Source organism: Campylobacter sp. RM12640 (genome assembly GCF_020137595.1).
Lineage (GTDB): Bacteria > Campylobacterota > Campylobacteria > Campylobacterales > Campylobacteraceae > Campylobacter_E.
In genome coordinates this window covers 1-56,553 of record NZ_JACGAU010000008.1, presented here as the reverse complement: position 1 = coordinate 56,553, position 56,553 = coordinate 1, and the positions used below count along the sequence as shown (strand labels likewise).

65 protein-coding genes and 1 tRNA gene (1 of these 66 only partly in view) are annotated in these 56,553 nt (G+C 27.6%); 57 read left to right on the top strand and 9 right to left on the bottom strand.

The features are described from left to right. The 3 genes in view from radA to AVBRAN12640_RS04405 are tightly spaced (each overlapping or abutting the next) and all read right to left on the bottom strand, a layout consistent with a single transcriptional unit that may run on beyond the window. Nucleotides 1-1,222 carry the 5' portion of a DNA repair protein RadA gene (radA, locus tag AVBRAN12640_RS04415; RefSeq protein WP_336606845.1) on the bottom strand. It extends 107 nt beyond the left edge of the window, so the window shows 1,222 of its 1,329 coding nt (coding positions 1-1,222); its start codon is at nucleotides 1,220-1,222; its stop codon lies beyond the left edge, outside the window. Continuing rightward, nucleotides 1,215-2,090: a signal recognition particle-docking protein FtsY gene (gene ftsY, locus AVBRAN12640_RS04410; protein WP_214119726.1), complete on the bottom strand. Its 876-nt coding sequence runs from the start codon at nucleotides 2,088-2,090 to the stop codon at nucleotides 1,215-1,217. Before ftsY ends, radA begins: the two co-directional genes overlap by 8 nt. After that, complete coding sequence (locus tag AVBRAN12640_RS04405) at nucleotides 2,090-2,665, bottom strand: TlpA family protein disulfide reductase (protein ID WP_214115921.1); 576 nt, start codon at nucleotides 2,663-2,665, stop codon at nucleotides 2,090-2,092. Before AVBRAN12640_RS04405 ends, ftsY begins: the two co-directional genes overlap by 1 nt. Nucleotides 2,666-2,710: 45 nt before the next feature. Between AVBRAN12640_RS04405 and AVBRAN12640_RS04400 the strand changes: the two genes are divergently transcribed. Genes AVBRAN12640_RS04400 through AVBRAN12640_RS04360 form a run of 9 tightly spaced genes read left to right on the top strand, consistent with a single transcriptional unit; the run spans nucleotide 2,711 to nucleotide 9,388 of the window. After that, on the top strand, nucleotides 2,711-3,265 hold the full coding sequence (locus AVBRAN12640_RS04400) for a 5-formyltetrahydrofolate cyclo-ligase (RefSeq protein WP_336608462.1): 555 nt from the start codon (nucleotides 2,711-2,713) through the stop codon (nucleotides 3,263-3,265). Continuing rightward, entirely contained in the window at nucleotides 3,252-4,832 is a 1,581-nt protein-coding gene (rny, locus tag AVBRAN12640_RS04395; RefSeq protein WP_336608461.1) for a ribonuclease Y, read from the top strand. Before AVBRAN12640_RS04400 ends, rny begins: the two co-directional genes overlap by 14 nt. After that, nucleotides 4,832-5,380 (top strand): DedA family protein, encoded by a 549-nt coding sequence (locus AVBRAN12640_RS04390; protein ID WP_214115909.1) that lies wholly within the window; start codon nucleotides 4,832-4,834, stop codon nucleotides 5,378-5,380. The genes rny and AVBRAN12640_RS04390 overlap by 1 nt, the downstream gene beginning before the upstream one ends. Further along, the gene (locus tag AVBRAN12640_RS04385) at nucleotides 5,377-6,156 is read left to right on the top strand and encodes a DUF535 family protein (protein ID WP_336608460.1); all 780 of its coding nucleotides are present in this window, start codon (nucleotides 5,377-5,379) and stop codon (nucleotides 6,154-6,156) included. Before AVBRAN12640_RS04390 ends, AVBRAN12640_RS04385 begins: the two co-directional genes overlap by 4 nt. 35 nt (nucleotides 6,157-6,191) lie before the next feature. Continuing rightward, nucleotides 6,192-6,452 (top strand): RNA-binding S4 domain-containing protein, encoded by a 261-nt coding sequence (locus AVBRAN12640_RS04380; RefSeq protein ID WP_336608459.1) that lies wholly within the window; start codon nucleotides 6,192-6,194, stop codon nucleotides 6,450-6,452. After that, nucleotides 6,436-6,834: a tRNA (adenosine(37)-N6)-threonylcarbamoyltransferase complex ATPase subunit type 1 TsaE gene (gene tsaE / locus AVBRAN12640_RS04375; protein ID WP_336608458.1), complete on the top strand. Its 399-nt coding sequence runs from the start codon at nucleotides 6,436-6,438 to the stop codon at nucleotides 6,832-6,834. Before AVBRAN12640_RS04380 ends, tsaE begins: the two co-directional genes overlap by 17 nt. After that, complete coding sequence (lptB, locus tag AVBRAN12640_RS04370) at nucleotides 6,821-7,543, top strand: LPS export ABC transporter ATP-binding protein (protein WP_214115900.1); 723 nt, start codon at nucleotides 6,821-6,823, stop codon at nucleotides 7,541-7,543. The genes tsaE and lptB overlap by 14 nt, the downstream gene beginning before the upstream one ends. Beyond that, nucleotides 7,543-8,769, top strand: coding sequence for an RNA polymerase factor sigma-54 (locus AVBRAN12640_RS04365; RefSeq protein ID WP_336608457.1), 1,227 nt, complete (start codon nucleotides 7,543-7,545; stop codon nucleotides 8,767-8,769). Before lptB ends, AVBRAN12640_RS04365 begins: the two co-directional genes overlap by 1 nt. A 4-nt stretch (nucleotides 8,770-8,773) precedes the next feature. Beyond that, nucleotides 8,774-9,388, top strand: coding sequence for a YggS family pyridoxal phosphate-dependent enzyme (locus AVBRAN12640_RS04360; RefSeq protein WP_336608456.1), 615 nt, complete (start codon nucleotides 8,774-8,776; stop codon nucleotides 9,386-9,388). Nucleotides 9,389-9,711: 323 nt separating this feature from the next. On the opposite strand, the gene galE is transcribed toward AVBRAN12640_RS04360, so the two are convergent. Together galE and truD are read right to left on the bottom strand one after the other, a co-directional pair. Beyond that, a complete protein-coding gene (gene galE, locus AVBRAN12640_RS04355) occupies nucleotides 9,712-10,698 on the bottom strand; it encodes a UDP-glucose 4-epimerase GalE (protein ID WP_214115893.1) in 987 nt (328 codons plus the stop codon). Continuing rightward, nucleotides 10,695-11,780: a tRNA pseudouridine(13) synthase TruD gene (gene truD, locus AVBRAN12640_RS04350; RefSeq protein WP_214115891.1), complete on the bottom strand. Its 1,086-nt coding sequence runs from the start codon at nucleotides 11,778-11,780 to the stop codon at nucleotides 10,695-10,697. The genes galE and truD overlap by 4 nt, the downstream gene beginning before the upstream one ends. A gap of 64 nt (nucleotides 11,781-11,844) precedes the next feature. Between truD and AVBRAN12640_RS04345 the strand changes: the two genes are divergently transcribed. The 14 genes from AVBRAN12640_RS04345 (at nucleotide 11,845) to AVBRAN12640_RS04280 (ending at nucleotide 21,874) form a co-directional block, all read left to right on the top strand. Beyond that, nucleotides 11,845-12,471: a DUF5644 domain-containing protein gene (locus AVBRAN12640_RS04345; protein WP_336608455.1), complete on the top strand. Its 627-nt coding sequence runs from the start codon at nucleotides 11,845-11,847 to the stop codon at nucleotides 12,469-12,471. Continuing rightward, nucleotides 12,468-13,103, top strand: coding sequence for an HdrB C-terminal domain-containing protein (locus AVBRAN12640_RS04340; protein WP_214115887.1), 636 nt, complete (start codon nucleotides 12,468-12,470; stop codon nucleotides 13,101-13,103). Before AVBRAN12640_RS04345 ends, AVBRAN12640_RS04340 begins: the two co-directional genes overlap by 4 nt. Then, a complete protein-coding gene (locus tag AVBRAN12640_RS04335; RefSeq protein WP_214115885.1) occupies nucleotides 13,100-13,426 on the top strand; it encodes an ornithine carbamoyltransferase in 327 nt (108 codons plus the stop codon). Before AVBRAN12640_RS04340 ends, AVBRAN12640_RS04335 begins: the two co-directional genes overlap by 4 nt. Then, entirely contained in the window at nucleotides 13,416-13,970 is a 555-nt protein-coding gene (locus AVBRAN12640_RS04330; RefSeq protein WP_336608454.1) for an RsmD family RNA methyltransferase, read from the top strand. Before AVBRAN12640_RS04335 ends, AVBRAN12640_RS04330 begins: the two co-directional genes overlap by 11 nt. Nucleotides 13,971-14,068: 98 nt before the next feature. Beyond that, nucleotides 14,069-14,383, top strand: a complete 315-nt coding sequence (locus AVBRAN12640_RS04325; protein ID WP_214115881.1) for a F0F1 ATP synthase subunit C — start codon at nucleotides 14,069-14,071, stop codon at nucleotides 14,381-14,383. 27 nt (nucleotides 14,384-14,410) lie between these two features. Beyond that, nucleotides 14,411-14,495, top strand: a tRNA-Leu gene (locus AVBRAN12640_RS04320). A 30-nt stretch (nucleotides 14,496-14,525) separates the two neighbouring features. Continuing rightward, a complete protein-coding gene (locus AVBRAN12640_RS04315; protein WP_214115879.1) occupies nucleotides 14,526-14,891 on the top strand; it encodes a chemotaxis response regulator CheY in 366 nt (121 codons plus the stop codon). 2 nt (nucleotides 14,892-14,893) lie between these two features. Next, entirely contained in the window at nucleotides 14,894-15,721 is an 828-nt protein-coding gene (locus tag AVBRAN12640_RS04310; RefSeq protein WP_336608453.1) for a 50S ribosomal protein L11 methyltransferase, read from the top strand. Then, complete coding sequence (gene ftsH / locus AVBRAN12640_RS04305; RefSeq protein WP_214115875.1) at nucleotides 15,714-17,567, top strand: ATP-dependent zinc metalloprotease FtsH; 1,854 nt, start codon at nucleotides 15,714-15,716, stop codon at nucleotides 17,565-17,567. The genes AVBRAN12640_RS04310 and ftsH overlap by 8 nt, the downstream gene beginning before the upstream one ends. Beyond that, a complete protein-coding gene (locus AVBRAN12640_RS04300) occupies nucleotides 17,564-18,151 on the top strand; it encodes a hypothetical protein (RefSeq protein WP_214115873.1) in 588 nt (195 codons plus the stop codon). Before ftsH ends, AVBRAN12640_RS04300 begins: the two co-directional genes overlap by 4 nt. A gap of 1 nt (nucleotide 18,152) precedes the next feature. Next, nucleotides 18,153-18,881 carry a CDP-diacylglycerol--serine O-phosphatidyltransferase gene (gene pssA, locus AVBRAN12640_RS04295; protein ID WP_214115871.1) on the top strand — a complete coding sequence of 243 codons (729 nt, stop codon included), beginning with the start codon at nucleotides 18,153-18,155 and terminating at the stop codon, nucleotides 18,879-18,881. A 5-nt stretch (nucleotides 18,882-18,886) separates the two neighbouring features. Beyond that, nucleotides 18,887-19,624 (top strand): NYN domain-containing protein, encoded by a 738-nt coding sequence (locus AVBRAN12640_RS04290; RefSeq protein WP_214116012.1) that lies wholly within the window; start codon nucleotides 18,887-18,889, stop codon nucleotides 19,622-19,624. 55 nt (nucleotides 19,625-19,679) lie between these two features. Further along, the gene (locus AVBRAN12640_RS04285) at nucleotides 19,680-21,191 is read left to right on the top strand and encodes a 2-isopropylmalate synthase (RefSeq protein ID WP_214120014.1); all 1,512 of its coding nucleotides are present in this window, start codon (nucleotides 19,680-19,682) and stop codon (nucleotides 21,189-21,191) included. Beyond that, nucleotides 21,191-21,874, top strand: coding sequence for a hypothetical protein (locus tag AVBRAN12640_RS04280; RefSeq protein WP_336608452.1), 684 nt, complete (start codon nucleotides 21,191-21,193; stop codon nucleotides 21,872-21,874). The genes AVBRAN12640_RS04285 and AVBRAN12640_RS04280 overlap by 1 nt, the downstream gene beginning before the upstream one ends. Before the next feature lies 1 nt (nucleotide 21,875). On the opposite strand, the gene AVBRAN12640_RS04275 is transcribed toward AVBRAN12640_RS04280, so the two are convergent. Together AVBRAN12640_RS04275 and pnuC are read right to left on the bottom strand one after the other, a co-directional pair. Continuing rightward, entirely contained in the window at nucleotides 21,876-22,505 is a 630-nt protein-coding gene (locus tag AVBRAN12640_RS04275) for a thiamine diphosphokinase (protein WP_214150232.1), read from the bottom strand. After that, nucleotides 22,502-23,110 carry a nicotinamide riboside transporter PnuC gene (gene pnuC / locus AVBRAN12640_RS04270; protein WP_336608451.1) on the bottom strand — a complete coding sequence of 203 codons (609 nt, stop codon included), beginning with the start codon at nucleotides 23,108-23,110 and terminating at the stop codon, nucleotides 22,502-22,504. The genes AVBRAN12640_RS04275 and pnuC overlap by 4 nt, the downstream gene beginning before the upstream one ends. 160 nt (nucleotides 23,111-23,270) lie before the next feature. On the opposite strand from pnuC, the gene rpsO reads away from it, so the two are divergent. Genes rpsO through AVBRAN12640_RS04215 form a run of 11 tightly spaced genes read left to right on the top strand, consistent with a single transcriptional unit; the run spans nucleotide 23,271 to nucleotide 35,697 of the window. Further along, a complete protein-coding gene (rpsO, locus tag AVBRAN12640_RS04265; RefSeq protein WP_214115856.1) occupies nucleotides 23,271-23,543 on the top strand; it encodes a 30S ribosomal protein S15 in 273 nt (90 codons plus the stop codon). A 29-nt stretch (nucleotides 23,544-23,572) separates the two neighbouring features. After that, entirely contained in the window at nucleotides 23,573-23,986 is a 414-nt protein-coding gene (gene ybeY / locus AVBRAN12640_RS04260; protein ID WP_336608474.1) for an rRNA maturation RNase YbeY, read from the top strand. A 49-nt stretch (nucleotides 23,987-24,035) separates the two neighbouring features. Next, the gene (yajC, locus tag AVBRAN12640_RS04255; protein ID WP_214115855.1) at nucleotides 24,036-24,326 is read left to right on the top strand and encodes a preprotein translocase subunit YajC; all 291 of its coding nucleotides are present in this window, start codon (nucleotides 24,036-24,038) and stop codon (nucleotides 24,324-24,326) included. Beyond that, on the top strand, nucleotides 24,326-25,912 hold the full coding sequence (secD, locus tag AVBRAN12640_RS04250) for a protein translocase subunit SecD (protein WP_214115854.1): 1,587 nt from the start codon (nucleotides 24,326-24,328) through the stop codon (nucleotides 25,910-25,912). The genes yajC and secD overlap by 1 nt, the downstream gene beginning before the upstream one ends. Further along, nucleotides 25,912-26,886 carry a protein translocase subunit SecF gene (gene secF, locus AVBRAN12640_RS04245; protein WP_336608450.1) on the top strand — a complete coding sequence of 325 codons (975 nt, stop codon included), beginning with the start codon at nucleotides 25,912-25,914 and terminating at the stop codon, nucleotides 26,884-26,886. The genes secD and secF overlap by 1 nt, the downstream gene beginning before the upstream one ends. Next, nucleotides 26,886-27,230, top strand: coding sequence for a DUF6394 family protein (locus AVBRAN12640_RS04240; RefSeq protein WP_214115852.1), 345 nt, complete (start codon nucleotides 26,886-26,888; stop codon nucleotides 27,228-27,230). The genes secF and AVBRAN12640_RS04240 overlap by 1 nt, the downstream gene beginning before the upstream one ends. A gap of 10 nt (nucleotides 27,231-27,240) precedes the next feature. Next, nucleotides 27,241-29,661 (top strand): leucine--tRNA ligase, encoded by a 2,421-nt coding sequence (gene leuS, locus AVBRAN12640_RS04235; RefSeq protein WP_214115851.1) that lies wholly within the window; start codon nucleotides 27,241-27,243, stop codon nucleotides 29,659-29,661. Further along, the gene (locus tag AVBRAN12640_RS04230; protein WP_214115850.1) at nucleotides 29,658-30,134 is read left to right on the top strand and encodes a hypothetical protein; all 477 of its coding nucleotides are present in this window, start codon (nucleotides 29,658-29,660) and stop codon (nucleotides 30,132-30,134) included. Before leuS ends, AVBRAN12640_RS04230 begins: the two co-directional genes overlap by 4 nt. Before the next feature lie 53 nt (nucleotides 30,135-30,187). Further along, the gene (locus tag AVBRAN12640_RS04225) at nucleotides 30,188-31,735 is read left to right on the top strand and encodes a GGDEF domain-containing protein (protein ID WP_214115849.1); all 1,548 of its coding nucleotides are present in this window, start codon (nucleotides 30,188-30,190) and stop codon (nucleotides 31,733-31,735) included. Then, nucleotides 31,719-32,852: a Mur ligase family protein gene (locus AVBRAN12640_RS04220; protein ID WP_336608449.1), complete on the top strand. Its 1,134-nt coding sequence runs from the start codon at nucleotides 31,719-31,721 to the stop codon at nucleotides 32,850-32,852. The genes AVBRAN12640_RS04225 and AVBRAN12640_RS04220 overlap by 17 nt, the downstream gene beginning before the upstream one ends. Continuing rightward, the gene (locus AVBRAN12640_RS04215; protein ID WP_336608448.1) at nucleotides 32,833-35,697 is read left to right on the top strand and encodes a DEAD/DEAH box helicase; all 2,865 of its coding nucleotides are present in this window, start codon (nucleotides 32,833-32,835) and stop codon (nucleotides 35,695-35,697) included. Before AVBRAN12640_RS04220 ends, AVBRAN12640_RS04215 begins: the two co-directional genes overlap by 20 nt. Before the next feature lie 21 nt (nucleotides 35,698-35,718). Here AVBRAN12640_RS04215 and fliI read toward each other — a convergent pair whose 3' ends face one another. Further along, nucleotides 35,719-37,014 carry a flagellar protein export ATPase FliI gene (gene fliI, locus AVBRAN12640_RS04210; RefSeq protein ID WP_214115846.1) on the bottom strand — a complete coding sequence of 432 codons (1,296 nt, stop codon included), beginning with the start codon at nucleotides 37,012-37,014 and terminating at the stop codon, nucleotides 35,719-35,721. Continuing rightward, nucleotides 37,011-37,550 (bottom strand): GTP cyclohydrolase I FolE, encoded by a 540-nt coding sequence (folE, locus tag AVBRAN12640_RS04205; RefSeq protein ID WP_214120540.1) that lies wholly within the window; start codon nucleotides 37,548-37,550, stop codon nucleotides 37,011-37,013. Before folE ends, fliI begins: the two co-directional genes overlap by 4 nt. A 76-nt stretch (nucleotides 37,551-37,626) precedes the next feature. On the opposite strand from folE, the gene tig reads away from it, so the two are divergent. The 23 genes from tig to AVBRAN12640_RS04090 form a co-directional block, all read left to right on the top strand. Continuing rightward, complete coding sequence (gene tig / locus AVBRAN12640_RS04200) at nucleotides 37,627-38,916, top strand: trigger factor (protein WP_214120539.1); 1,290 nt, start codon at nucleotides 37,627-37,629, stop codon at nucleotides 38,914-38,916. Then, on the top strand, nucleotides 38,913-39,500 hold the full coding sequence (gene clpP / locus AVBRAN12640_RS04195) for an ATP-dependent Clp endopeptidase proteolytic subunit ClpP (protein ID WP_214115843.1): 588 nt from the start codon (nucleotides 38,913-38,915) through the stop codon (nucleotides 39,498-39,500). Before tig ends, clpP begins: the two co-directional genes overlap by 4 nt. Nucleotides 39,501-39,509: 9 nt before the next feature. Then, nucleotides 39,510-40,523 carry a GGDEF domain-containing protein gene (locus tag AVBRAN12640_RS04190; protein WP_214115842.1) on the top strand — a complete coding sequence of 338 codons (1,014 nt, stop codon included), beginning with the start codon at nucleotides 39,510-39,512 and terminating at the stop codon, nucleotides 40,521-40,523. Further along, nucleotides 40,513-41,031, top strand: coding sequence for a peptide deformylase (gene def, locus AVBRAN12640_RS04185; RefSeq protein ID WP_214115841.1), 519 nt, complete (start codon nucleotides 40,513-40,515; stop codon nucleotides 41,029-41,031). The genes AVBRAN12640_RS04190 and def overlap by 11 nt, the downstream gene beginning before the upstream one ends. Nucleotides 41,032-41,688: 657 nt before the next feature. Further along, complete coding sequence (locus AVBRAN12640_RS04180; protein WP_336608447.1) at nucleotides 41,689-43,176, top strand: flavocytochrome c; 1,488 nt, start codon at nucleotides 41,689-41,691, stop codon at nucleotides 43,174-43,176. Continuing rightward, complete coding sequence (locus AVBRAN12640_RS04175) at nucleotides 43,177-43,521, top strand: cytochrome c3 family protein (RefSeq protein WP_214120635.1); 345 nt, start codon at nucleotides 43,177-43,179, stop codon at nucleotides 43,519-43,521. After that, nucleotides 43,518-44,033 carry a cytochrome c3 family protein gene (locus AVBRAN12640_RS04170; RefSeq protein ID WP_214115838.1) on the top strand — a complete coding sequence of 172 codons (516 nt, stop codon included), beginning with the start codon at nucleotides 43,518-43,520 and terminating at the stop codon, nucleotides 44,031-44,033. The genes AVBRAN12640_RS04175 and AVBRAN12640_RS04170 overlap by 4 nt, the downstream gene beginning before the upstream one ends. Then, nucleotides 44,030-44,689, top strand: a complete 660-nt coding sequence (locus AVBRAN12640_RS04165) for a response regulator transcription factor (RefSeq protein ID WP_214115837.1) — start codon at nucleotides 44,030-44,032, stop codon at nucleotides 44,687-44,689. The genes AVBRAN12640_RS04170 and AVBRAN12640_RS04165 overlap by 4 nt, the downstream gene beginning before the upstream one ends. After that, a complete protein-coding gene (locus AVBRAN12640_RS04160; protein ID WP_336608446.1) occupies nucleotides 44,652-46,283 on the top strand; it encodes a sensor histidine kinase in 1,632 nt (543 codons plus the stop codon). Before AVBRAN12640_RS04165 ends, AVBRAN12640_RS04160 begins: the two co-directional genes overlap by 38 nt. Further along, complete coding sequence (locus AVBRAN12640_RS04155) at nucleotides 46,276-46,494, top strand: NAD(P)-binding protein (RefSeq protein WP_336608445.1); 219 nt, start codon at nucleotides 46,276-46,278, stop codon at nucleotides 46,492-46,494. Before AVBRAN12640_RS04160 ends, AVBRAN12640_RS04155 begins: the two co-directional genes overlap by 8 nt. 160 nt (nucleotides 46,495-46,654) lie before the next feature. After that, entirely contained in the window at nucleotides 46,655-47,509 is an 855-nt protein-coding gene (locus AVBRAN12640_RS04150; RefSeq protein WP_336608444.1) for an FAD-binding protein, read from the top strand. Nucleotides 47,510-47,553: 44 nt separating this feature from the next. Beyond that, nucleotides 47,554-47,907, top strand: a complete 354-nt coding sequence (locus AVBRAN12640_RS04145) for a diacylglycerol kinase (protein ID WP_214150292.1) — start codon at nucleotides 47,554-47,556, stop codon at nucleotides 47,905-47,907. Then, nucleotides 47,904-48,629, top strand: a complete 726-nt coding sequence (locus AVBRAN12640_RS04140; RefSeq protein WP_214115833.1) for a Nif3-like dinuclear metal center hexameric protein — start codon at nucleotides 47,904-47,906, stop codon at nucleotides 48,627-48,629. The genes AVBRAN12640_RS04145 and AVBRAN12640_RS04140 overlap by 4 nt, the downstream gene beginning before the upstream one ends. Before the next feature lie 9 nt (nucleotides 48,630-48,638). Then, complete coding sequence (locus AVBRAN12640_RS04135) at nucleotides 48,639-49,343, top strand: zinc ribbon domain-containing protein (RefSeq protein ID WP_214115832.1); 705 nt, start codon at nucleotides 48,639-48,641, stop codon at nucleotides 49,341-49,343. A gap of 17 nt (nucleotides 49,344-49,360) precedes the next feature. After that, entirely contained in the window at nucleotides 49,361-50,491 is a 1,131-nt protein-coding gene (locus AVBRAN12640_RS04130) for a glycosyltransferase N-terminal domain-containing protein (RefSeq protein WP_336608443.1), read from the top strand. Then, nucleotides 50,478-51,236 carry a pseudouridine synthase family protein gene (locus tag AVBRAN12640_RS04125; RefSeq protein ID WP_214115830.1) on the top strand — a complete coding sequence of 253 codons (759 nt, stop codon included), beginning with the start codon at nucleotides 50,478-50,480 and terminating at the stop codon, nucleotides 51,234-51,236. Before AVBRAN12640_RS04130 ends, AVBRAN12640_RS04125 begins: the two co-directional genes overlap by 14 nt. A gap of 147 nt (nucleotides 51,237-51,383) precedes the next feature. Next, entirely contained in the window at nucleotides 51,384-51,827 is a 444-nt protein-coding gene (gene fabZ, locus AVBRAN12640_RS04120; protein WP_214115829.1) for a 3-hydroxyacyl-ACP dehydratase FabZ, read from the top strand. Next, on the top strand, nucleotides 51,824-52,615 hold the full coding sequence (lpxA, locus tag AVBRAN12640_RS04115) for an acyl-ACP--UDP-N-acetylglucosamine O-acyltransferase (protein WP_239803404.1): 792 nt from the start codon (nucleotides 51,824-51,826) through the stop codon (nucleotides 52,613-52,615). The genes fabZ and lpxA overlap by 4 nt, the downstream gene beginning before the upstream one ends. Continuing rightward, nucleotides 52,605-53,819 carry an ATP-dependent Clp protease ATP-binding subunit ClpX gene (gene clpX, locus AVBRAN12640_RS04110; protein ID WP_214115827.1) on the top strand — a complete coding sequence of 405 codons (1,215 nt, stop codon included), beginning with the start codon at nucleotides 52,605-52,607 and terminating at the stop codon, nucleotides 53,817-53,819. The genes lpxA and clpX overlap by 11 nt, the downstream gene beginning before the upstream one ends. Beyond that, nucleotides 53,816-54,853 carry a rod shape-determining protein gene (locus AVBRAN12640_RS04105; protein ID WP_214115826.1) on the top strand — a complete coding sequence of 346 codons (1,038 nt, stop codon included), beginning with the start codon at nucleotides 53,816-53,818 and terminating at the stop codon, nucleotides 54,851-54,853. The genes clpX and AVBRAN12640_RS04105 overlap by 4 nt, the downstream gene beginning before the upstream one ends. Beyond that, a complete protein-coding gene (mreC, locus tag AVBRAN12640_RS04100; protein WP_336608442.1) occupies nucleotides 54,846-55,616 on the top strand; it encodes a rod shape-determining protein MreC in 771 nt (256 codons plus the stop codon). The genes AVBRAN12640_RS04105 and mreC overlap by 8 nt, the downstream gene beginning before the upstream one ends. Nucleotides 55,617-55,702: 86 nt before the next feature. Further along, a complete protein-coding gene (locus AVBRAN12640_RS04095; RefSeq protein ID WP_336606821.1) occupies nucleotides 55,703-56,080 on the top strand; it encodes a TM2 domain-containing protein in 378 nt (125 codons plus the stop codon). 4 nt (nucleotides 56,081-56,084) lie between these two features. Then, on the top strand, nucleotides 56,085-56,553 hold a 469-nt coding region (locus AVBRAN12640_RS04090), incomplete at its 3' end, for a hypothetical protein (RefSeq protein ID WP_336608441.1).

Below are 56,553 nucleotides of genomic sequence, written 5' to 3'. Positions count from 1 at the left end.
CTTCATTAAGTCTAATATCAAGGCTGAAAACTTCGCAAATTCCACCATTTAAACTAAGCTCTCCAATAAATACACTCTCATTACTTAAAACTCTATTTTTAAAGCTAGATATTATAGCAGCTGCAACTGCTAAATCAGCAGCAGTTTCACTAACTTTTATCCCACCGCTAATATTTATAAATACATCATATCTTGCAAGTGGAATTTCTAATTTTCTCTCAAGCAAGGCTAAAATCATATCAAGTCTATTTCTATCAAATCCGGTTGCACTTCTTTTAGGATATGCACTCTCGCATACTAAAGCTTGAACTTCAAGAGTAATTGCTCTGCTACCTTCTAAAATAATAGTTAGAGCACTTCCTGCGTGATTTTTACCTACAAATCTAGTTTTAATATTGTTTGCACTTATAAGTCCATTTTCGCTCATTTGCCAAATGCCTATTTCGCTAGTGCTTCCGAAACGATTTTTAAAGCCTCTTAAAATTCTTAATTCCTTGCTAGCATCACCTTCAAAATAAAGCACCACATCAACCATATGTTCAAGCACTCTAGGTCCTGCAATTGAGCCTTCTTTAGTGATATGTCCTATTATAAATGTGCTAATATTATTGCTTTTGCTTAGTTTCATTAGCTCAAATGTAAGCTCTCTTACTTGAGTGATTGAACCAGCACACGAACTTATATTTTCTGAATAAATGGTTTGAATACTATCTATAATTAAGACTTCATAATTATTGCTTAAAACTTCATTTTTAATATTTTCAAAACAAAGTTCTGTAAGTAAAAACAAATTATCTTCATTAGCATTTAGTCTATTTGCACGAAGTTTTATTTGACTTTTACTCTCTTCAGCACTAACATAAAGGACTTTTTTGCCATTTTTCGCTAAGTTTGCAGCGGTTTTTAAGAGTAAAGTTGATTTTCCAACGCCAGGAGAGCCACCTAGTAAAACTAATGAGCCTACAACAAGCCCACCACCTAAAACCAAATCAAGCTCTTTATCATAAGTTGAAAATCTATCAACTTGTTCAATTAAAACTTCTTTAATACTAACTGCTTTGTTTGAATTTGGTTTTATTTCGTTTTTTAATACTTCAATTTGAGTTTGATTTAATTCTAAATATGAATTAAATGCCCCACATTCAGGGCATTTGCCTAAAAATCTAATTTGTTGATTACCACAAGCTTGGCATTCATAAAGGCTTGATTTTTTCTTAGCCATTGTTAAAAATTCCGTCTAAAAGAACCTTTAAATATTCATTTGCTTTAAAAGGAGCAATATCATTTGCACCTTCTCCATATCCAAAATATAAAATTGGTAGCTCTAATTCTCTTGCAATTGCAAATAATGAACCACCCTTACTTGTTCCATCAAGTTTGGTAATAATTACTCCATCAAGCTTTACTAAATCATTAAAAACTTTTGCTTGATTAATACCACTATTTCCTTGAGTTGCATCTAGGACTAGAATTTTTCTATGTGGAGCGTTTTCATAAGCACGAGATGAAATTCTTATTATTTTTTCTAGTTCATTTGCTAGATTTTTTTTATTTTCTAATCTTCCTGCTGTATCGATAATCACATTATCATAACCTTTGCTAAGTGCTTTTGTAATGGTATCAAATGCAACTGCACTTGGGTCATGCCCTTGCTTAGTGCTTACAATATCGCAATTATTTTTACTAGCCCAAAGTTCAAGTTGCATAATTGCACCTGCTCTAAAAGTATCGCACGCTCCTAGTAAAACTTTTTTGCCTTGATTTTTATAAAAATTACTTAATTTTCCTATGGTTGTAGTCTTTCCTACTCCATTTACACCTAATATTAATTCTACAAATGGTTTATCATTAGAATTTGAATTAGGATTTTCATACATAAAATATGAGCTCATTACTCTTTCTAAATCTGCTCTTTCAACTATATCTTTAGGCGGTAAGTAGTATAAAATCTCTTCTACTATTTCATAAGTAATATCAGCATTTACTAGCATTTCTTCTAATAAATCTTTACTTATTTTTTCGTTTTTTGGTTTTACTTGATTTATAGCTTCAAGTGTTTTTGCTAAGCCTTTTTTTAAAAAATCTAACATTATTTCATAACCTTTTGAATATCAATATCAAGCATTTCTTCATAAACTGCACCTAGATAGTTGTTTATGTTTTTACCATTTTGGTCGTATAAAGCAATATATGGAATGCCGTTAATTTCTCCTAAAACTTTTAAAAATGTGTAATTATTATCACCTGTAACAATATCATAGCTAATACCATTATCCTTAATAAATTTAGCTATTTCTTCATCACTTTTATCTTCTAATAAAACACCAATAACTCTTAATCTATCTTTATATTTTAATGCTAAATCATTTAAGTGTGGAATTTCAGCCTTGCAAGGTGGGCACCAAGTAGTAAAGAAATTAAATAATATAATTTTATCATTTGAAGTAAATTCTAAGTCTTTATTATCATTATTAATTCTTTTAATTTCAAAAATCTCATCGCTATTATAAAATTTTAAAGAGAATTTAATTAGTCTATTAAAATCAGGTTCTTTTTTAACTTCAACTTGAGTAATTTGTTCGCTTTCTTCTTCTTTTTTATCTTCTTTTTTATCAAAACAAGCGGTAAAAAACAATAAAGCAACACTTAGCAATATAGCTTTCATTTTAATTCCTTATGTAATATGCTTATAAATTTTTTAGGTTAGATTATGGATAAAAAGTTAATAAGAGAAAAATTTCATAAAGAAAATTATAAATTTTGTAAAAATTACGGAAGTTTTAGAGCTATTTTAAAAATAATATCTAAAGTTAAAACAAATAAAAAATTAAATCTTTTAATTTATATTGCAAAAGATAAAGAAATAAATCTATATAAATACAAAAGATTTTTATGTAAAAAATTCAATATTTATATTCCAAAAATGCTTAGTGATAATAGTTTAGCTTTTAATAAATTAAGGTTTCCATTAAGTGAAGTTAGATTTAAAATAAAAGAAAGCTCAAGTAAGATTGAAAATATTAAAATTGATATTGCAATTATACCTGTTTTAGGAATTGATAAGGATTTTAGAAGAGTAGGTTTTGGCAAAGGATTTTACGATAGAACTTTTTCTAAAATTGATTATGATTTATTAATTATTTTTATTCAAAATATAAAATCCGTTACTAAAAACAAAATTTGTTTAAAATCGGATATTCAAGGCGATTTTTATATCGCAAATGGTAAAACAATAAAAAGAAAGAGAAATTATGACATTAATTGAAATTATATCGTTATTAGCGGTATTTATTCTAGGAGGAGCATTAGGGGTTTTAGTAGCCAAAAGAATACACGAAGCTCATTTTAAAATTCACGAAGAACAAGCAAAAGCAAAAGCAAAAGTGATTGAATATGAAGCTGAAAAAATCCTAAGAAATGCTGATAAGGTTTTAGAAAATGCCAAAGCAAGTGAGGGTAAGATTGAGTTGAGTTATAAAAAATCTTATGATGAAAAGATTTTAGAACTTCAAAAAGAACACGATAAGAAAATTCTAGAAATTGAGAAAAAAGAGCAAATTCTAGCAATAAACGAACAAAAATTAGATGAATTTAAAGCAAGTATTTTAAAAAGTGAGCAAACTGCAAATGAATTGATGGAAGAAGCAAATATGCTTAAAAAATCTTGTGAAGCAAAAATGCAAGAATTATTAAGCAGTATTGAAAATATAAGTGGTTTAACTCAAAGCGAAGCAAGAGAATTAGTAATAAATCAAGCTAAAGAAGATGCAAGAGATGAAATCGCTCATATCGTAAGAAAATGTGAAGAAGAAGCAAAATCTCAAGCAAAAATAAAAGCAGGATATATCCTAGCACAAGCTACTACTAGATTTGCAGGTGAATATGCAAGTGAGAGATTAATTAGCGTAATAAATCTTAAAAGCGATGATTTAAAAGGAAGAATTATTGGTAAAGAAGGAAGAAATATAAAAACACTTGAAATGGTTTTAGGTGTTGATGTAATCATTGATGATACTCCAAACGCAATTATTATTAGCTCATTTAATGTTTTACGCCGTGCAATTGCTAAAAAAGTAATTGATTTGTTAATAGATGATGGAAGAATTCAACCAGCTAGAATTGAAGAATTACACGAAAGAGTTTCAAAAGAATTTGAAGAAGAAATGTTTAACGAAGGTCAAAATATCATAATGGATTTAGGACTTACAAAAATGGCTCCTGAATTAGTAAAATTAATTGGCCGTTTAAAATATCGTGCAAGTTACGGACAAAACGCATTAGCACATAGCCTAGAAGTTGCACATTTAGCAGGAATTATCGCAGCTGAATGTGGTGGTAATACAAGACTTGCAAGGCGTGCTGGAATTTTACATGATATTGGCAAGGCTTTAACTCACGAATATGAAGGTAGCCATGTTGATTTAGGTGCTATGGTTTGTGAAAGGCACAAAGAGCATCCTGTGGTATTAAACGCTATTTTTGCTCATCACGGGCATGAAGATGCTTTAAGTATTGAAGCTGCTGCAGTTTGCACAGCTGATGTTTTAAGTGCCGCAAGACCAGGTGCTAGAAGAGAAGTTTTAGAAGCGTTTTTAAAGCGTGTTAGTGAGCTTGAAGCTATTGCAAAACAACATTCTCAAGTTAAAAAAGCTTATGCAATTAATGCTGGTCGTGAAATTAGAGTTATTGTAAATGCTAAGCTAATTAATGATGATGAAAGTGTTCTTTTAGCTAAAGAAATAGCTAGTGAAATAACAAGCAGCTTACAATTTCCAGGAGAAATTAAAGTAAATGTTATCCGTGAAACTAGAGCTGTGGAGCTAGCGAAATAATGCAAGAATTTATAGAAAAATTTGTAGAATACGGATATATTTTAGTATTTTTATACTCTTTAGGCGGCGGTATGTTAGCACTGCTTGCCTTAGGAGTGTTTGCAAGTGCTTATAATGTAAATCCTTATATTAGTATTTTAGTAGCTTTTGTAGGTAATTTTTTAGGCTCATCGGCTTTATTTTATTTTACTAGAGCTAGTAAAAAAGACTTTCAAAAACATCTTGTAAAGCATAAAAGAAAACTAGCTCTTTTAGTAGTTTTATTTAGAAAAAATGGCTTTATTTTTACTTTAGTTTGTAAGTTTGTTTATGGGCTTAAAACCTTAGGTCCAATAGCAGCTGAGATTTCAAAATTAAGCTTTTTTAGATTTAGCATTTATAATTTAATTTCTTGTTTTATTTGGGCTATTGTGGTGTTTTATGCTGCGTTTTATTTAGGAGATAGCTTGGCTAAAACTTTTGATGAATATTCATCTTATATGCCAATTATTTTACTTGTTTTATTGATTGTAATTTTTACATATTTAAAAATAAAAGCGAAAAAATGAAGAGCAAAAAATTATTAAATATTAGATTTTTTTTAAGAAAGATAATTCATTTTAAAAATCATAAATTCCTAAATCAAATTCTACTAGATTATCCGAAATTATCTAAGAAATTTAGCGAGAATTTAAAATATCACAACGATATGTTATGCAAAAAATACGGGGCTACTAATTTTACTTTTGAATATTCAAATGAATGTTTTAAAAGGGATTTAGAAATTATTACAAATAGATTTTCGGATATTTTAAGTAATGATGAGATTATTTTTAATGAATTTGATTTAAAAATTACGCTTAGCTCAAATCCTAAAGTAATTAGCGAAGGACTTTTTACAATTCATTTGCATTATAAAAATGAACTTTTATATTCTTTAAGTTTTGTTTTATTAAATGATGCTTTATTAATCACGGCCTTACAGGGTAATTTAAATACTAAAGATGAGATAAAAGAATTTACTAAAGTTTATTTTGGTTTAAGACCGCTTAATTTTATTATATTTTTTGCTTTTATTTTTGCTGAGTTTTTAGGTATAAATAAAGTTTGCGGAGTAAAGGATAGATTTTTAGTATCAAGATTTAAACGCAATAGAAAAAGAGATGGAAGAGTATTTGTAATACCAAATTATGATGAAATATGGCAAGAAAATACAAAAATTATTAAAGAAGAAAAATCATTTTATGTATTAGAATATTTGCAAAAAGATTTAGAAGAAATACCATCAAAAAAACGCTCAATGTATAAAAAAAGATTTGAGTTCTTAAAAACGATTAAATTGTAAGCAATAATTATTCCTAACTAGCTAAAATGCTCTTTATGAGAGTAGATAAATTTTTAAATGCAGTAAATATCACAAAACGCCGTTCAATTTCACTTGATATGTGTAAAAACGGCGTAATTTGTATAAATGGAAATGTTGTTAAGCCTAGTAAAGAAGTAAAAGTTGGCGATATTATAAGTCTAAATCTTTTAAACGAGCAAATTAGATTTAAGGTATTAGCTTTACCTACAACCAAAAATGTAGCTAAAGGAAAATCAAATGAATATGTGGAAAAACTAGATGATAATCAAGGCTAATTTAGATAATTTAGATTTAGTGGTAAATGAGTTTGGTGATAATGGGATTTATTTATTACAAGGCGATTTAGCTAGTGGCAAGACTACTTTAGTAAATAAAATAGCAAATAAAAAATTAAATCAAAAAGCAATTTCTCCAACTTTTAGTGTATTAAATACTTATAAAAACGATACTAATACGATTTATCATTATGATATTTATCAAAAAGGAACAAAAGCTTTTATAGAAAATGGTTTGTTTGAGAATTTGTTTAATGATGGTCTTCATTTAATTGAATGGGCTGATGATGATTTTATAAAAATATTAGAGCAATTTGCACTTGGATACAAGATTGTGAAAATTAGCACTAATAATGAAGGTAGGCTTTATGAGTTTAGTTAATTTAAAAGCGTGTGGTCTAAAAAAAAGTATAAAAAATATAGAAATTATAAAAAATGTAGATATTAGTATGGATAATTCTCAAATAGTAGGATTATTTGGAAGTAATGGTGCAGGAAAAACTACTACATTTTATATGATTTGCGGACTTGTTAGCCCTAGTGCTGGGGATATTTTTTTAGATGATTTAAATATTACTAACGAGCCACTTCACAAACGCGCAATTCTAGGCATTGGTTATTTACCACAAGATTCAAGCGTTTTAAAAGATTTAAGTGTTTGGGAAAATATGCAAATTGCAGCAGAACTTAAAGGGCTTAAAAATATAGATGAATTAATAGAAGAAAAATTAAATCTTTTGAAGATTTATGATAGAAAAGACCGCCTTGCAAAAAGTCTTAGCGGTGGGGAGCGTCGCAGATTAGAAATAGCTAGAGCTTTAGTTTTAGAGCCTAAGTTTTTATTACTTGATGAGCCTTTTGCTGGGGTTGATCCAAAAAGTATTAATGATGTTCAAAGCATTATTAAGGATTTAAAAGATTTAAATATAGGCGTATTAATTACTGACCATAATGTCCGTGAAACCCTTAGAATTTGTGATAAAGCTTATGTTTTAGATAGCGGCAGTATTTTAGCTAGTGGAAGTGCTAAAGAAATTGCAAATAATGAAATAGTAAAAAGCAAATATTTAGGTAAAAACTTTTCTTTATAATGTTAAAAGTTCGTCAGCAAGTAAGCCAAAAGCCGAAATTATCTCAAACCCTTAGAAGCTGGTTGCCACTGCTTCAAGCTAGTAGTGATGATTTAGAAGATGAAGTAAATAATCTAGCAAAAGATAATCCTTGTATAAAAATTAGCTCAAAAAAAGAAATAAATGATAAAAAATCTAACAAAAGTATAAGACAATTATATTCTAAAGGCGGTGGTTTGATTGAAGAATTAAATATCGCTAAAAAAAGCATATATGATGATTTAGAATTACAGCTTAATAAGACTTTATTTCCTACTCAAAAATCTCAAGAAATTGCAAGAATTATTATAAGTTGTCTTGATGAGAATGGATATTTTGTATATGATGAAAATATTTGTTTAGGATATTTATTGGAAGATATAGAAAAAGTTAGAAAGAGATTTTGCTACCTTGAGCCTTTAGGAGTTGGTGCGATTAATTATATTGAAGCTTTAGAGTTTTGCTTATTGAATGCGAATTTAGAAAATGAATTATTTTTATTATGTAAAAAGCTTATAAATGATTTAGATAATTTATCAAAATATACTAAAAGTCCTTTATATAAAGACGCAATAAGAATTATAAAAAGCTTTAATTTACCGCCTTTTATTGATGATTTAGAAGATAGCAAAGAGATTATTCCTGATATTTATATCTTAAATGAGAATGGAAAATTAGAAATAATTATCAATGATGATTATTATCCGCAGATTGAAATTCAAGACTATAAAGAGCTAAAAGAACAAGTAAAAAATGCTAAAAATTTAGTAGATGCTTTAGAAATGAGAAAGGCGACTTTAAAAAAACTCGCCTTAATGATAGTTGAATATCAATATGATTATTTTTTAGGCGGAGATATTAAGCCATTAAAAATGCAGGATTTAGCAACAGAACTTGATAGGAATACTAGCACAATTAGCCGTGCAATAGCTAATAAATACATTAGCTCAAATCGTGGGATAATAGCTATTAAAGATTTTTTTGCAGCAGAATTAAACGATGGCACAAGTAATAAAACCATCAAAGAATTTGTAAGCGAATTAATCAAAAATGAAAATCACTTAAAACCTTTAAGCGATCAATTGATTTTAGAAAAAATAGAAAAAGAATTTAATGTAAAAATAGTAAGAAGAACTATCACAAAATATAGAAAATTACTAGATATTCCAAGCTCAAGCGAGAGAAAAAAATTATATTCATTAAGGTAGAAAAATGACTTATTTAGAACTAAAAGAAAAATATAAAGATATAAGAATTATAGCGGTTAGTAAATATACAACAGATGAGAAAATAATGGCTTTACATAAATTAGGGCAAATTGAATTTGGCGAAAACAAAGTGCAAGATTTAGCTAGAAAAAAGGCTGAATTATCAAGTGATATTAATTGGCATTTCATAGGAAATTTGCAAAAAAACAAAGCTAATTTACTTATAAAAACAAAGCCTGTTATGTGGCAAAGTTGCATTAATTTAGACCTTGCAAAATATGTTGATGCTAGACTTGATTATGAGCTAGATACATTGCTTGAGATAAATGTGGCTAACGAAGATAGCAAGGCTGGTATTAATCCAAGTAAAGCGATTGATGAGTATTTAGCGATTAAACAAAGTTGTAAATTCATAAAGCCTGTAGGGGTTATGTGTATAGGTGCTATGAGCGATGATATTAAGCAAATTATTAAGAGTTTTGATTTGTGTTATAAGATTTATAATGAGCTTAAAAAAGATGGAGCTAAGATTTGCTCTATGGGTATGAGTAGTGATTATGAAATAGCTATTAAAAGTGGAGCAAATATGATACGCTTAGGCAGCGTGCTATTTAATTAATGAAATAAATTTTCATTTTATAAGATAAGTTTTTATAGTTTTAGTTATCTTAATTTTTATATAAAATATTATTAAATAATAAGAGCTATTTTAAGATATTATTTTTTTAGTTTTATATAAAGTATTGATTTTAAATTTCAAAATCTTTAATATCGTAAATATTGTTTATTGCAAATACAAAATAAAATATATAAAAGCTCTAAAATATCTTTATATTTAAAATATTGAAATTAATAATATAATATTAATTTACTTTTTATTTTAAAGTATTATCTCCTATTTTAAATTCTTAAAATGTATTGAATTTAAAATAGGAATTGAGTTTATATTTTTAACTCCCATTCGTAAGCACTTTTGCAAATTAATTCAAGGTTGTCGTTACTATATTTCCAATCTGTTAAAGAAGTTATTTTTTTATTAGATGCTACAAGTGAGCTAGGATCTCCTGTGCGTCTATCTGCCATTTCTACTTTAAAATCATTACCACTGATTTTTTTCATAATATCAATTACTTCTTTTACGCTAGTTCCTTTTGAGTACCCAACATTAAAGGCTTGACTTGTTTTTTGGTTTTTTAAATATTTTAATGCTTCAATATGTGCGATAGCCAAGTCATCAACATGTATATAATCCCTTACGCAAGTTCCATCAGGGGTATTATAATCATTACCATATAAATACATTTTATCTCTTTTATTAGCAGCACATTCAGCAGCTATTTTTATAAGTAAGCTAGATTTACTAAATTGACCTAAAGGTGCAATTAGGCTTGCTCCTGCAACATTAAAGTATCTTAATGCTATGAAATTAAATTCTTTCTTTGCATTTGATAAATCATTTAATATATATTCGCCTATTAGTTTTGTTAAACCATAAGGATTTATAGGATTTTTTGGAGTATCTTCTGTGATTAATTCATTAGTTTTTGGTTCTCCATAAGTTGCAGCAGAACTTGAGAAAATAAAATTATTAATATCGTATTTTTCACAAATTTTTAATAAATTAATCATATTTGATACATTATTATCATGATATTTTAATGGATTTTGTGTGCTTTCAAATACGCTAGTATTAGCTGCAAAATGCACTACACAATCTATTTTATTATTGGTTACTATTTGTTCTAATAGTTCTAAATTTCCAAAATTTCCTTCGTAGAATTTAAAATTATCAAATTTATTTAACACTTCTAAAGCCCTTGCATTTCCAGTGCTAATATTATCAATACCTATAACTTTATAATTATTCTTTAAAAAATGATAACTTGTAATTGAGCCAATATAACCTGCTGCACCTGTAATTAAAATCATTCTTCGTTCCTTTCTAAATGTATTATTTCATCAAGCACGACTGTTGCGTATGAGCCTTTTTGTAGGCTAAATTCAAGGCTAAGTTGTGCTAATTCTTCATTATAGTTAATTTTCTCATCATTTGTGTAAGTCCATAAATATCTTCTTGAACCATTTTGAGTTTTTAATAAATCAAAATAATCTTTATATATGCTATTTTCAATTTCGCCTAAAAAACCTTCATTTAATTTAGGTTTATTTCCTAGTATCAATCCAGAAGGGCTAATATCTCTTGCTAAAAATCTTTTTAAACCATCTTCTAAATTCTCATTAAATACCTTGCCGTAAGGATAATGCTCATATATTTCATTATCAAATAATTTAAAAAATTGTTCTTGTTTTTTTAGATTTTCAACTAAAGTTTTATCCTTATAAAGTGCTAATAATTCTTGTTTAGAAAAATCATTGCTAAATCTTGAAATTTCTATTCTTTTTGATAAATATGTGTTGAATAATTCGCTTTGAAATGCAGAAATTAAAAAGTTATTTAATTTATTATTTTTAAATTTTAATTCGTTTTTTAATATTTCTAATCCTGTTTTTGCATTATCATTATCTTTGCCAAAACGCTGATAGCCATAATAATTAGGAAAGCCATTTTCTTTAATATTTGTAAAAATTTGTTCAATCTTTAAAGCGTCAATTTTATTAACTTTTTTTAATCTTATAAAAAATGAATTACCTTTTAAATGTCCGATTTTTAATTTATTATTGTGTAAAAAAGTATCAATAATTTTACATTTTTCATGAGAAAATTTAGCTAATTCTTTCTCGTATTTTTTAGGCATTGAAATGTATTGAAATGTAAGTCCTTGCTTGTCTTTAAGACCTGCGTAACCAAAATCTTTTGCTTTAATTCCTGTTGCTGCACTTAAATCTTTTAAAAGTTCATTTGTGCTTAAATCTTTCTTTTGTATGTGTAAAATTAAATGCTCTCCAGAGCCACTAAATTCGTATAATGGTATTTCACGCACTACGAAATCGCTAGAATTTTTTGAAAAATAAACATTGATTTTTGAATGAGTGTTTGCTCTTAAATACATATTAAATCCTTTTAATAATTTATAACATTTTTTTGATATAAATTAGTAAAAAAGGAATTTTGTTATGAGAAGTTTTATTTTAAGAGTATTTAGATTTGATGCTAGTAGAGATTATGAGTTTTACTATAAGCCATATGAGATTAATTTAAAAGACATTAACGATAGTTCTACACTTTACTATGTTTTAGGATTGGTAAAACAACAAGATAGATATTTTAATATGCCAGATTGTAATGAATTTGTAAGGATTGAAAATAAAGTTTTATCACTTAATACAAACATAAATGAACTTATTAAAAAATTTGGAAATGATTTTTGTGTAAGTGCAATTGATTTAAAAAGGGCAAAGCTTGATTTAATGTGTGATGATAGTGATTTTATAAAAGTTTTTGATTATTTTAAAAATATTTGCAATGCAGATGATTATAAGGATTATTTAACTTATAAATTTTTATATTATGCAAGTGATATTCGTGAATATAATGATGAATTTTTAGGTGATAGTGCGTTTGTGTTTGCAAATAAATTATTAGAAAAATATCCTAATAAAAGAAAAGATATTTTAGATATTGTTTTTGATAAGGAAAAAGGAATTGAGTATAGTGTAAGCTTAAAACCATTTTTATATAGTGATTATGAAAAATATGAAGAAATTAAAAATTCTTTAAAACATCAAAAGGAGATTAGATGATAACTTTAATAAATGATGATTTTAATTTTTCTAATTTATTAAAAGGTGATTATAGAAAAACCTATGTAAAAACACCTAGTTTTATGAGTGAATATAAAGCAGATGAATATAAAAAAGAATTTGATTCTTGTTTAGGAGAGATGAATTTAATCTGCGATACTAGTATTTTAGATTATGCAAAGAAAAATTATAAAAACGCTTCTTGTGTTATTCAAGATTTACAAAATATAGAAATTAAAAACGATTTTAATGGTTTTAATGTAGCTGTTTATCGTGGTTTTACCATTGATTTATTTTTACATTTTTTAAAAAAGACTAAGGCAAAATTAATAAATTACGAAACTCAAGAATTTGAAAATGGTTTTAGATTTTTAGATTTTGATAAACAAGTAGCATATAAAAAAGCAGCTAAGATAGTTTTAGATGCTTATGATAGCGGTGCTGATTTTTTAGTAGTTGGCGATAGTTTAAGCTTTAAAATGTTTGATACTTTAAGTGGCGAATTGCAAAAAGTATCTAATAGAGATTTTAGTGATTTTTATATTTTACATATGGCTGAGTTCATAGCTTTAGCTAATGGTAATATTCCAGCTAGTCTTAAAGAACATAAATTAAAGGTTAGTTTGGTATGAAAATAGCCATTGCGTGCAAAGATATTTTATTAGAAAAGACTTTAATATTATTTTTACAAGATTATTTAGCAAATAAAAAAGATTGCGATTTTTTAATCACTGATGAAAAATTAATGCACGCAAAAAAACCACAATTTATAATAGGTTTTAATAATGCACATTTAAAATTGCCTTTTAGTAAAGAGCAATTAATTGATGCTTTATATGAGTTTTCAAGCACAATAAATCAAGATGATAATAAGGTTTTAAGTTTTGAAGAAAAACTTGATAAATTACTTAATAAATTTAAATATGATTTACTTCAATTAATGTATGAAAAATAATGTTTTAAGAGTTCAGAGTGGTTTTTTAAAAGGTAAAATTTTAGAAAATCCATCAAAAGATACCACAAGAGCTACAAAAAGTATAGTTAAGTCTTGTGTTTTTAATGTTTTAAGAGATGATTTAAGGGAATATGTTTTTATAGAAGCATTTGGCGGTAGTGCTAGTATGGCGATTGAGGCTATTAGTAATTATGCAAAAAAGGCATTTGCTATTGAGATTGATAAATTAGCGTATAAAAGTGCTTTAAAAAATACAAAAGATTTAAATATAGAAGTTTTAAATGACGATACTTTTAAAGCTTTACCTAATATTATTGCCAAATTACAAAATGAAAAAACTATTCTTTATTTAGACCCGCCATTTGATATTAGAGATGGTTTTAGCGATGTATATTTGAAAATCAAGAATTTGTATGAGAATTTAGATTGTGATATTGTCATTATAGAGCATTCTAGCAAGGTTGAATTTGCATCTTTAAAATATACCTTATTTAAGGTAAAAAAATTCGGCAACACAACTCTTAGTTTTTTTACTAGGTCTTAATTTATTTACTTTAGCTTAATAGAATATAGAGCATAATTTTTTTAGTAGGGATACGCAAGCCGAAAGGAAAATTATATATATTTTTATTAGGAGATTTTATGAAAAAGTTTTTATTAGTTTTACTTGCTTTTTCTAGTGTTGCTTTTGCTGCAGAAACTGAAATTGGTAGCGAGTTATTAAAAGCTTGTTCTGTTTTAGCTGCTGGTATTGGCTTAGGTGTTGCTGCACTTGGTGGTGCTATTGGTATGGGTCATGCTGCTGCTGCGACTATTGCAGGAACTGCTAGAAACCCTAGTTTAGGTGGTAAATTATCAACAACTATGTTTATTGCTATTGCGTTAATTGAAGCACAAGTAATTTATGCTCTAGTTATTGGATTAGTATTATTATACGCTAACCCATTTTTAGGATAATTTTAGGCTACTTTTGTAGCCTTTTTTGCGTTTATGGTGGAATTGGTAGACACGCTATCTTGAGGGGGTAGTGCCAACAGGTGTGCGAGTTCAAGTCTCGCTAAACGCACCATGAAAAATAATATTACAAAAGGATTTTGAAGTGAAATTATTAGTAGTAGATGATAGCTCTACAATGAGAAGAATTATTAAAAATACTTTACAAAGATTAGGTCATGAGGATGTTTTAGAAGCTGAACATGGCGTGGAAGCTTGGGGATTGTTATGTGCAAATAGCGATATTGATGTTTTAATAACAGATTGGAATATGCCTGAAATGAATGGTCTTGAACTTGTTAAAAAAGTAAGAGCTGAAGCTAAATATGCAGATATGCCAATCATCATGGTAACTACTGAAGGTGGTAAAGCAGAAGTTATTACAGCATTAAAAGCTGGTGTTAATAACTATATAGTAAAACCTTTTACTCCACAAGTATTAAAAGAAAAATTAGAAGATGTTTTAGGATAATTATGCGTAATACTTATCAAGAATTAGTTATTAAAACAAATAATTTGGAGTTTATTAGTGATTTTGTATTTGCGTTTGATATTGATGCAATTGAAGAAAAAAATGATGAATTAATTGTAAGAAGTGATAATAATCTTGATGATTTAGTTTTTGCGTTAGGCGAGTTAAAACAAAAACTTAATGATGCTAATTTAAATATTAATCTTACTTATGAACTTTGTGAAAAAGAGAATAAGGATTGGATTAATGAATATAAGAAAAATATAAAGCCAATTTTAATAGATAATATATATATACATACTACTTGGCAAGAGCCTAAAGCAGGCTATGTAAATCTAAAAATAGACCCAGCTTTAGCTTTTGGCTCAGGTCATCATGAAAGCACAAATTCTTGTGTTGAATTTTTGCAAAAATATTATAAAGGTTGCAAAACAGGTCTTGATGTAGGATGTGGTAGTGGAATTTTATCTTTAGTTATGGCTAATTATGGCATTAGTGTTGATTCTTGTGATACTGATGAATTAGCAATTATGAGTACTAAAAATAATTTTGAGTTAAATAATCTTAAAATTAATAACATTTGGCAAGGTTCTTGCGATAAAGCCAAAAAGAAATATGATTTAGTAGTAGCAAATATAATTGCCGATGTGATATTAATTATTAAAAATGATTTGATAAAAAGTCTTAATGAGAACGGAGTTTTAATTCTTTCTGGTATTTTAAATACTTATTCTGAAAGGATTAAAAGTCAATTTTCTTCACTAACTTTAGTTGATGAGAAAATAAAAGGAGATTGGCTAACTTTAGTTTATAAGGTGAAAAATGAATAATAATGAAAATAAGAATTCTAATAAAAATCCAATAGTTATATTTTTAATTTTTTCACTATTGGTATTTGGTGGGTTTTCTTTATTTTTTGAAGAAGGTGGAATAGCTGATAATGGAAATAAAATAAGTTATTCTGACTTTAAGAAAAAAATAGAGACAGGTGAAATAACAAAAGTTCAAATAGGACAAACTCAAATAAAAGGTAGCGGGCTTAACTCTAGTTATACTGCAAACTTAGTAAGAGATTCAAATCTTACTACTTTACTTGATAGTAAAAATGTAAATTACACATCTTATTCTGAAAATAACTTTTTATCTAATTTATTATTTACTTGGATAATTCCAATTTTTATATTTTTTGCTATTTGGGGATTTATTACAAACAGAATGCAAAAGAAAATGGGTGGCGGAATTTTAGGAATTGGAAACTCAAAAAAATTAGTAAATTCTGAAAAACCAAAAGTAAAATTTGATGATGTAGCAGGTGTTGAAGAAGCAAAAGAAGAAGTAAAAGAAATAGTAGATTTTTTAAAATATCCAGAAAGATATATTAAATTAGGTGCTAAAATTCCAAAAGGTTTATTATTAGTTGGACCTCCAGGCACAGGTAAAACTCTTTTAGCAAAAGCAGTTGCAGGTGAAGCTGATGTTCCATTTTTTAGTGTTTCGGGTTCAAGTTTTATAGAAATGTTTGTAGGTGTTGGCGCTAGTCGTGTTAGAGATTTATTTGAAAACGCTAAAAAAGAAGCTCCGGCAATTATTTTTATAGATGAAATTGATGCTATTGGTAAATCTCGTGCAGCAGGTTCACATATGGGCGGGCACGATGAAAGGGAACAAACTTTAAATCAGCTTTTAGCTGAAATGGATGGGTTTGGTTCAGAAAGCCCTGTAATTGTATTAGCGGCTACAAATAGACCTGAAGTGCTAGATGCAGCATTACTTAGACCGGGTCGTTTTGATAGACAAGTTTTAGTTGATAAGCCAGATTTTAAAGGAAGATGCGATATTTTAAGCGTTCATATGAAAGATGTAAAAATTGCTAAAGAAGTTAAAGTTGAAGATATTGCAAGACTTACGGCAGGACTTGCTGGAGCTGATTTGGCAAATATAATAAATGAAGCTGCATTACTTGCAGGAAGAAATAATAAAAAAGAAGTAGAGCAAGGCGATTTAACTGAAGCAGTTGAAAGAGCTATTGCAGGACTTGAGAAAAAATCAAGAAGAATAAGTGATAAAGAGAAAAAAATTGTAACATATCATGAGTGTGGACATGCTTTAATAGCAGAGACAACAAAAGGTGCTAAAAAAGTTACAAAAGTTTCTGTTATTCCTAGAGGTTTAGCAGCGCTTGGTTATACTTTAAATACTCCTGAAGAAAATAAATTCTTAATGCAAAGACACGAGTTGATTGCAGAAGTTGATGTTCTTTTAGGTGGTCGTGCAGCTGAGCATGTATTTATTAAAGAGATTTCAACAGGTGCTAGTAATGATTTAGAAAGAGCAACCGATATTATAAAAGCAATGGTTTCTATGTATGGTATGAGTGATATTGCTGGGCTTATGGTTTTAGAAAAACAAAGAAATCAATTCTTAGGTGGTGGTCAAACTATCAAGGATTATTCAGATGATATGGCTCATAAATTAGATGAATATGTTAAAAACTTACTTGATGAGAGATTTAAATCTGTTGTTGCTACTTTAGAACAATATAGCGGAGCAATTGAAACAATGGTTGAAAAACTTTATGAAAAAGAAGTAATAGAAGGTAGTGAAGTAAGAGAAATAATTAAAAATTATGAAATAGAAAATAATTTTGAAACTAGATTAAGTGAGATAGAAAAATGAATTTAATAGCAAATTGTGGAAAAAAGATAATATTAATTGCTTGGATAATATTTATATTATTTACTTTAATATTTTCTTTTTCTTGTTTGTTATTTTTAATTTTAGTATTACTACATTTATTTTATAAAAGGGTTGAGAGAGAAATCACTGATTATGATAATAATACTATAGTAAGTCCAATTGATGCAAAGGTAGTTGGAATATATGTTGATGAAGATAATAAAAATATAGTATTAACTTTAGAAAAAAATTATTTTAGCTTATTTTTAAATTCTTCAGAAGTTAGAAGTGTGATAAAGTCTGAAGATATTTATAAAAAGCAATTTAATGGTTTAAAATATAATGATAATTTTTATTCAAATGCTACTGAAATAGTATTCAATAAAGATATTTCATTAATTTTAAAACCTGCTAGGTATTGTGTAAATTCTTTTTATGACATAAAAAAAGCTTTTAAAGGTCAAAGAATTGGATTTTTTTCAACAGGATTAGTTGATATAAAATTACCATATAATTGCACTTTATTAGTTGGAATGCACGATAAAATCTTAGCTAATGCAGATATTGCAAAGATTGGAGAATAAAATGGAAAAAAATTCTCATAAATTAGCTTATATTTTACCTAATTTATTTACAGCAGCATCTATATTTTTAGGTGTTTTAAGTATTTTAGCGTCTATTAAAGGTGATTATGATAAAGCTATGATTTTAATTATAGTAAGTTTGATTTGCGATGGTCTTGATGGTCGTGTAGCAAGGCTTACAAATACAGCTTCAAAATTTGGAGTAGAATTTGATAGTTTAGCTGATATTATTGCTTTTGGAGTTGCACCTGCGGTACTATTTTATTTTAATTTAGGTCAAGAGTATGGAAGACTTGGTTCTCTTGCTATGGCTGTTTTTATAATATTTGGTGCAATTCGCTTAGCTAGATTTAATGTTACAACAGGCACATATGACCCAAGAGTTTTTATAGGTCTTCCAATTCCAACGGCTGCGGTTGTTTTAGGTATTTGGGTTGTGTTTTATAAGCACCATTTTGATAATAATTCATTTATAGAAATTTTTATTATATTTCTTACGTTTTTATTGTCGTTTTTGATGGTGAGTAATGTAAGGTATCCAAGTTTTAAAAAGATAGAATTTCAAAAAGCAAATATTTTAAAAGCTTTAGTGATTTTAATTTTTATTTGTTCTCTTATATATTTACGCCCTTTAGAGATTTTTACCTTAATAATGAGCGCTTATGTTATTTATGGTTTATCAAGAGCGATTTATAATTTATATATAAAAAAGATTAAAAAAGTAGGATAAATATGTTGGATAATAGTAGCGTAGCAGTATTTATAGATGCAGAAAACATACCTGCTAAATATGCTAGAGAAATATTTGACTACGCTTCTAATTATGGAAATGTTATTATTAAAAGAATATATGCTGATTGGAGTAAAGAAAATATTCAAAATTGGCGTGAAAAAATATTTGATTATGGCATTATTGCAATGCAGCAATTTTCTACTTCATCGGGTAAAAACTCATCTGATATGTATCTTACAACCGAAGCTTTAAGCATATTTTATGAAAAACAAATAGATGTTTTTGTTATAGTTTCAGGTGATAGTGATTATACGAGTTTAGCTCAAAAATTAAGAGAAAACAAAAAATTAGTAATTGGAATAGGAACTAATAAATCTTTAAAATCATATGTAAATTCATTTAATGAGTTTTTTTATTTGGATAATGAAAAAGTTAAAAGTAGTGATAAAGACAGATTAAAAGCAATTCCAAAAGAGCAATTAAAAGAATTAGAACAAATAATTGATAATTTAATTGATGAAAAAACTAGAGCAGAATATGCAGTAATAAATACATATATGCAGAAAAAATATTCTGATTTTCACGCTAAAAATTATGGTTTTAGTAGTTTTAGACAATTAATTGAGAATTTTATTTTAAAACATAAGGAATATCAAGAAAAAGTATCTGATGATAGATGTACTTATTATCTTGTGAAAAATTCTACACTCCTTCGCCCAAACAAGGGCGATATAGACTAAAAATTTATTAATAATACATATACTAACAATACATTAAATTAAAGGAAAGAAAAAAATGAGTGAAAGAATTATAATATTTGATACAACTTTAAGAGATGGTGAGCAAAGTCCAGGTGCTTCAATGAATACAGAAGAAAAAATCCAAATAGCTTTAGCGCTTGAGCGTTTGGGTGTTGATGTTATGGAAGTAGGGTTTGCAGCATCTAGTCCAGGAGATTACGAAGCGATTAATAAAATTGCACAAATTATTAAAAACTCAAGCGTTTGTTCTCTTGCAAGATGTGTAGAAAACGACATTATTCAAGCAGGTAAAGCGCTTGAGCCAGCAGCTAAAAAACGCATTCATACTTTTATTGCGACAAGTCCAATTCATATGGAATACAAGCTTAAAAAAACTCCAGCAGAAGTTTTAGCAACCGCAGTTAAGAATGTAAAATTAGCTAAGAGTTTATGTGATGATGTTGAGTTTTCTTGTGAAGACGCTTTAAGAAGTGATGTAAATTTTTTAAAAGAAATGGCAGATGCAGTTTATGAAGCAGGTGCAAGGACATTTAATATCCCTGATACGGTTGGATATAGATTGCCTGATGAGATTTATAAGGTATTTAAAGAAATTAGCGATTATACAAAAGGAAGACTTATAGTATCAGCACACAATCACAATGATTTAGGTTTAGCTACTGCAAACACACTTGCTGCTATTAAAGGTGGTGCTAGACAAATTGAAGTTACTCTAAATGGCTTAGGTGAGCGTGCAGGAAACGCTGCTTTAGAAGAAGTTGTGATGGCTTTAAAGGTTAGAGCTGATGAATTAGGCGAGTTTTATACCACAATTAATCATAAAGAAATTTATCCATCAAGTAGATTATTATCAAACATAATCGGTGTAAATCCACAACCAAATAAAGCAATAGTAGGTAAAAATGCCTTTTCTCACGAAAGCGGAATTCATCAAGATGGCGTGTTAAAACACCCTGAAACTTATGAGATTATGAAAGCTAGTGATATAGGCTTAGTTCAAGATAATTTAGTCTTAGGAAAACATAGTGGAAGAGCAGCGTTTAATGATAAATTAAAATCTCTTGGCTTTACATTAGATACTGATGAGTTAAATCGTGCATTTGCAGAGTTTAAAGACCTTTGCGATAAGAAAAAAGAAGTATTTGATGAAGATTTAATAGCAATAGTGGCTGCTGATAAGATTAAAATAGAAGAGAAATTTAAGCTTATAAATCTTCAAGTAAGCGATTGTTCATCAGCACTTGCGACTGCTGCTGTTACTATGGAGTGCGATGGAGAAATATTTAGCGAAGCAGCTATTGGAGATGGTGTAATTGATGCAGTATTTAAAGTAATTGATAGAGCTAGCAAGGTAAATGGTAGCTTGCTTGATTATAAGGTTGATGCGGTTAGTAAAGGTAAAGATGCTTTAGCTCAAGTTAGTGTAAAAGTTAGCTTTGAAGGTCAGCGTGCAATCATTGGTCACGGGCTTGACCTTGATACTATGAAAGCTAGTGCTAAGGCATATTTAGGTGCATTAAATAGCTATATTTCAATGAACAAATGATGAAAAAAGTTATAGAATTTGTAACGGAATTTAATAAGTTTGCTAAGGATAATTCCTTAGCACTTATAGAATTAGAACAAGCAAATTTCATAGCTAGTGCAAAAGACACTCTAAATCTTAGTAATATTGTAAAAAATATTATTTCTATTAAATTTTATAACCTTTATAAAGGAATAATTTTTTCTGATTTAGATTTATTTGTAGATAGAATACAAATATCACAATTTAGCCTAATTGATAAAAAACATATGTTACTTTTATTAATAGCTAGTAGAAGTGAAAAATACGCTCAAACTCTAACCAGTAGTTTAAGAGAAGATGAAAGAAAATTTCTTAATACTTATCTTAAAAAAACTAAGGAATTTGTAAATTATGTATTGGATAAAAACAATAAAGACGAAATAGCTTTATTTTTATATGATTTAAATTCTTTTAGAAAATACTTAAAAAAAGATGAATTTTTAATGCCTACGAAAATTGCTAATGCTTTTAATTGGGTTAAAAAAATTGATGATAAAAATATTTTAGATGAATTAGAAAATAGTAAAAAATCATTATTTTTATCAAGAAGAAAATATTATGATAAATTAAATATATATGAAGATGTTGTGAAAGATTATAAAAAATATGAAAAAAAATTAGATTTAATTATTAAAGAATTTAAGTTAAATCCTAGTTTATAAATTAAGTAAAATTCAAATATACTAAAAGTTCTTTATTATTATGATTTTTAATACTAAAAGTATTGCCTAATGCTTCGTTTAAAGTCCCACTATTTAGATATTTAAAATTAAAATTATTTAGTTCATATTTAAGGTTTTGTGAGCTAAATTTAGCTCTTTTATCAAGGCAAAATAATGATATTTGCTGACCTTTATAAGAATTAGCAGTAAAATCAGTATTTTTTATAAAAAATTCCCCGTAATTTGTGATTAGTTTTAGATTTATTGTCTTATTAAAGCGATTTTTTAATTTAAAATATTGAAATAATAAAGCTATATTTGCTATAAAATGATCATCTCTTTTGCCCCCAGCACCAAGGATAAAAATATCACTAAAATCCATTGATAAAGCGTATTTATAGGCTTTTGTTAAGTCATTCGTGTTTTGATTTTTTACTTTAATTATTTTTGCTTTTGTTTTTAGATTTTGAAAACTATCTAAATCCCCAATAATTACATTAGGCTCATAATTATTAGCCAAAAGCAAATTAGCAGCACCATCACAAGCTATTAAAAAATCAGCATTTTTTAGATAATTTAAGGTTATTTTATTGGTGCAAAACTCCCCATTAGCCATAATCACGCAAGTCATTTTAAATCCTTTTTCCAAGAAAATAAGTAAATAATACCTAAGATAAAAAATAAAATCATAAGCATTAATACAGCTAAATTTGAACTATCTTCAATGTAAAGAATGGTCCAAATGTAAATAGAAGCAATGTTTGAAATACTTATATAAATATAATGATTTATTATTTTTTTTAGACTTAAAATAGTTGCGATAAGCCCACTTGAGAATATAAAGCTTTCAAGATAAATAAATCTTGATTCTAAATTCTTTAAATAAAAAGAATAAAAATAAGCAATAATAAAAATTGCTATATAAATTAATATAAAATTTTTCAAGCTTAAAGTCTTAATTAAAGTATTTTTATTCCAATAAAAATAGCCATAAATCATCATAGGAAAATAGCATAATAAATACAAAAATACTTCTCCAAAAAGTCTATTTATATAAGCAATATAAGCATAAATTAAAGCATTAAATACACCTACAATAAAGCATAATTTATTTTTTACTCCCATTAATAATACATATAAAATTCCAGTAAAAAGGGCAAAAAAGTTTAAAATATTTGAATTAGTAAAATAAGCAAAAGCTAAACTAAAAATAAGCGAAGTTAAAAATAATCTCATAATATCTCCTTAATCAGCATTACCTGTCCAAGTTCAATGGGTTTAATCTCAGCTAAAAGCACCCCAAAAAAATCTTATTATAATTATAAAAATTAATAATCTTATTAATCAATTTGTTTTATAATCACAGCTTTTAATTTACACCAATTTGGAGGTCAAAATGGCTTTGGATTCGGCAAGAAAAGCTGAAATTATCAGCAAATATGCAAGATTTGGTGGCGACACAGGTTCGTCTGAAGTTCAAATTGCTTTACTTACAGAAAGAATTGCAATATTAACAGAACACTTAAAAGTATTTAAAAAAGACTTTTCATCAAGACTAGGACTACTTAAATTAGTTGGTCAAAGAAAAAGACTTTTAAAATATTTAAAAGCTACAAAATACGATGTTTATGTTAAATTAATTAACGAATTAAACATTAGAGATAAATAATTCTTAGCCCCTTTTTGGGGCAAAATACTATGATTTTATACGATAATTTAGAAGAAATTACCTACCTTGAAAAACTAGCAAATTATCTAAGCTCTAAAGATATTGAGCTTGTTTTAACTAACAATGATAAAATGCAAGAAATCAATAAAAATACAAGAAATATTGATAAAACTACTGATGTTTTAAGTTTTCCACACGATAACTCTTTTTTAGATACTAATTTTTTAGGCTCATTAGTTATTAATACCGAACTAGCAAAAACTAAAGCTTGTGAATTAGGGCATAGTTTAGAAGATGAAATATCTTTATTATTTATTCATGGAATGCTACATTTATTAGGGTATGACCACGAAATAGATAATGGCGAAATGAGAGCAAAAGAGATTGAGCTAATAAAAGAATTTAATTTACCAACAAGCCTTATAGTAAGAACTTTAGATTAAATCTTTTTATGTAGAATGATAACTATTTTATTTTTTAAAAGGATATTCTATGGAACAAAATGCTTTAGTTCAATTTTTACCATTAATCGTATTATTTGCGATTTTTTATTTTTTAATTATTCGCCCACAACAAAAACAAGCAAAAGCACATAAAGAAATGCTAAATTCACTTACTAAAGGTGATAAAATAGTTACCAATGGTGGTTTAATTGTTGAAGTTGTAAAAGCTGAAGATGATTATTTAAAAATTAGATTAAATGATGATGTTGTTGCTAAATTAGATAAAAATTTTGTAGCTAGAAAAGTAGAAAACACAAATAATTCGGAAGCAACAAAATAATGCGTAATCAAAAAACAAAAAGTATCACATATCGTTTTTATGTTTTAGTTTTTGTTACACTTTTTGGCATATTTTTAAGTGTGCCAAGCTTTTTTTCTATAAATGGTCCTAAGATTAATTTAGGGCTTGATTTACAAGGCGGACTTCATATGCTTTTAGGTGTAGAAACCAATGAAGCTATAAAGTCTAAAGTAAAATCAATCGCTTCAAGTATTAATTATTCTTTTAATAAAGAAAATATTTTAACTGATGGATTTAAAAGTAATGATGGTGTAATACATTTTGAACTACTAGATAAAGATGATACTGCTAAAGTAGATAAAATAATTAAAGAACTAAAAGGCTTAAAAGTTAGTGTTAATAATTCTTTTTATGAGATTACTTTAACACCTGAAGAAGAAGTTCAAACTGCTAAATTTGCAATAGATCAAGCTGTAGAAACTATTAGAAATAGACTTGATTTATTTGGACTTTCAGAGCCAACTGTTGCTAAACAAGGTGAAGATAAAATCTTGGTTGAAATTCCAGGCGTAAAAACTGCTGAAGATGAGCAAAGAGCTAAAGATTTAATAGCTAAAGCCGCACATTTACAACTAATGGAAGTAGATAGAGCTAAGGCTGATCAAGGCAATATGTTAAGTCCTGAAGAAGCAGCAAGTTATGGAGATATTATTTTACCTGATGTAAAAGATAAAAATATTAAATATGTTTTAAAAGAATTACCTATTTTAGATGGCTCTATGTTAATTGATGCTAGAGTAGGATTTTCTGATAAAACTGCTCAACCTGTTATTAATTTTACACTTAATTCAGAAGGTGCAAAAATATTTGGAGATTTCACAGGTAAAAAAGTAGGTCATCAATTAGCAATAGTTTTAGATGGTAAGGTATATTCAGCTCCTAGAATTAATGAAAGAATAGGTGGTGGTAGCGGACAAATTAGTGGGAATTTCAGTGTTGAAGAAGCACACGATTTAGCTATCGCACTAAGAAGTGGGGCTTTATTAGCACCTGTTAAATTACTTGAAAAAAGAAGCGTAGGACCAAGTTTGGGTGCTGATAGTATTGAGCAAAGTTTAGTTGCACTTTTAGGTGTATTTTTGATGATTGTTGTTTTTATGGGAGTTTATTACGGAATTAGTGGTTTGTTTGCAAATATTGCTCTAATTTCTAATATATTCTTATTAGTAGCAGTAATGGCACTTTTTGGAGCAACGCTTACTCTTCCTGGTATGGCTGGGATTGTTCTAACTGTCGGTATGGCTGTAGATGCGAATGTTATTATTAATGAGCGTATTAGAGAGCTTATAAGAGATGGCGTTAATTTAAGAGATGCTATAAATAATGGTTATCATAACGCAATGAGTGCGATTTTGGATAGTAATCTAACTACTTTAATTACAAGTGCTGCATTATATGCTTATGGAACTGGTGCTATTAAAGGATTTGCTGTTACTATGAGTATAGGAATAATTGCATCTATGATAACAGCAATTATAGGAACTCATGCTTTATTTGATTTATTTGCTAATAGAATTGAAAAAAGTGGCAATACAAGACTTTGGTTTGGTTATAGGAGAGTGTGATGCAAGTATTTTCTAGTAAAAAAATATATGATTTTATGAGGCTTAGATTTGCATCTATTGGCTTATCTTTTGTTTTAGTAATAGGCTCTATTATTTTATTATTTACACAAGGTCTAAATTACGGAATTGATTTTAGTGGTGGGACTTTAGTTCAGATAAAATATACTAATAAAAATGCTCCTTTAGATGATATTCGTAATATTTTAAATCAAAATGAAGTTTTAAAAGGTGCTAGCGTTACGGAATTTGGAAGTAGTGATGAAGTAGTAATTAGATTTTCAAGTTCAAGTGATAGTTTAGGTAAAGATGTAGGAGATACTATTGTAAAAATGTTATCTTCAACAGGCGATATTGAGCTAAGAAGAGTTGATATTGTTGGACCAAAAGTTGGTGGAGAATTAAGACAAAAAGGTTTAATGGCTATTTTAGTATCTTTTGCACTTATTTTAGTGTATATAGCTATTAGGTTTGAATGGCGTTTTGCTATGGCTGCAATTATTAGTGAAATTCACGATATTGTAATAGTTATTGGAGCGATTTCTCTTTTTCAAATTGATGTTAATCTTGATACTTTAGCAGCTATTTTAACCGTTTTAGGCTATTCACTAAATGATACAATTATTATTTTTGATAGAATTCGTGAAAGCATAAAAGAGAGTAAAAGCACTAATTTAGGTAGCATTATTAACGAAAGCGTATCAGCAACCTTATCAAGAACAACTCTTACATCAGGAACAACACTCTTTACGGTTTTAATTTTGTTTTTTTATGGTGGAGATATGATACACGGCTTTTCTCTTGCTTTAATAGTTGGGGTTATTGCAGGAACTTTAAGTTCAATTTTTGTAGCAAGCCCACTTTTAATGTGGTTTAATTTTAGCGTTAGTAATTATAGAACTAAAGAGCTTGATAAAATCAAGAAAAAAGAAGAAAAAGAACGCCTAAGAGCAATGTATGAAAAAGGACAATTATAATGGATTTTGGAAGAGTAATTCATATATTCTTTACATTGATGAGCTTAACTACAACGGCTGGCTTTTTATATTATCAAAGCCCTGTGGCATTATTTATAGCAGCTAGCATTAATTTGGTTTCAACACTTTTAAAAATTGGTGTTAGAAATATTTTAAGCACAGAGATTTTTGCAAGTTCACTTGTAACTGATGTGCATTTAATAATAGCTTTTGTTTTAACTCAAATTTATGGAACTAGTATGAGTGATTTGGTATATAGTATGACAATAGGTGCTGTAATATCAAATATATTTACACTTATTTTAGTATTGATTGAAGCTATTAAAAATAAAGATGAATTTTAAGGACTAATTTATGTACAACGCAAAAGAAGTTGAGAAAAAATGGCAAGAAATTTGGGATAAAGAGAATTATTACGAACCTAGTAATGATTTTAGTAAAGAAAAAAAATATATATTATCAATGTTTCCATACCCAAGTGGTAAAATTCATATGGGACATGTAAGAAACTATGCAATAGGTGATGCTTTAGCAAGACGCTTTAGAACTATGGGCTATAATGTTTTACACCCACTAGGGTTTGATAGTTTTGGTATGCCTGCTGAAAATGCTGCTATAAAATATGGGCTTCATCCTAAAAAATGGACTTATGAAAATATTGATTATATGAAAAAAGAACTTTATTCTTTAGGTTTTTCGTTTTCTAAGACAAGATTACTTGCTACAAGTGATGAAATTTATACTAAATTTGAGCAAGAAATTTTTGCAAAAATGTATGAAGCAGGTCTAATTTATACAAAAAAAGCTAATGTAAATTGGTGTGATAATGATAAAACCGTTTTAGCAAACGAACAAGTTGAAGATGGCAAATGCTGGAGATGTGGTCATGAAGTAGAGCAAAAATCTATGAATGGCTATTATGTAAGAATTACAAAATATGCTGAAGAATTATTAAAAGATTTAAAATATTTAGAAGATAAATGGCCAAATCAAGTTTTAACAATGCAAGAAAATTGGATAGGCAAAAGCGATGGATTGGAATTTGAATTAGATGTATCAAGTTCTAATAAAGATTTAGATGGATTAAAATTCAGCGTATTTACAACCCGTGCTGATACGATTTTCGGACTTTCTTATTTTGCTTTAGCACCTGAACATGAAATTACTAAAAAAGTTTTAGAAACTAATTTAATAAGTGAAAATGATAAAGACAAAATTAAAGCTATGCAAAATATGAGTGCTAAAAATAGAGCTCAAAGTGAAAAAGAAGGCGTATTTTTAGGTATTTATGCAATTCATCCAATAACTAAAGAAAAATTACCTGTATGGGTAGCAAATTTCGTTTTAGCTGATTATGGTAGCGGTGCTGTTATGGCAGTTCCAGCTCACGATGAAAGAGATTTTGAGTTTGCTAAAAAATATAATTTAAATATAAAATATGTAATAAATGGCGAAAATAAAAAAGATAATGAGCCTTTTACTGAATATGGAATTTTATTTGATAGTGCAGAATTTAGTGGCTTAGATAGTGCTAGTGCTAGAATTGCAATTGCTAAAGAATTTGAAAATAGAAAAATCGGTAAAAGTATAATCAATTATAAATTAAGAGATTGGGGTATATCTCGTCAAAGATATTGGGGAGCTCCTATTCCGATTGTTAAATGCGATACTTGTGGAAGTGTAGTTGAGAATAACTTGCCTGTAGCTTTACCTGAAGATGTAGTAATTGATGGAGAAGGAAATCCACTTGAAAAACACCCTACATTTAAACAATGTAAATGCCCTAAATGTGGAAAAGACGCAATTAGAGAGAGCGATACAATGGATACATTTTTCCAAAGTTCTTGGTATTTTGCAAGATTTGCAAGTAATCCTAGCAATTGGAATACAAAAGCAATTGATGATGAAGCAAAATATTGGATGAATGTAGATCAATATATTGGTGGTATTGAACACGCGATTTTACACTTATTATATGCTAGATTTTTCCAAAAAGCTCTAAGGGATTTAGGATATTTAAATGTAGATGAGCCGTTTGAACGCTTACTTACTCAAGGTATGGTTTTAAAAGATGGTGCTAAGATGAGTAAAAGCAAGGGCAATACGGTTGATCCTGATGATATTATTAAAAATTACGGAGCTGATACTGCAAGACTTTTCATACTTTTTGCTGCACCACCTCAAAAAGAATTAGAATGGAATGATAGTGCGGTTGAAGGTGCTTATAGATTTTTAAATAGACTTTATGATAAGGCTTTAGGGATTAATGTAGTTGATTTTAGTAATATAAATCACGCAAATCTTAGTAAAGATGATAAATTAGCAAGACTTAAAGTATATGAAGCTTTAAAAAAGGCTGATGATGTATTTAATAAAACTTACGCATTTAATACATTAATAGCTGCTTGTATGGAAGGCTTAAATGCTTTAAATAACGCAAGTAGTGATGAAGTTTTAAGTGAAGGTTTTGCAATAATTTTAAGCATACTTGACCCAATTATTCCACATTTAGCAAGTGAGTTAAGTGAGAAATTATTTAATAGAACAAATATTAAAACTTATGAATTAAAAGAAGAAGTATTTGTAAGCGATACAATAAAACTTGGAATTAGTATTAATGGTAAAAATAGAGCAGAGATTGAAGTTGATGCAAATGCTAATCAAGATGAAATTATCAAAATAGCAAAAGATAAAGCAGCTAAATGGCTAGAAGATAAGATTATCGTAAAAGAAATTTATATTCCTAATAAATTAGTAAATATTGTAATTAAATGAAAAAAATACTTTTAAGTTTTACATTATTTTTTTGTGCTTGTGGCTATGCACCTTTGAATGTAGCCACTAGCAAAATGTTAGGCGAAAGTGTCAATGTAATTACTATTATAAATAAGGCTGAACCTAAAGATAGTATTACTTTAAATGATAATTTTACGAATTATGTAGAACATTATATGCATAAAAGTGTTAGTAAAACTGCAGATAGTAAGATTATTTTAAGAATTCTTAGTAGTGAATTTATACCTTTATATTATGATGAATTTGGATACGCTAAGAGCTATAAAGCTATTATTAGATTAGAATTTAATGTAACTTTTCAAGATGAAACAACTAAAAAAATTATAACTTCAGGCGAGCATATTTTTAATACAAATACAATTAGTGTTTTAAGTGATGAGCAAAAAAGTAGAGCTATTAATTTAGCTAGCCAAAAGGCGTTTAACGAATTTGCTTTAAGAATTATTATGTAGTTAATAATTAATTTTGTTTTGTTAGTATTAAGAAAAAATTTTAAAGAGAAAAAATGTCTATTAATATTAATGTGATTGCTAAAGAAACAATTGTAGAACTTACCAAAAGGAACTTATTATTAACTCCTGAAAATTATTCAGAAGTTTTTGATGAGATTGCTAAAAAGTATGGAAGAACAACTCAAAATATTGATAAAATTCAAGGGTATATTTCTAAATTAAATCCCACATTAGCTCAAGATGTAAAAGGAAGAAATGTAAAAAGCTTAGAAGAATTAGTAGTATTTTTAATCTCTAAAGCTAATGGTATAAAAGAGGATAATAGTGATAAAAAGCTCATAATAAACTATAATATAATTTGTAAAAAATTATTAAAAATATTATCAAATTTACCAAATAAATCAACTAAAACTCTTAGTGAAGAAGCTTTAAATAAATTAAATAATTCAAGTCTAAAAACATTAGAAGAATTAAAAAAAGATTGGATTAGGGTAGATGATGATTTATTAGAACTTAATAATAAAATTCAACATTTAGGATTAAACTCAAGAGATGATTTTTTAGAAATTTTAGATGAATTATCTTTAAAAATTGAAAGAAATAATTCTAATGCAGTGTGTGAAAATTTAGCTCCATCTGTGGCTTATTCTTTAACTCCATCAATTGCTAATTATGTAAATGATGAAATCAATCAGTTTTGTGAGAGTATAAATGCAGAACCGCAAATATTAGGCGTAAAGCAAATTACAGAGCAATTTAGAAATCTAGTCAAAAAAAGAATAGATATTGATAGAGCAGAAATTTCAAGTTCAAATAAAGTTTTAAATGATGTTTTGGAGCAAATTAGCGATAAGATTGTAAGTATTCTTAGTATGGCTACAAATTCTCAACAAAAAGTTCAAGAAATTAAAAAAGAAATTGAAAGTATTAAAGCTGAAGATGAAGCTATGCAGACTATTAAAGCAAGATTGATAGCTATAGTTGCTATGTTTGAAAAAGAAATAATAGATTTAAAAGAAAAAACAAAATTAGATGCCGATACTCTAGGTGATCTTAAAATTAAAGTTCAAGGATTAGAGCAAGAAATTAATAAACTAAGAGAAGAAACTCAAGTAGATTTTCTAACTCAACTTGCAAATAAGCGTCAATTAGAAGAGCAATTAAAATTAGCTGAAGAATCTTATGAAAGATATAATATAAATTATTCAATAGCATTTTTTGATATTGACCATTTTAAGTTTATAAATGATACCTATGGACACGCAGCAGGAGATACTATACTTGCTAATTTAGGAAATATTATTTTAAATAACATTAGAAAATTAGATTGTGCGGGAAGATATGGTGGGGAAGAATTTATGGTAATTCTTCCACATTCATCAATTGATGATGCAGTAAAATTTGCTGAAAAAATTAGAGTTTTAGTATCAGAACAAAAGTTTTTATGTAAAGGTAAGACTATTAGTATAAAAGTAAGCGGTGGTGTAAGTGATAGAAGAAGCTATGAGACCCAAGAGCAATTTATTGAAGCTGTTGATAAATTATTATACGCAGCAAAAAATGCAGGTAGAAATAATATAAAAAGTGCAAGTAGAAAATAAACTTTCAAATTATTTAGATAATTTAGCGGAATTTTACGAGAAATTTGACCTTTTTAAGGCTCATAGATTTAAGCATTTGCTAAATTATGATTTTGATACAAAAGTAGTGCAAATTTTAGGCACTAATGGTAAAGGTAGTACGGGAAGATACCTTGCTTTAATGCTTAGTGATAGCGGGTATAAAGTAGGGCATTTTATAAGTCCACATATATTCTCTTACAAAGAAAGATTTAGTATATTTCAAAATCAAGTTATGCAAGATATTGATTTAGACATAGCTCATAATATTTTGCAAGATAAATTAAAAAAGCTTAATTTAAAAGAAAATCTTAGTTATTTTGAATATTTATGCTTTTTATCACCTATTGTTTTTAGTGAGTGTGATTATGTAATTTTTGAAGCTGGACTTGGTGGAGAATACGATGCTACAAGTATTTTTAAAAGAGATTTATGCGTATTTACTCCGATTAGTATTGACCATGCTGATATTTTAGGTTCTAATTTAGATGATATTTTTAGAACCAAAATTAAAGCAATGTGTGGTGTTAATATTTTTGCTAATAAAAATGAGATGATATTAAAAGCGGCCATTCAAAAAGGAGTTAAGGCTAGTTTTTTAAGTGCTGATTATTCAAAATTATGCCTTGATGAAAATGAGTTTTTAAAACATAATTTTAGCTTAGCTCAACTTGCATATTTTGAGTTAGAAAAACATTTTTATATAGGTAAAGCAATTAAATTAGATTTAAGAGCAAGATGTGAAAAACTAGCAAGTAATTTAATAATAGATGTAGGGCATAACGCTGCAGCTGCAAAGAATTTAAATCAAGAAATTAAAAAACAATTCCCAACTAAAGTTAGTTTAATTGCTAATTTTTTTGCCAATAAAGATGTAAAAGATATTTTAAATATTTTAAAGCCAAGTATTAATGAAGTTTTGGTTTTTAACTATAAAAGCGAACATAGAGCTTTAGCAAATGTTAAAGAGATTTGCAAAGAATTAGATATTAAATGCAGTGATTTTCGTGATTTTGATACAGATAAAAATTATGCAGTTTTTGGCTCTTTTATGCTAGTAGAAAGGTTTTTGAGATTTTATGCAAGCAAATCTTTATGAGTATTTAATAAATAATAAAAATTATGCAAAAATTATTATATGTGAAGACTTAAACGAAGCAAAATCTTTATCAAATGTAGCTTTATATTTAGGGATAAATAGTTTTATTTTACCTGATTTTAGAGCAGAGATTAATGACGATTTACGCTCGTTTTCTATGGAATTATTTGATATTTCAAAAGTTTTAAGTGATTATTATGATTATCAAGATAAAAAGATTTTAATAATACCTATTAATACTATTAAAAAACCACTTCCAAGTAAAGATGATTTAAAGTGTTTAAAGATTGAATTTGGCGATAGGATTAATTTAAATTCTTTAGCAAAAGAGCTTTTAAGGTTAAATTATAATTTAGTTGATATGGTTCAAAGTCCAGGAGAATTTAGCATAGGTCATGAAAAAATTGATATTTTTTCATTGAAATATGAAAATCCAATTAGAATAGTTTTATTTGATGATGAAGTAGAAAGTATTAAATATTTTGATGCAAGTTCTGGACTTAGCTATAAAGAAGAGTGTGAATATTGTGATATTTTGCCAATAATTTCATATGTAAGCGAAGAAAAATACGAAGAAATCAAAGAAAGTATTTTAAATAATGATGATTTAAATGAATACGAAAGTGTATTTTATTGGCATTTAAAACTTAGTAATTATTTAGAGTTTTCTTATGTTTGCACGAAAGAATTTGAATTAGGAAATATAATTTCTAAAGCTAAAAAATATAGCGATATGGTGTTTAATCCTAGCAATGATTTTTTCAAATTAAACTCAAATAAAAAGATAAAATTACTAGCTAGTAATGAGAATAAATTCTTAGATTATAAATTAGGTGAAAATGTAGAAAAAATCATCTCAAATGCAGTTTTAAATATTCAAAGCGATGATGAATTAATAATAAGTCTTAATAAATATTATAAAAAAGAGAAAAAATATAAATCAAGTATAGTTTTAGACGAGCTTATAAAAAATGATTATGTAGTTCATGAGCGATACGGCGTAGGTAGATTTTTAGGATTAGAATTAATAGAAAATGAAGGAAAAAAGCAAGAATTTATTGTGATTGAATATCAAAATGAAAATAAATTGCTACTTCCAACTAGCTCACTTTATTTGCTTGATAAATATATTTCAAGCTCAATTCCTGAACTTGATAAATTAGGCAAAAATACTTTTGTAAAACTCAAAGAAAAACTTAAAACTAAATTATTAGCAATTGCAGGTGCTATTACTGAACTAGCAGCAAAAAGGCAGTTAATTGTAACAAAGGCTATTAAAAAACCACTTGATTATGAGATATTTAAGGCTAAAGCAGGATTTGTTTTAACAAGTGATCAAGAAAAAGCAGTTAATGATATTTTTGAAGAGATAAGTAAATGCACTCCTATGGATAGATTACTTAGTGCTGATGTTGGTTTTGGTAAAACCGAAGTAGCAATGCACGCAATTTTTGCCTGTGTTAAAAATGGTTTAAATGCCTTATTTTTTGTCCCGACTACACTTTTATGCTCTCAACATTATAAAACACTTAAAAATCGTTTAGAGCCTTTTGGAATTCAAGTTTTTAGACTTGATAGATTTTCTAATACTAAAAAAGCTATTATGAATACAAAAGAGCCAAAGGTTATTATAGGAACTCACGCTTTACTTAGTTTAGCAATTGATGATGTTGGGCTAATTGTAATTGATGAAGAGCATAAATTTGGCGTAAAACAAAAAGAAAAATTAAAAGATATAAGTATAAAAGCTCATCAATTAAGTATGAGTGCTACTCCAATCCCAAGAACGCTTAATCAAGCTTTAAGCACACTTAAGACTTATTCTCAAATTCTAACTCCGCCTAATGATAGACTAGATGTAAGAACTTTTGTAAAAACTTATGATGACGCTTTAATTAAAGAAATCATAGCAAGAGAGCTTAGGCGTGGCGGGCAAGTATTTTACATACACAATCACATAGCTTCAATTGAACATAAAAAACGCTATTTAGAAGAGCTTTATCCAAAGCTTAGAATTTTAGTTTTACATTCAAAAATACCAGCAAATGAAGCTGAAGAAAAACTATTTGAATACGAAGAGAAAAAGTATGATTTATTATTATGCACAAGCATTGTTGAAAGTGGAATTGACTTAGCAAATGCAAACACCATAATAGTAGAAAAATCAAACCATTTCGGTATAGCTGATTTACACCAACTTCGTGGTAGAGTAGGTCGTAGCAAAATACAAGGATTTTGTTATTTTTTAGTTGATAACGAAGAAAGCGTTAGTGAAGATTCTAAGAAAAGATTATTAAGCTTAGCTAGTAATTCGTATTTAGGCAGTGGTAGCACTCTAGCTCAAATGGATTTAGAAATAAGAGGCGGTGGTAATTTATTAGGTGCTGAACAAAGCGGTCATATAGAACAACTTGGCTATGCACTTTATATTAAAATGCTAGAAGCTGAAATTAATAGACTAAGTAAAGGAAATATCACAAAAGAGATTAAATACGAGCAAAAATTATTAGTAAATGCTTATATAAGCGATTATTTAGTGCCTAATGATAAGCTAAGATTAAGTCTTTATAGAAAAATAAATGAGTGTGATAATTTAGCTAGTTTATCTACTATGCAAGATTCTTTTAACGATAGATTTGGCAAATGTGATAGCTATACAAGAAATTATTTTTCACTTATGGCAATTAAAATTTTATGTATTAAGCACGGATTTTGCGAAGTTAGTAATTATGAGCAAAATATAAAACTTTTAAAAGATAATGATGAAAGAATTATTTTAAAAGCACCAAGCAAAAGCGATGATGATATAATAGATACTTTATTAAAATATTTAAATTCTTTATAAGAATTTAAATATTAATTTGGATTAATTAATTTGCTCAAGCATACTTAAAACTTCTTCAAAAGCAAAAGCTTCATCATTTCCTTGTCTTAAAAAATCATTCATATAATCTTTTTTACTCATTGCAAAATCAAGCTCTTTATCGCTACCTTTTACATAAGCACCAATTCTAATTAGAGTTTCGTTTTCTTTTAAAACTGAATTAAGCCTTTTAAACTTAGCAGCATTTTTTTTATGTTCAGGCGTTACCACATCTCCCATAACCCTACTTGCTGAATTTTGAATATTAATCGGAGGATATATTCCAAAATCAGTTAGGCTTCTATCTAATACGATATGCCCATCAAGAATTGACCTACTTTGATCAGCAATAGGATCACTCATATCATCGCCATCAACTAACACGGTAAAAAATGCTGTAATAGTTCCTTTACCTTCTTCTTTACCAGCTCGCTCCATTAATTGCGGCAGTAGATTAAATACACTTGGTGGATAGCCTTTAGCAGTAGGTGGTTCTCCAAGAGCAAGACCGATTTCGCGTTGAGCCATAGCAAAACGAGTAACGCTATCCATTATAAATAATACATCCATTCCTTGTTCTTTAAAAAATTCAGCCACACTCATAGCACAAAATGCCCCATATTTACGCATTAATGCACTATCATCGCTAGTCGCAACTATCATAACGGTATCATCCATTTTACCACCTAAATTCTTATGTATAAACTCAGGAATTTCTCTACCACGCTCACCTATTAAAGCGACTACTTTAACGGCTGCAGGGGCGTTTTTAACTATCATTCCCATAAGGGTTGATTTACCAACCCCAGAACCAGCAAAAATGCCTAATTTTTGTCCTACTCCACAAGTTAAAAGCCCATCAATACTTTTAATACCAACAGGAAAAGGCTCACTTATAAGCCCACGCTTAAGTGCGTCTATTGGTGCTCTTAAAATAGGCATCATTTTACTTGGTGTGATTTTTTCTTTTCCATCTTTTGGACGCATAAATGGATCAACCACACGCCCAAGTAATTCCATAGAGCAAGGAATTTTCATTCCTGCTTCTTCTAAAAATGCTTTATCTCCGATTTTAAAGCCTTCTACAAAATCAAAAGGGCTTAAAAATGAAATATGCTCTTCAATCTTAACAACCATTGCATAAGCGGTTTTTTCCTCGTTTTCAAGTCTTATAACATCGCCTACGCTAGTGATTAATCCTTTAATCTCTATACTAATTGCAGAGATTTTGTATATAAAGCCAAAATTTTGTGAAATTGGTATTTTTGATATTTTATTTTTAAGTTTTTCTAAGTTCATTTTATTAGTGAATAAAATTCTTTCCTAGTTCTTTCATCGCTTAAAAATATGCCTTTAAGAGAACTTGTTATTGTTTTAGAATTTACTTTTTGAATTCCACGCATTTGCATACATAAATGCTCAGCTTCAATAGTTACAGCAACACCTTTTGGCTTTAATATTTCATATAAAGCTAGGCTAATTTGTTCGCATAATTGTTCTTGGATTTGCAATCTTCTTGAATAAACTTCAACAAGTCTAGGTAATTTTGAAAGCCCAACTACTTTTCCATTAGGTATATAAGCAATATGAACTTTTCCAAAAAATGGTAATAAATGGTGTTCGCATAAGCTATAAAAATCAATGTCTTTTACTAAAACCATTTCATTGTTATCAGTGTTAAAAATAGCTTCGTTTAAAATTTCTTTTGGATTTTTTGTATAGCCACTACATAAGAATTCATATGATTTTTGAACCCTTTCAGGTGTTTTTACTAATCCTTCTCTATTTGGATTTTCACCAATTTTTATTAATAAATTTTTAATTAAGTCTTGCATTCTTTACCTTTATATTTTGCCAATGATTAATTTTTTTAGCTAGAATTGTGCGAAATATTTTACAAAAGGTAGTTTAATGAAACTTAGTACAACAAAAATTGATGAAATTAATTACTCAGTAAGTGGTGTTATAGAAAAATCTTTAATAGATGAAAAGGTTAAAGAAATAGCTGTAAAAGCTAGTAAAACTATGCAAGTTGCTGGTTTTAGAAAAGGCAAAGTTCCTGTAAATGTTGTTTTAGATAGATATAAAGATTCTTTACTAAAAGATGCAGAACAAGAAGCGATTACAAGTGCTTATAAAAATGCAGTTAAAGAAACAGGTAAAGATGAAAAAGAATTAATCGGTGAGCCAAGCTTTAAAAAATTCGATAGAAAAGATAATGGAATTGAATTTGAATTCGTAGTTTCTTTTAGACCAACAATTGATTTAAGTGGTTATGAAGCATTAGTTCCTGCATTAAAAATAGAAGAAATTAAAGAAAAAGATATTAAAGCTAGAAAAGAAGCTATGCTTAAGCAATTTGCTCCATTAGAAAAAACTAAAAAACAAATCTTAAAAAAAGGTGATTATGCTAAGTTTGATTTTGAAGGATTTGTTGATGGTGTTGCTTTTGAAGGTGGTAAAGCAGAAAATTATATGCTAGAGATTGGAAGTGGTCAATTTATACCAGGATTTGAAGATGGTATGATAGAGCTTAAAGTTGGCGAAGAAAAAGATATAGAAGTAACTTTCCCTGAAAATTATCAAGCAGCTCATTTAGCGGGTAAAAAAGCAGTATTTAAAGTAAAATTACATGAAATTCACGCAAGAAAATTACCTGAAATTGATGAAGAAATGCTTAAAAAATTACTTCCTGGTGTAGAAAACCCAACTGAAGCAATTTTAGATGAAAAAATAAAAGAACAATTAGAAACAGAAGCTAAATTTAAACAAATTGATGAAAAATTAAAACAAGAATTTGTTGAAAAAATGCTAGAAAAATATACTTTTGCAGTTCCACAAAATATTTTAGAACAAGAAACTAATTTACAATTTAATCAAGCTGCAAGAAGCTTTAGTAAAGAAGAATTTGACAAATTAAAAGATGATAAATATTTAGAAGAAAAAAGAAAAGAATATGAAGCAGAAGCATTAAAAAGCGTAAAATTAACTTTCATTGTTGATGAATTAGCAAAATTAAGAAATGTAGTTGTAAATGACCAAGAAGTAGCACAAGCTATTTATTTTGAAGCTTTAAGATACGGAATGGACCCTAAACAACTAATAGAAAACTATACAAAAAATGGCACATTACCAGCTGTTAGAATGAGTTTGGTAGAAGAAAAATTATTTGCTGATTTATTTTTAGGAAAAGATAAATGAGCTACATACCTTATGTAGTAGAAAAAACTAGCAAAGGCGAGAGAAGTTATGATATTTACTCTCGCTTACTTAAAGATAGAATTATTCTTTTAAGTGGTGAAATAAATGATGATGTAGCTGCTAGTGTAGTTGCACAATTATTGTTTTTAGAAGCTCAAGATTCTACTAAAGATATTTATTTGTATATAAATAGTCCTGGTGGAGTTGTAACTAGTGGTCTTAGTATATTTGATACAATGAATTATATTAAACCTGATGTTAGTACAATTTGTATAGGACAAGCTGCTTCAATGGGAGCGTTTTTACTTAGCTCTGGAGCTAAAGGTAAAAGGTTTGCTCTTCCAAATGCTAGAATTATGATACATCAGCCTTTAGGCGGTGCAAGAGGTCAAGCGACTGATATTGAAATTCAAGCAAAAGAAATTTTAAGATTAAAAGCAATGCTTAACAAAGTATTAGCTGAAAATACCGGTAATAAATTGGCAAAAGTTGAGAAGGACACTGAACGCGATTATTTTATGAGTTCAGAAGAAGCTTTAAAATACGGACTAATTGATAAGGTATTAGAAAAAAGTTTTAAATAGGATAGGGCTTTGAATAAAGAGATAATACACGATGAATCTCCTAAGATTCAGAAATTAAGCGGTGGAGAATTTGAGAAATTTACTCAACAAGTAATTAAACAACTTATAGAGGATAATGTTCCACCAACTCCTACTAATTATTCTATTTATTTTGAAAAAATGTTAGATACTAAGCCTATGGCCTTTAAAAAACGAGTAACAGAAATGATTACTTATGAAAAAGAAGACCAAAGTAATAAAGTTGCTGTAATAGAACAAGACATTAAAGAAACCTTTGTAAATATAAAACAGCTAGTAGGTTCTATTGCAACAATTTATAAAAATATAAGCACAATGAAAGCTTTAATTAAGAAAAAAATAGGCGATTTGAGTATTGCTACCGGTTCTTTATCTATTCAAAATATTTTAAGGTCTTTAGATAGTGATATGGCTAAACTTACCACAGCCCTTGATATTCAATTAAATAGTATAAAAAAAGGTTATGATGAGATTGTAAAAATACATAATAGGGTAAATGAGCAGAGTGAATTTGATGATAAATTCGGAGTGTTTAATAAAAGATATTTATATAATAATATTACTCAAGACATAGAAGATATTAAAAAATATGGCTATTCAATATCTTTAATGTTTGTAAAGATTAAAGATAGTTTATTAAATACAATTGAATTACAAAAAGATAAAAATCTTTTGATGAGAAATGTTGCGAAATTATTATTAAAAACCTCAAGAAGAAGCGATGTTGTGGCACATTATGGAGATGGTATTTTTGTAATGGCAATGAAACATACAAATATAGTTAATGCAAAAAAAGCTTGTGAGAGAATTTCAGACTTATTTTACAATACAACATTTTTTATAAATGATAATGAAATTGATATTAATATAGAAATGAGCGTTGTAGCACTTAGTGGCGATAATTATGAAGAACAGATTCTTGAGGCTATTAGCGTATTACCGAATACTGGTAAAAATAAAGAAATTTATGCTGTAGTTGGAGATAGTGAAGAAAATGATGCTTAAATTAATAACTTATCCTAATAAATTATTATTTACTAGGAGTGAAGAAGTTAAGGTATTTGATGAAGAGTTACATACATTTTTAGATGATATGTATGAAACTATGATTTCATCTAGTGGTATAGGTTTAGCAGCAATACAAGTTGCAAAACCTTTAAGAATATTTTTGATTAATTTATTAAATGAAAATGAAGAACAAAATAAAGATGATTTGATTGAATTTATTAATCCAATAATAACACCTATTGGAGAAGGAACGCAAGTTTATGAAGAAGGTTGTCTTAGTGTTCCTGGTTTTTTTGAAGAAGTAACTAGATATAATAAAATTAAAGTTGATTATTTAGATAGATTTGGAAATCAAAAAACTTTAGAAGCTGAAGGGCTTTTAGCAGTTGCTATTCAACACGAAAACGACCATCTTGATGGACATTTATTCATAGAAAAAATATCATTTAGCGGAAGAAAAAAATTAGAAAAACATTTAAAAAGTTCTAAAAAGCCTAAAAAATAATTATGGCTTTTTAGATTATTGTTTATATCTTCATTTATTTTGCAAAATAATTTATACTTTTATAATTCATAGTAATATTTTAAAAAGTATAAAAATATTTATTGTTAAAATCTTTTGGAATTTAATTTGCAATGCTTTTATAGAACTTACTTTGTATTATGCTTGTAGTTTAAATTATTTGATTAGTTTATAAATATTATTAGACAGATTTGATATTTAAAACTTAAGTGAATATTAAAAATTACGCAGCTTATAAATATAGTAATTTATATTAATTTAAATAAAATAATTGGTTTTAATAAGATATTAAAATACTTAAATTGATACTAAAAATTAAAATTGTAACTAAGCAGAAAAAATCGGATATTGTTTTTTTATTACAAAATAATTTTTAACAACACAAGCACTAAATACTTGATATTTTTATAAGATTTTCATTAGTTATTTTATACTTTTAAAAACTATTAAACAAATCTAGAAATTAAATTAATATCAAGATTTTAAATATTTTATAGGTAATATATCATTTCTATAATTTAAAATATTGACTATCTTAGATTTAAAATTTATATTAAAATCTTAAAAATAAATTTATATTTGACACTTTTTTGCCACTACATATTTTTATAATAAATTGATTTTTTAGAAGGAGTATAGATGTTATCAAGGAGAAATTTTATAAAAGGAGTAGCAGGAGTTGGCCTTAGTGCACCTTTAGCATTAAACGCTAATGATAATTTAGGAAAAGACATAAAATTTGATGAAATAGCTGATGTTATTATAATCGGAAGTGGTGTGAGTGCTCATATTTGTGCTGCTTATTTAGTAAAGAATAAAATTGATGTTTTAATGATTGAAAAGATGGATAGAATTGGTGGTAATTCAGTTCTTTCTCAACAAGATTTTGCTGTTCTTAATTCAGATTTACAAATTAAAGCTGGCATAAAAGATAGCGTAGAATTATTTTTAAATGATTTAAATAAAGCTGGAGCTGGATATAATCATTTAGAACATTCTTTAAGAATTATAAGAAATTCAAATGAAGCATATGAATTTGCTAAAAGTTGTGGGGTTAAATATGCTGATAAGCTTAAGTTTTTAGGCGGTCATAGTGTTGCTAGAAGTGTTGAAACTATTGGCGGTGGTGGTGCTTGTATTAGCACTTTAAATGAATTTTTTATAAAACATAATGGAAAGATTAAAAACGAAACTAAATGCGATGAAATCATTCAAGATGAAAGTGGCAAAATAATTGGCGTAAGCGTTAGAGAAAATTATAGATTTAATAGAAATCTAGCAAATGATGATAGAGAGAATTTAAGTGGAGATAAAAAACACTATAAAGCAAGGCTTGCGGTAGTTTTTGCAACAGGTGGATTTAGCCGTGATATTGAGTTTAGAAGTATAGTAAATCCTAGATTAAGGTTGGCAAAAAGCCCTTCAAGTTTAGGTCAGACTGCTGGTGCATTAAAACAAATGTTAAAGGTAGGAGCAATCCCAACTCAATTAGCACTTAGTAGATTTTCTTTTGGAATTCCTACAGAAGATTTAATTTATGGGATTATGGTTGATTGCAATGCTAAAAGATTTTTAAATGAAGATGGGGATAGACAAGGTTTATCAAATAAAATCTTAGCTCATATGGAAAAGATTAACACAACAATTTATCCAATAATTATTTTTGATAGCACAGGATTTGCTAATTCGCACGACCCTAATAGAATGCAAAGTTTTATTACTGCAGGGAAAATGAAGAAATTTGATAGCTTAAGTGATTTAGCTAATAATTTTAAGCTTAATGAAAATGATTTATCAAAGACAATGCAAGATTATGAAACAGGCATTTCAAATAATAAAGATGAGTTCAAAAAAGATTTAAGTAAGATTAAAAATTCTAGTATGAGTAAAGCACCTTTTTATGCAATGACAGCTGCACCAGGTCTTAGTTATACTCCAGGTGGTGTTTATGCTGATATAAATATGAGAGTTTTAAATATTAGTAACTATGAGCCAATTAAAGGGCTTTATGCGATTGGTGAGGCAACTGGTGGTGTTCATGGACAATCAAGGCTTACTAGTTGTTCTATTCCTGATTGTATGACTTCAGGAATTGCTTGTGCGAAAGATATTTTAAAAGGAGTATAAATGCAAAAATTATTAATGATTTTGATATTAAGTATTTTTGCATTAGGTAATGAATTTGCAATAAAACCACATCATATTGAAGTGAAATTAAAATGCACAGATTGTCATAAAGAAGCAAATGAAAAAGATTATAAAGCACTTGATTCTAATTCATGTCTAAGTTGTCATGGAAGTAAAGAGAAATTAGCAAAAAGGCTTGATTTTTTAAAAGGTAAAAACCCGCATAATAGTATTCATGATAATGCGAATTTAAATTGTTACACCTGTCATAATGAGCATAAGCCATCATTTAATATGTGTAATACTTGCCATAATACTAAAACTTGGATGAAGGAGATAAAATGAAAAAAACTATTATTTTTGTTTCATCTATTGTGGTTTTAACTTTAATTTTTGTGTTTTTATCTCATAAAGCTATACAAATGACTGGCGATGATAAATTTTGTGCAAGTTGTCATGTAATGCAACCGATGAAGGAAGCTTATATTAAAGATGTTCATAGTGGTAATAATAATCTAGGTATAAAGGCAAATTGTGTAGATTGTCATTTGCCACACGATAATATAGTAAATTATCTAAGCACAAAAGCTTATAATGGCATTAAAGAATTTAGTATCACTGCTATTGGAGCTGATGAAAAGATAGATTGGTATGAAAAACTCAATCATAAAAAAGATTATGTTTATGATAGTGGATGCTTAAAATGTCATCAAGATATTACTAAAATTAATTCTAAAAATGAAATGCAAAATACAATGCATAAAAGATATTTAGATTACGCAAATGAATTAAAATGTGTAAGTTGTCATACCCATGTAGGTCATGATGGTTTAAGGGGTAAATTAGATAAAAAATGAAAAAATACACAATTTTATATGCAGAAGATGATTTAAATCTAGCAAGTCAAGTTATTGATTTGCTAGAACTACTTGATTTTAATGTGCTTTATGCTAAAGATGGCTTAAGTGCTTTAGATATATATTTGGCTAAAAAGCCTGATATATTATTACTTGATATTTCTATGCCAAAACTTGATGGTTTAAATTTATTAGAAAATATAAGAAATTCTGATAATAAAATTCCTGCTATTATGATTACAGCTTTAAGCGATAAACAAACTTTATTAAGTGCAGTTGAGCTTAATATTTGCAAGTATTTAATAAAACCTTTTGATAGGATTAAACTTGAAGATGCTTTAAAAAAGGCTATAAAAAGTATTAATAATAAAATTAAATTAAGCAATAATATATATTTAGATATTGATTTAAATGAGTTATTAATAAATGATGAGATTATTAAGCTTAGCAAAAAAGAATTTTTATTGCTTGAAATTTTGTTAAAAAGTAGTCCTAACATTGTAGATATTTATAAGATTTGCGATTATGTATATAATGATTATGATGTAAGTTCTGATGCTATTAAATCACTCATTAAAAATCTTAGAAAGAAATTAGGCGATAAAGGTATAATTCATAATGCAAATTCTCGTGGATACTATATCAAAATTACTTAATATAAGCATTCGCAAAAAAGCTTTTATATTTGTTTTAACTTTGATTATTTTTTTATGTTTTATTTTGAATTTTTTATATATTTCTTGGCATAAAAATTATTTATTTCAAAACAAAAATAGTTTTAATGATAGGTTTATTTATTTTTATAATGATTTTTTAAATAATTTATTAAACAATACGCTTAGTATTAGTTATGAATTTGGTTCTAATTTAGATTATTTAAAAAATGATGAAAAGCTAAATAAATTAAATAAATTATTTTTAAATCTAAGCTCAAATGAGGCGTATTTAAAGGATATTAAATTATTTATTTTAAAAGAAAATATTTGCATAGAAAAAGATAAAATAAAATTAAATTGCCAATATGATTTTAATAATCAAACAGATATTTTACTTAGATTAAATACCGAACCAGTTTATTTAATTAATTTAAAAATAAATGAAAATTATGCGATTACTTATACAATAAGTGCAAAAAAATTATTAGATAATTTAAAAATTCAAGATGATTTTTTAGCTGCTTTAAAGTATGAAAATGAGTATTTTTATAATGAATTTGATTGGCAAAATAAAACTAAACTTTTAAAAAATGATGAAGATATAATTAAATTAGATGATAAATATTATTTAAGTAATGAAATTATTTTAAATGATAGATTTTTCATATTGATTAAAAAAGATATTACAAAAGATTATAAAACTCATTTACATATAATAAAAAAGGCTTTTATAATTAGTGTGGTTTTGGTATTTTTTGCTTTTATTGGGGTATATTTTGTTTTAGGATTTTTAATTAATAAATTATTAAAAACCGAAGAAAAACTAAGAAAATTAAATGCAAATTTACAAGAAGAAGTAAAAAATCAAGTTGAAATAATTAAGGCTAAATTAGATGAAAATACACAAAAAGAGCAATTGCTAAATCATCAATCAAAATTAGCTGCATTAGGTGAAATGATAGCTTGTATAGCTCATGAATATAGACAGCCATTAGCAACTTTAGGTGCAATTTCTAGTTATCTTGAGATTAGTTTAGAAAAACAAAAAATTGATGATAAGTTTCATCAAAAATTAAAAGAGATAAATCCTATTTTAAATTATATGTCAAAAACTATTGATGAATTTTATGATTTTTATAAGACAAAGCAAGAAAAAAGCTCTTTTTATGTTTATGAAGCTATTTTAAATTCTTTAACGATTTGTAATGCAAGCCTTACAAGGAATGCAATTAATACTACTTTAAGACTTGATAAGAGTTTAAAAATAAATTCATATAAAAATAGTTTAGCTCATGCAATAATCAATCTCATTACAAATGCAAAAGATGCTTTAATTAATATAAAAAATCCTTATATTATAATTAATCTTTATGCTTATAAAAATAATATTTATATTAGTATAAAAGATAATGGAATAGGGGTTAAAAAGGATTTAGAAGAAGAAATTTTTAAACCTTATTTTAGCACGAAAAATGGTTCAGGGCTTGGGCTTTTTATGATAAAAAATATTTTAAATAGCGAGTTAAATGCTGATGTATTTTTAAAAACTAGAAAAATTGGAGCTAATTTTTATATTAGGATTGCTTATGAATGAGTTGTTTTGTTTAATTGTAGGTAGTGGTATTAGTGGTTTAACATTGGCGAATTTATTGGTTAAACAAGATATTTTATTAATTGAGCAAGATGATGAATTAGGCGGAGCTAAGAGTTATTTAAATTTTGCTGCTAGTAATTCATCTTTTCAGCAACTAGCAAATATAAAAGATGATAAATTTTATGATGATTTGATTTTCTTATTCAACTAATTATGCTGATTTTGCTTTATTAAAAGAGCTTAGTGAAAAATCAGCACAAGCTACTCAACTTTTAAAAAGTTTTGGGGTTGAATTTGAATTAGCTATATCAAATAGCTTAAATCATTCAGTTCCCAGAGAATTACACCCTTTAAAAAATGCTAAAGAAAGTGTGATAAATCCATTAATCAACAGATTGCTTAGTAAAAATGTAAATATATTAACTAAGGCTAAATTAATTGATTTTGATAATGGTATTGCAAGTATTTTACATAAAGATGAAATCATAAAAATTAAGGTTAAAAATATAGCTTTTTGCACTGGTGGATTTGCAAACGATAAAGAATTTATAAAAATTCATTATCCACTAGCTTATTATGCTAAAACTATGTCTAAGAACAATTCAAATTCTTTAAAGATTTTATTAAAAAATGGAGCAATCCCAACCCAATTAAGTCTAATGAGATTTGCTTTTGTTTTGCCTATGGATATTTTTAAGTATGGAATTTTAATTAATTCTGATTTTAAAAGATTTGTTAGAGAAGATAGCTCAAGGCAAGATTTAGCAATAGCGATTTTAAATGAAATTAAAAATAATAAATTAGTTAAATTACTCCTAGATAATCACGGAATAAATTATATAAACGATATAAGTATATTTTACAAATACTATTCTTTAGAAGAAATTGATAAAAGATTAATTAATTGCGTTGATGAATACAATAGCTATTTTAGTAATAGGATTGATAAATTGGGTAAAAATCTTAATAATATTTCTATTAAAGCAATTAATAAGCCTATGTTTTATTTGGCTAATGTAGATGTTTATTTAAACTATACTTTAGGTGGGGTTAAATCAGATATATTTGCAAGAGTAGTTGATATAGATACTAATACAGCTAAGAATAATATGTTTGCTATAGGAGAAGTTAGTTCTATGTTTGGAGAAGCAAGGCTTAGTGGAGCTGCTAGCATAGCTTGTGTTGTATTTGCTATGAATGCTAGTCAATTTATGCTATCAATTTGAAAGTATTAATAATTTTTTTATAATCTAGCTAAATAGGAGAAAATATGAAGAAGAAATACTCATTTTTTAAAAACGCAAGTTATGCTTTAGCAGGGGTTAAAAGAGCTTTAAATGAAAGTGCTTTTAGGATAGAATTTGCAATAGGAATTTGCTTTATTTTATTTGCTTTATTTTATCCTTTTTCTTTATTTGAAAAGGCATTTTTAATAGGTGTTATTATTTTAGTATTTGCTGCTGAATGCTTTAATACCGCTATTGAGAGCGTTGTGGATTTGGCAACTTCAAAATACCATAAACTTGCAAAAGATGCAAAAGACTTGGGCTCTGCTGGAGTATTTTTTACTATTTTAATAGCTGTTTTAACTTGGCTTAGCGTTTTATATAAGGAATTTTTATGAAAATAAGTGAGATTTATAAGATTTTAGATGAATTAAGTCCTTTTAATACCCAAGAAAGTTGGGATAATAGTGGGTTAATTTTAAGTAATGATGATAGTTGCGAAAGGATTTACCTTAGCCTTGATTTAGATTTTAATCAAGTAAAATCATTTTTACCAAATTCATTGATTATTACTCATCATCCTTTGATTTTTAAGGGTATTAAAAGTATTAAAAATGATTATGCTGGTAATATTTTAAAAGAATTAATCAAAAAAAATTGTGCTTTAATTTCTATGCATACGAATTATGATTTAAGTCATTTAAATAGATATTTTTGTGAAAAGTTTTTAGGCTTAGAAATAATTGAAAGCGATGGGTTTTTAGCTTATGCTAAGAATAATTTTAAAGATATTTATGAATTGGCTGATTTTTTAAAGGCTAAATTAAACTTAAAAAAAATATCAATATCTTTAGCAAAAGAAATAATTCAAACTGATTTAATAGGAATTTGCACGGGTTCTGGAATTTCATTGGCTAGTGAGCTTAAGAGTAATATATTTTTAACAGGAGATATTAAATATCACGACGCTTTAGCTCTTAGTGAAAATAATATAAGTTTAATCGATATTAAGCATTATGAAAGTGAGATTTGTTTTGCTAATTCTTTAGCGAGTAATTTGCAAAAATTACCGATAGAGATTATAATCAGCTCTTCAAAAAATCCATTTTTAGAGTATTAAGGACATACTATGAATAAACACCTATCACAATTAGTAGAGCTTTCTAAATTAGATAAAGAAATAGATAGTTTTTTACCACAAATTGAAAGTGCTAAAAGAGAAGCGAACAATTTAGAAGATAAAATTAAAAGTCTTGAGAATAAAAATTCAAAATTAGAAGAAAGCATAAAAGAAATTAGTGAGAGTAAAGTAAAAGTAGAAAATCACATAGCTCAATTTTCAACAAAAATCAATGAAACAGCTAAAAAAATTGCTTTAGTAAAAACAGAAAAAGAAGCAAATGCTTTAAAATTAGAAGAAGAAATCGCAAGAGAGCAATTAGAAGCTGCAAATGAAGAAATATCAAAATTAGAAAAAATAGTAGATAATAAAAAAGAAGAAATTAAAGAAAATCAAAAAGAAATTACTAAATTAAATGATGATTTAACTATAGCAATAGCTAATCAAAAATCAGCACTTGATGCTATTGAAGAAAAAAGAAAAGAAATTTATGTAAGAAAAGATAAGTTAGCTAGCGAAATTGATAGCAAAGTTTTCGGATTTTATGAAAAAATTAGAAAATGGGCTAAAAATACTGCAGTAGTTCCTGTTAAAAAACAAGCTTGCTATGGTTGTTTTATGCAACTAAATAGCAAAACTTTTAGCGCAGTTTTAAAAAGTGAAGAGATTAATAACTGCCCACATTGTGGAAGAATTTTATACATAGAAGAGTAATTTTTATAATTTAAAAAATGTATTTTTTTTATATTCTTGTTTCTATTTTAATTTATCCTTTATTCTTATTGGTTTTAATTCCTTTAAGTTTTAAGGATAAATATTCTAAACTTTATCAAAAATTTTTACCATTCAAAAAGCATAAAATAGCAGATATTCATTTTCATTTTGCAAGTTATGGAGAAGCTGTCGCTTTAGGCGAGTTGATTAAATATTATAAAAATAAAGGTTTTAAAATATTACTTACTTGTTCATCAAAAACAGGACTTATGAAAGCAAAAGAATTTGATGATAATGCTTTTTTACTACCTTATGAGCCATTATTATATTTATGGCTTAAACCTGCTAAGACTTTAATAGTATTTGAAGCAGAATTATGGTTAGCTTTACTTAAAATATATAAAGATTTTGATAAAAATACTATTTTATTAAACGCTAGAATGAAAGAAAATAGCTTTAAAAATTATAAAAAATTTAGTTTTTATTATGCAAAAATATTTTCATATTTTGATTTAATTCTTGCTCAAAGTAATGAAGATAAAGAAAGATTAGAATATTTTAATGCTAAAAATATAGAAGTTTTTACAAATATAAAGATTACAAATAAGCCAATAGTTACTAAGCAATTAAGCAAAAATAAAGAAATAATTTTAATTGCAAGCACTCACGAAAATGAAGAAGAAATAATTCTAAATAAGCTAGATAAAAATTTCTTAAAAGATAAATGTCTAATAATAGCACCAAGACACCCTGAAAGATTTCACAAGGTTGAAAAATTACTTAATAATAAGGGTTTTAATATTGTAAAATATAGCAATGATTGTGATGGATATTTAAAAAGTGAAGTATTTTTGCTAGATACTTTAGGAGAATTGATTAATTTTTATTCAATTAGTGATTATGTGATTTTGGGTGGTTCTTATACTAAAATAGGCGGACATAATTTCGCCGAAGCTGCGTTTTTTGGCTGCAAAATCACTTCAGGAACTAATGTATTTTCTCAATATTCAAGCCTAAAATGTATAGAAAATATAAAAATTAGTGATGATATTGATTTTACAAATGTTAAAAATGCTAAAATCAAAAACGAATATACTTTCAACGCATTATGCGAAATATTAGATAGGAAAATAAATGAAACAAGATAAAGCATATAAATTATTAGCAATTCAAGAAGGAATTTCAAATTCAGCTGCTAAAGAATTAATAGATTTAGGTTTAGTAATGCACGGGGGCAAAAGATTAGAGATTGCAAGGGGTCTTATGCCTGTTAATACTATTTTTAAACTTGCAAAACCAGAGCTTAGCGTATTGTTTGAAGATGATAATTTATTAGCTATTAATAAGCCAATTGGTATTGCGAGCGAACATATTAAAAATAATTACACTCTTTTAAATAGACTTGATAAGGATACAAGTGGCATTGTATTATTTGCTAAAAATGAAGAGTTTTTAAAGGCTGCAAAAAATGAATATAAAAAAGAAAAAGTGCAAAAACTCTACCTAGCAATTACTAATAAAATCGTAAGCGAAGGAATGGAGATTGATGAGCCGATTTTAACTATAAAAGGCAAAAGTGCATTTAGTAAGATTAGTAATAGCGAAAACGCAAAATACGCTTATACTAAAATAGAGCCTTTAATTATAGAAGGCAAAAAAACCTTATTAAAAGTGCAAATTGCAACAGGTAGAACCCATCAAATAAGAGTTCATTTAAATAGCGTTGGGCTAGGAATTTTAGGCGATGTTAAATATAGTAAAATAATTAGCTCTAGGCTGATGCTTCATTGTGCTAGGACAAAAATATTTGATTATGATATAAAAACTCCTATGCCAAATGATTTTCATAAAGACTTTGAATTAAAAGGGCTTAATTTAGACTTTTTATTTTAATTTTTAATGCTTTTAAGATAGTTTTTATTTTAAAAGCATTGGAATTTTATAAATTATACTTTACCAACGATAAAGCTTATAATTATTACACTTTGTTTAATTGCTGAAATTAAAATAAATCCCTTTAAGCATAGTAAAGGAATAATAATGTTAGATGTAATGCAAATTCAAGAAATTTTACCACATAGACCACCATTTTTGTTAGTTGATAAAATCACAGAAATCAATCTTGATGAAGGTTATGTATTAGGTTATAAAAATGTTAGTATAAGTGATCAAGTATTTGCAGGACACTTTCCAGGTCATCCGATTTATCCAGGAGTTTTAATATTAGAAGGAATGGCTCAAACGGGTGGAATTTTAGCTTTTCAGAGTATGAAAGATAGTGTTGATCCTAAAAGCAAGGTAGTATATTTTACAGGAATGGAAGAAGTAAAATTCAAATCACCAGTAAGACCAGGCGATAAATTAGTATATAAAATGAGCGTTGTTAAAAATCGTGGAGCAATGTGGGTGTTTAGTGGCGAGGCTTATGTAGATGATACATTATGCACTCAAGCAATTTTAAAAGCGATGATAGTAGATAAATGATTTCAGATTTAGCAATAATAGAAAATGGTGCAAAAATAGGCAAAAATGTTAGCATTGAGCCTTTTGCATATATAGGAAGTAATGTAGAAATTGGTGATAATTGCATTATTAAAAGTGGTGCAAGAATTTTAGGAAATACAAAAATAGGAAATAATTGCAAGATTTTTTCTTATGCTATTTTAGGTGATATTCCACAAGATATTTCTTATAAAAACGATGATTTTTCAGCTTTAATAATAGGCAATAACACAACTATTCGTGAGTTTTGCACTATAAATTGTGGCACACAAAAAGGCGATGGATACACAAGAGTTGGAAATAATAATTTCATAATGGCTTATGTTCATATTGCACACGATTGCACCTTAGCTGATAATATAATTTTAGCAAACAATGTAACCTTAGCAGGGCATGTTGAAGTTGGCTCATTTAGTGTGATTGGCGGACTTACTCCGGTTCATCAATGGGTTAAAATAGGCGATTATTGTATGCTTGGAGGTGCTTCAGCATTATCTCAAGATTTACCACATTTTTGTCTAGCCGAAGGCAATCGTGCTTATGTTAGAAGTCTTAATTTAGTAGGGCTTAGAAGGCATTTAGAAAAAGATAAAATAAATGAATTAAGTGAAGCATTTAGTAGGATTTTTAGAAGTAAAACAGGGCTAATTAGCGATAGAGCAAAAGCTTTATATGAGAGTTCAAATTCTGCCGAAGTTGTTAAATTATGCTCGTTTATTTTAAATACAAAGCGTGGAATTCCAGTGAAAGGAAATGATAATGAGCAATAATATTTGTAGTTTTTGTGGCAAATCTTATCCGTTTGACCTACTTTCAAATGGTAAAAATAATACAATTTGTCCTACTTGTGCTGGTGTTATATTTAAAATGTATGATGCTAAAAATAAAGAATTAGCAGTAGATGAGGTAGCTGATAGTTTAAAAGATATAAGTTCAAAAGCTTTAAAATCTCATTTGGATAATTATGTAATAGGTCAAGATAGAGCAAAAAAGGTTTTAAGCGTAAGCGTTCATAATCATTATAAAAGGCTTATGAGTAATGCTGATGAGAGTGATGTGGAATTAGCAAAATCAAATGTTTTATTAGTAGGACCTACAGGAAGTGGTAAGACACTTTTAGCTCAGACTATGGCAAAAGCACTTGATATTCCTATAGCAATTTGCGATGCTACGAGTTTAACTGAAGCTGGATATGTAGGAGAAGATGTTGAAAATATCTTAACAAGACTTTTACAAGCAGCTGATTATAATGTTGAGCGTGCAGAATGTGGGATAATTTTCATTGATGAAATTGATAAAATCGCAAGAAAGGGAGAAAACCGCTCAATTACAAGAGATGTAAGTGGAGAAGGCGTTCAGCAAGCATTGCTTAAGATAATAGAAGGTAGCGTTGTAAATGTCCCACCACAAGGCGGTAGAAAACACCCAAATCAAGAATTTATTCAAGTTGATACTTCAAATATTTTATTTATTTGTGGTGGTGCTTTTGATGGAATTGAAGAGATTTTAAAGCAAAAGCAAGGCGAGAATGTAATGGGTTTTGATACTACTAGCGTTAAACTTAGTGAAGATGAATTGTATTCACATATTGAGCCTGATGATTTGATTAAATTTGGTCTAATTCCTGAATTAGTTGGAAGATTGCACGCAATTGCAAGTCTTAATGAAATTAGTGAAGAAGATATGGTAAGAATTTTAATTGAGCCAAAAAATTCAATAATTAAGCAATATCAAAAGATTTTTGAATTTGATGGTGTTAAATTAGAATTTGATAAAGACGCACTTTTAGCTATTGCTAAAAAAGCTCTTGATAGAAAAACAGGAGCAAGAGGTCTTCGTGGGATATTAGAGCAATTATTACTTGATTTAATGTTTGATTTAGATAAATATGAAGGTTATGAAATCGTTATAAATAAAGATTTTGTTAATGGCGAAGGCGATGCTATTTTTTTAAAAATTAAGGATAATAAATGATACTAGACCATTTAATAGGGTTATTTTCAAGTGATATGGGTATTGATTTAGGCACAGCAAATACTCTTGTGCTAGTAAAAGATAAGGGTGTAGTAATTGATGAGCCAAGTGTTGTAGCAGTTCAACATACAAAATATGGAAAGAGCAAAATTTTAGCAGTTGGTAAAGAAGCTAAAGAAATGCTAGGCAAAACTCCTAGTGATATTCAAGCAATTCGCCCTATGAGAGATGGGGTTATAGCTGATTTTGATATGACTGAAAAAATGATTAGATATTTTATTGAAAAAACACATAAAAGAAAGAGTTTTTTACGCCCTAGAATATTAATATCAGTTCCTTATGGTCTAACTCAAGTTGAAAGAAAAGCAGTTCGCGAAAGTGCTTTGAGTGCTGGTGCAAGAGAAGTGTATTTGGTTGAAGAGCCAATGGCTGCAGCAATTGGTGCAAATCTTCCCGTGCAAGAGCCTGTAGGCTCATTAGTAGTTGATATTGGTGGTGGAACTACTGAAATAGGAGTTATTACTCTAGGTGGTCTTCATACTGCAAAAAGTATTAGAACAGCAGGAGATAAGCTAGATAGCTCAATTGTAAATTATGTAAAAGAAAAATACAATCTAATAATTGGCGAAAGAACTAGCGAAGATATTAAAATCCAAGTTGGTTCAGCTATTCAATTGCCTGAAGAATTAACTATAGTTGTTAAAGGAAAAGACCAAGTAAAAGGGCTTTTAAGTAAGGTTGAGCTAAGTAGTGAAGATATTCGTGAAGCTATAAAAGAGCCTTTAAAAGAAATTGCTGATGCACTTAAGTTTGTATTAGAAAATACAAAACCAGAACTTGCAGGCGATATTGTAGAAAATGGTATAGTGCTAACTGGTGGTGGAGCATTAATCCGTGGAATTGATAAATATTTAAGCGATATTGTAAAATTACCTGTTTATGTTGCTGATGAGCCACTTCACGCAGTAGCAAGGGGAACTGGAAAAATACTTGAAGAGATTTCTTTACTAAGACAAATAGTAAATGATGAATAAATTTAAATTATTACTCCTAATATGCGTTTTGCTTACATCTTCTTATTATTTTGTAGCAGATGTTAAAAATGCTGTTTTAGGGGTTAATGATTTTGTTTTAAATAAGCTTTATAATGCTTATGATTACACCAAACAAAATATTACTAAATATTTTAATCAAGTAAATCAGATAGATGAATTAAGCACAGAAAATAAAAAGCTAAAACAATACAAATTCTTATATGATAATTTAGTTATAGAATATAACAATCTTGCAAAAGCCCATAATCTTAAAAAATATGAATTTGAATTAGCCTTAACTAGGGTATTATCTTATGAAAAAATTGGAAGTTTAACTAAATTTTGGATGAGTTATGATGGTATAAAGCCTGATATTACTTATGGTTTGATATATGATAATAATGCAGTGGGGATTATGTATTCAAATAATAATAGAGCTTATGCACTTAGTTTAAATGATGAAAAATGTGTTTTTTCTGTGGTTATTGGGGAAAATAAAACTCCTGCTATTTTACAAGGTAGTAAAAATTCAATTTATGTTAATTTTGTTACTGATTATAAAGAATTAAATATAGGAGATTTGGTTTATACGAGTGGAAAGGATTTGATTTTTCCAGAGGGTATTTATGTTGGAAAAGTAGTAAAAATCATAGATGAAGCTGGGTATAAAAGAGCTATTTTAGAAGATACAAAAACTCTTAGTCCTTATAGATATGTTTATATGGTAAGTGCTAAAGAGAACTCACAAGAAATTAAAAATTAAAATCTTAAATTATTTTTTATTAATTTACCCTTTGTTAATAGGGGGGGGGTGTAGAATAATTACTTCATTTTAAAAAAGGAGTAATTATGGATAAGAGTTCCATTTTAATGTTGCTTGATAATAAAATTTCAAGCGAGCAAAAGTTTATGCTAAATGATAAACTTGATAATTTAAGCAAAGAAAAATATAAAAACCTACCACTAATCCCGTTAAAAAGTCCAATTTTAGCAGCAGTTTTAGGATTTTTCTTCGGAGTTTGGGGTGTTGATAGATTTTATCAAGGAAATATGCTTTTAGGATTTTTAAAAATAGGTCTATTTTTAATAGGCTTGGCTTCGACACTTATATTTATCGGAGTTTTTATTTTATGGGCTTTATATATTTATGTATTAGTTGATATATATTTTGTATATAAAGCAGTTCAAAAAGACAATTACACAAAAATATTACAAATAATAGGATGATTTTATGAAAACAGATTTTTTAATTTCTAATAAAGGTCAAGAATTAATCAAAAACGAAGAAGAATTGAGAGTAAAGTTGAGTGAATTTGTAGGAGAATTGCCAAATGCTGCAATAGTTGATGAGTTAAGCAATGCGGCAAAATACTATACAAATAATGGCGAATCAAATACAGCAAGATATTCTTTTAGACTAAAAGATATATGTCTTCCTACATTATTGTTTAGTTATTTTAGTTATGCGTTGCGTTCTATGTGGATTTATGCAGGAATTGTTTATGGAGCAATTGTGGTTTTATCGTTTTTTGGTTATTTTTATTTTAAACCAAAGGGCTTATCAAATTCTTTTGATTTTTCTTATATTAGTTATGTTTTAATTTATGTGATTATCAGCGTTTTAACAAGTGCAACTTATAGATATTTTTTATTAAAAGAATTTTTCACTAAATACGAGCTAACACCTATTAGCAAACCTA

Bases quoted from the DNA above. Each gene is read 5' to 3' on its own strand.
- ftsY (WP_214119726.1), bottom strand. From the start codon at position 2,090: ATGTTAGATTTTTTAAAAAAAGGCTTAGCAAAAACACTTGAAGCTATA.
- AVBRAN12640_RS04405 (WP_214115921.1), bottom strand. From the start codon at position 2,665: ATGAAAGCTATATTGCTAAGTGTTGCTTTATTGTTTTTTACCGCTTGT.
- AVBRAN12640_RS04400 (WP_336608462.1), top strand. From the start codon at position 2,711: ATGGATAAAAAGTTAATAAGAGAAAAATTTCATAAAGAAAATTATAAA.
- rny (WP_336608461.1), top strand. From the start codon at position 3,252: ATGACATTAATTGAAATTATATCGTTATTAGCGGTATTTATTCTAGGA.
- AVBRAN12640_RS04390 (WP_214115909.1), top strand. From the start codon at position 4,832: ATGCAAGAATTTATAGAAAAATTTGTAGAATACGGATATATTTTAGTA.
- AVBRAN12640_RS04385 (WP_336608460.1), top strand. From the start codon at position 5,377: ATGAAGAGCAAAAAATTATTAAATATTAGATTTTTTTTAAGAAAGATA.
- AVBRAN12640_RS04380 (WP_336608459.1), top strand. From the start codon at position 6,192: ATGAGAGTAGATAAATTTTTAAATGCAGTAAATATCACAAAACGCCGT.
- tsaE (WP_336608458.1), top strand. From the start codon at position 6,436: ATGATAATCAAGGCTAATTTAGATAATTTAGATTTAGTGGTAAATGAG.
- lptB (WP_214115900.1), top strand. From the start codon at position 6,821: ATGAGTTTAGTTAATTTAAAAGCGTGTGGTCTAAAAAAAAGTATAAAA.
- AVBRAN12640_RS04365 (WP_336608457.1), top strand. From the start codon at position 7,543: ATGTTAAAAGTTCGTCAGCAAGTAAGCCAAAAGCCGAAATTATCTCAA.
- AVBRAN12640_RS04360 (WP_336608456.1), top strand. From the start codon at position 8,774: ATGACTTATTTAGAACTAAAAGAAAAATATAAAGATATAAGAATTATA.
- galE (WP_214115893.1), bottom strand. From the start codon at position 10,698: ATGATTTTAATTACAGGTGCAGCAGGTTATATTGGCTCAATTACAAGT.
- truD (WP_214115891.1), bottom strand. From the start codon at position 11,780: ATGTATTTAAGAGCAAACACTCATTCAAAAATCAATGTTTATTTTTCA.
- AVBRAN12640_RS04345 (WP_336608455.1), top strand. From the start codon at position 11,845: ATGAGAAGTTTTATTTTAAGAGTATTTAGATTTGATGCTAGTAGAGAT.
- AVBRAN12640_RS04340 (WP_214115887.1), top strand. From the start codon at position 12,468: ATGATAACTTTAATAAATGATGATTTTAATTTTTCTAATTTATTAAAA.
- AVBRAN12640_RS04335 (WP_214115885.1), top strand. From the start codon at position 13,100: ATGAAAATAGCCATTGCGTGCAAAGATATTTTATTAGAAAAGACTTTA.
- AVBRAN12640_RS04330 (WP_336608454.1), top strand. From the start codon at position 13,416: ATGAAAAATAATGTTTTAAGAGTTCAGAGTGGTTTTTTAAAAGGTAAA.
- AVBRAN12640_RS04325 (WP_214115881.1), top strand. From the start codon at position 14,069: ATGAAAAAGTTTTTATTAGTTTTACTTGCTTTTTCTAGTGTTGCTTTT.
- AVBRAN12640_RS04310 (WP_336608453.1), top strand. From the start codon at position 14,894: ATGCGTAATACTTATCAAGAATTAGTTATTAAAACAAATAATTTGGAG.
- ftsH (WP_214115875.1), top strand. From the start codon at position 15,714: ATGAATAATAATGAAAATAAGAATTCTAATAAAAATCCAATAGTTATA.
- AVBRAN12640_RS04300 (WP_214115873.1), top strand. From the start codon at position 17,564: ATGAATTTAATAGCAAATTGTGGAAAAAAGATAATATTAATTGCTTGG.
- pssA (WP_214115871.1), top strand. From the start codon at position 18,153: ATGGAAAAAAATTCTCATAAATTAGCTTATATTTTACCTAATTTATTT.
- AVBRAN12640_RS04285 (WP_214120014.1), top strand. From the start codon at position 19,680: ATGAGTGAAAGAATTATAATATTTGATACAACTTTAAGAGATGGTGAG.
- AVBRAN12640_RS04280 (WP_336608452.1), top strand. From the start codon at position 21,191: ATGAAAAAAGTTATAGAATTTGTAACGGAATTTAATAAGTTTGCTAAG.
- AVBRAN12640_RS04275 (WP_214150232.1), bottom strand. From the start codon at position 22,505: ATGACTTGCGTGATTATGGCTAATGGGGAGTTTTGCACCAATAAAATA.
- pnuC (WP_336608451.1), bottom strand. From the start codon at position 23,110: ATGAGATTATTTTTAACTTCGCTTATTTTTAGTTTAGCTTTTGCTTAT.
- rpsO (WP_214115856.1), top strand. From the start codon at position 23,271: ATGGCTTTGGATTCGGCAAGAAAAGCTGAAATTATCAGCAAATATGCA.
- ybeY (WP_336608474.1), top strand. From the start codon at position 23,573: ATGATTTTATACGATAATTTAGAAGAAATTACCTACCTTGAAAAACTA.
- yajC (WP_214115855.1), top strand. From the start codon at position 24,036: ATGGAACAAAATGCTTTAGTTCAATTTTTACCATTAATCGTATTATTT.
- secD (WP_214115854.1), top strand. From the start codon at position 24,326: ATGCGTAATCAAAAAACAAAAAGTATCACATATCGTTTTTATGTTTTA.
- secF (WP_336608450.1), top strand. From the start codon at position 25,912: ATGCAAGTATTTTCTAGTAAAAAAATATATGATTTTATGAGGCTTAGA.
- AVBRAN12640_RS04240 (WP_214115852.1), top strand. From the start codon at position 26,886: ATGGATTTTGGAAGAGTAATTCATATATTCTTTACATTGATGAGCTTA.
- leuS (WP_214115851.1), top strand. From the start codon at position 27,241: ATGTACAACGCAAAAGAAGTTGAGAAAAAATGGCAAGAAATTTGGGAT.
- AVBRAN12640_RS04230 (WP_214115850.1), top strand. From the start codon at position 29,658: ATGAAAAAAATACTTTTAAGTTTTACATTATTTTTTTGTGCTTGTGGC.
- AVBRAN12640_RS04225 (WP_214115849.1), top strand. From the start codon at position 30,188: ATGTCTATTAATATTAATGTGATTGCTAAAGAAACAATTGTAGAACTT.
- AVBRAN12640_RS04215 (WP_336608448.1), top strand. From the start codon at position 32,833: ATGCAAGCAAATCTTTATGAGTATTTAATAAATAATAAAAATTATGCA.
- fliI (WP_214115846.1), bottom strand. From the start codon at position 37,014: ATGAACTTAGAAAAACTTAAAAATAAAATATCAAAAATACCAATTTCA.
- folE (WP_214120540.1), bottom strand. From the start codon at position 37,550: ATGCAAGACTTAATTAAAAATTTATTAATAAAAATTGGTGAAAATCCA.
- tig (WP_214120539.1), top strand. From the start codon at position 37,627: ATGAAACTTAGTACAACAAAAATTGATGAAATTAATTACTCAGTAAGT.
- clpP (WP_214115843.1), top strand. From the start codon at position 38,913: ATGAGCTACATACCTTATGTAGTAGAAAAAACTAGCAAAGGCGAGAGA.
- def (WP_214115841.1), top strand. From the start codon at position 40,513: ATGATGCTTAAATTAATAACTTATCCTAATAAATTATTATTTACTAGG.
- AVBRAN12640_RS04180 (WP_336608447.1), top strand. From the start codon at position 41,689: ATGTTATCAAGGAGAAATTTTATAAAAGGAGTAGCAGGAGTTGGCCTT.
- AVBRAN12640_RS04175 (WP_214120635.1), top strand. From the start codon at position 43,177: ATGCAAAAATTATTAATGATTTTGATATTAAGTATTTTTGCATTAGGT.
- AVBRAN12640_RS04170 (WP_214115838.1), top strand. From the start codon at position 43,518: ATGAAAAAAACTATTATTTTTGTTTCATCTATTGTGGTTTTAACTTTA.
- AVBRAN12640_RS04165 (WP_214115837.1), top strand. From the start codon at position 44,030: ATGAAAAAATACACAATTTTATATGCAGAAGATGATTTAAATCTAGCA.
- AVBRAN12640_RS04160 (WP_336608446.1), top strand. From the start codon at position 44,652: ATGCAAATTCTCGTGGATACTATATCAAAATTACTTAATATAAGCATT.
- AVBRAN12640_RS04155 (WP_336608445.1), top strand. From the start codon at position 46,276: ATGAATGAGTTGTTTTGTTTAATTGTAGGTAGTGGTATTAGTGGTTTA.
- AVBRAN12640_RS04145 (WP_214150292.1), top strand. From the start codon at position 47,554: ATGAAGAAGAAATACTCATTTTTTAAAAACGCAAGTTATGCTTTAGCA.
- AVBRAN12640_RS04140 (WP_214115833.1), top strand. From the start codon at position 47,904: ATGAAAATAAGTGAGATTTATAAGATTTTAGATGAATTAAGTCCTTTT.
- AVBRAN12640_RS04135 (WP_214115832.1), top strand. From the start codon at position 48,639: ATGAATAAACACCTATCACAATTAGTAGAGCTTTCTAAATTAGATAAA.
- AVBRAN12640_RS04130 (WP_336608443.1), top strand. From the start codon at position 49,361: ATGTATTTTTTTTATATTCTTGTTTCTATTTTAATTTATCCTTTATTC.
- AVBRAN12640_RS04125 (WP_214115830.1), top strand. From the start codon at position 50,478: ATGAAACAAGATAAAGCATATAAATTATTAGCAATTCAAGAAGGAATT.
- fabZ (WP_214115829.1), top strand. From the start codon at position 51,384: ATGTTAGATGTAATGCAAATTCAAGAAATTTTACCACATAGACCACCA.
- lpxA (WP_239803404.1), top strand. From the start codon at position 51,824: ATGATTTCAGATTTAGCAATAATAGAAAATGGTGCAAAAATAGGCAAA.
- clpX (WP_214115827.1), top strand. From the start codon at position 52,605: ATGAGCAATAATATTTGTAGTTTTTGTGGCAAATCTTATCCGTTTGAC.
- AVBRAN12640_RS04105 (WP_214115826.1), top strand. From the start codon at position 53,816: ATGATACTAGACCATTTAATAGGGTTATTTTCAAGTGATATGGGTATT.
- mreC (WP_336608442.1), top strand. From the start codon at position 54,846: ATGAATAAATTTAAATTATTACTCCTAATATGCGTTTTGCTTACATCT.
- AVBRAN12640_RS04095 (WP_336606821.1), top strand. From the start codon at position 55,703: ATGGATAAGAGTTCCATTTTAATGTTGCTTGATAATAAAATTTCAAGC.